Origin of the sequence: Actinacidiphila glaucinigra, assembly GCF_900188405.1 — a bacterium.
Taxonomy (GTDB): Bacteria; Actinomycetota; Actinomycetes; order Streptomycetales; family Streptomycetaceae; genus Actinacidiphila; species Actinacidiphila glaucinigra.
In genome coordinates, this window is the sequence record NZ_FZOF01000001.1 from 453,067 (window position 1) to 509,748 (window position 56,682).

55 protein-coding genes and 1 riboswitch (2 of these 56 cut by a window edge) are annotated in these 56,682 nt (G+C 72.1%); of the genes, 37 read left to right on the plus strand and 18 right to left on the minus strand.

Annotated features, from left to right (window positions below):
- A protein-coding gene (locus CHF15_RS02080) for a hypothetical protein (protein ID WP_089221832.1) crosses the window boundary here: on the plus strand, positions 1–163 show its 3' portion. It extends 44 nt beyond the left edge of the window; 163 of the gene's 207 nt are visible here — the last part of the coding sequence; the start codon falls outside the window, past its left edge; its stop codon occupies positions 161–163.
- Positions 164–265: 102 nt separating this feature from the next.
- Here the strand turns inward: CHF15_RS02080 and CHF15_RS02085 are convergent, their stop codons facing one another.
- Genes CHF15_RS02085 through CHF15_RS02095 form a run of 3 tightly spaced genes read right to left on the minus strand, consistent with a single transcriptional unit; the run spans position 266 to position 2,827 of the window.
- A complete protein-coding gene (locus tag CHF15_RS02085) occupies positions 266–1,363 on the minus strand; it encodes a S1C family serine protease (RefSeq protein WP_089221833.1) in 1,098 nt (365 codons plus the stop codon).
- Positions 1,364–1,412: 49 nt separating this feature from the next.
- The gene (locus tag CHF15_RS02090) at positions 1,413–2,144 is read right to left on the minus strand and encodes a class I SAM-dependent methyltransferase (protein ID WP_245938647.1); all 732 of its coding nucleotides are present in this window, start codon (positions 2,142–2,144) and stop codon (positions 1,413–1,415) included.
- A gap of 47 nt (positions 2,145–2,191) precedes the next feature.
- Entirely contained in the window at positions 2,192–2,827 is a 636-nt protein-coding gene (locus CHF15_RS02095; RefSeq protein ID WP_245938623.1) for a DUF3043 domain-containing protein, read from the minus strand.
- A 151-nt stretch (positions 2,828–2,978) separates the two neighbouring features.
- On the opposite strand from CHF15_RS02095, the gene CHF15_RS02100 reads away from it, so the two are divergent.
- The 5 genes from CHF15_RS02100 to CHF15_RS02120 all read left to right on the plus strand — a co-directional run bounded on the left by CHF15_RS02100 (position 2,979) and on the right by CHF15_RS02120 (position 9,382).
- On the plus strand, positions 2,979–3,767 hold the full coding sequence (locus CHF15_RS02100; RefSeq protein WP_089221836.1) for a PspA/IM30 family protein: 789 nt from the start codon (positions 2,979–2,981) through the stop codon (positions 3,765–3,767).
- A gap of 20 nt (positions 3,768–3,787) precedes the next feature.
- On the plus strand, positions 3,788–4,066 hold the full coding sequence (gene pspAA / locus CHF15_RS02105; RefSeq protein ID WP_089221837.1) for a PspA-associated protein PspAA: 279 nt from the start codon (positions 3,788–3,790) through the stop codon (positions 4,064–4,066).
- Positions 4,067–4,176: 110 nt separating this feature from the next.
- Positions 4,177–5,394 (plus strand): sensor histidine kinase, encoded by a 1,218-nt coding sequence (locus tag CHF15_RS02110; protein WP_089221838.1) that lies wholly within the window; start codon positions 4,177–4,179, stop codon positions 5,392–5,394.
- Positions 5,391–6,077: a response regulator gene (locus CHF15_RS02115; protein ID WP_089221839.1), complete on the plus strand. Its 687-nt coding sequence runs from the start codon at positions 5,391–5,393 to the stop codon at positions 6,075–6,077. Before CHF15_RS02110 ends, CHF15_RS02115 begins: the two co-directional genes overlap by 4 nt.
- Before the next feature lie 164 nt (positions 6,078–6,241).
- The gene (locus CHF15_RS02120) at positions 6,242–9,382 is read left to right on the plus strand and encodes an efflux RND transporter permease subunit (RefSeq protein WP_089221840.1); all 3,141 of its coding nucleotides are present in this window, start codon (positions 6,242–6,244) and stop codon (positions 9,380–9,382) included.
- A gap of 66 nt (positions 9,383–9,448) precedes the next feature.
- On the opposite strand, the gene CHF15_RS02125 is transcribed toward CHF15_RS02120, so the two are convergent.
- Both CHF15_RS02125 and nadA read right to left on the minus strand, forming a co-directional pair.
- Entirely contained in the window at positions 9,449–10,333 is an 885-nt protein-coding gene (locus tag CHF15_RS02125) for a GNAT family N-acetyltransferase (protein WP_089221841.1), read from the minus strand.
- Positions 10,334–10,348: 15 nt separating this feature from the next.
- Positions 10,349–11,524 (minus strand): quinolinate synthase NadA, encoded by a 1,176-nt coding sequence (nadA, locus tag CHF15_RS02130; protein ID WP_089221842.1) that lies wholly within the window; start codon positions 11,522–11,524, stop codon positions 10,349–10,351.
- Positions 11,525–11,766: 242 nt separating this feature from the next.
- On the opposite strand from nadA, the gene CHF15_RS02135 reads away from it, so the two are divergent.
- A complete protein-coding gene (locus CHF15_RS02135; protein ID WP_018557026.1) occupies positions 11,767–12,120 on the plus strand; it encodes a HesB/IscA family protein in 354 nt (117 codons plus the stop codon).
- Between the two features lie 93 nt (positions 12,121–12,213).
- Here CHF15_RS02135 and CHF15_RS02140 read toward each other — a convergent pair whose 3' ends face one another.
- Positions 12,214–13,575 carry a hypothetical protein gene (locus tag CHF15_RS02140; protein ID WP_179279620.1) on the minus strand — a complete coding sequence of 454 codons (1,362 nt, stop codon included), beginning with the start codon at positions 13,573–13,575 and terminating at the stop codon, positions 12,214–12,216.
- 102 nt (positions 13,576–13,677) lie between these two features.
- Positions 13,678–13,881, minus strand: coding sequence for a hypothetical protein (locus tag CHF15_RS02145; protein ID WP_089221844.1), 204 nt, complete (start codon positions 13,879–13,881; stop codon positions 13,678–13,680).
- Positions 13,882–14,018: 137 nt separating this feature from the next.
- Between CHF15_RS02145 and CHF15_RS02150 the strand changes: the two genes are divergently transcribed.
- A complete protein-coding gene (locus tag CHF15_RS02150; protein WP_089221845.1) occupies positions 14,019–14,993 on the plus strand; it encodes a carbohydrate kinase family protein in 975 nt (324 codons plus the stop codon).
- Positions 14,994–15,011: 18 nt separating this feature from the next.
- On the opposite strand, the gene CHF15_RS02155 is transcribed toward CHF15_RS02150, so the two are convergent.
- Positions 15,012–16,412: a cysteine desulfurase/sulfurtransferase TusA family protein gene (locus tag CHF15_RS02155; RefSeq protein ID WP_089222174.1), complete on the minus strand. Its 1,401-nt coding sequence runs from the start codon at positions 16,410–16,412 to the stop codon at positions 15,012–15,014.
- 268 nt (positions 16,413–16,680) lie between these two features.
- Between CHF15_RS02155 and ctaC the strand changes: the two genes are divergently transcribed.
- The 4 genes from ctaC to CHF15_RS02175 all read left to right on the plus strand — a co-directional run bounded on the left by ctaC (position 16,681) and on the right by CHF15_RS02175 (position 21,163).
- Positions 16,681–17,646: an aa3-type cytochrome oxidase subunit II gene (gene ctaC / locus CHF15_RS02160; protein ID WP_089221846.1), complete on the plus strand. Its 966-nt coding sequence runs from the start codon at positions 16,681–16,683 to the stop codon at positions 17,644–17,646.
- Positions 17,643–19,382 (plus strand): aa3-type cytochrome oxidase subunit I, encoded by a 1,740-nt coding sequence (gene ctaD, locus CHF15_RS02165; RefSeq protein WP_089221847.1) that lies wholly within the window; start codon positions 17,643–17,645, stop codon positions 19,380–19,382. The genes ctaC and ctaD overlap by 4 nt, the downstream gene beginning before the upstream one ends.
- Positions 19,379–19,777, plus strand: coding sequence for a cytochrome c oxidase subunit 4 (locus CHF15_RS02170; protein ID WP_018557033.1), 399 nt, complete (start codon positions 19,379–19,381; stop codon positions 19,775–19,777). Before ctaD ends, CHF15_RS02170 begins: the two co-directional genes overlap by 4 nt.
- Positions 19,778–19,897: 120 nt before the next feature.
- Positions 19,898–21,163 (plus strand): L,D-transpeptidase, encoded by a 1,266-nt coding sequence (locus CHF15_RS02175; protein ID WP_245938624.1) that lies wholly within the window; start codon positions 19,898–19,900, stop codon positions 21,161–21,163.
- Between the two features lie 2 nt (positions 21,164–21,165).
- On the opposite strand, the gene CHF15_RS02180 is transcribed toward CHF15_RS02175, so the two are convergent.
- The gene (locus tag CHF15_RS02180; RefSeq protein ID WP_089221849.1) at positions 21,166–21,567 is read right to left on the minus strand and encodes a hypothetical protein; all 402 of its coding nucleotides are present in this window, start codon (positions 21,565–21,567) and stop codon (positions 21,166–21,168) included.
- 169 nt (positions 21,568–21,736) lie between these two features.
- Here CHF15_RS02180 and ctaE point away from each other — a divergent pair, with 169 nt between their 5' ends.
- From ctaE to CHF15_RS02210, 6 genes are all read left to right on the plus strand, one after another.
- The gene (gene ctaE / locus CHF15_RS02185) at positions 21,737–22,357 is read left to right on the plus strand and encodes an aa3-type cytochrome oxidase subunit III (RefSeq protein WP_026250616.1); all 621 of its coding nucleotides are present in this window, start codon (positions 21,737–21,739) and stop codon (positions 22,355–22,357) included.
- An 80-nt stretch (positions 22,358–22,437) separates the two neighbouring features.
- Positions 22,438–23,247 (plus strand): cytochrome bc1 complex diheme cytochrome c subunit, encoded by an 810-nt coding sequence (gene qcrC / locus CHF15_RS02190; protein WP_089221850.1) that lies wholly within the window; start codon positions 22,438–22,440, stop codon positions 23,245–23,247.
- 8 nt (positions 23,248–23,255) lie between these two features.
- A complete protein-coding gene (gene qcrA / locus CHF15_RS02195; protein ID WP_179279621.1) occupies positions 23,256–24,296 on the plus strand; it encodes a cytochrome bc1 complex Rieske iron-sulfur subunit in 1,041 nt (346 codons plus the stop codon).
- Complete coding sequence (qcrB, locus tag CHF15_RS02200; protein WP_089221852.1) at positions 24,293–25,930, plus strand: cytochrome bc1 complex cytochrome b subunit; 1,638 nt, start codon at positions 24,293–24,295, stop codon at positions 25,928–25,930. Before qcrA ends, qcrB begins: the two co-directional genes overlap by 4 nt.
- A 126-nt stretch (positions 25,931–26,056) precedes the next feature.
- Entirely contained in the window at positions 26,057–27,121 is a 1,065-nt protein-coding gene (gene trpD, locus CHF15_RS02205) for an anthranilate phosphoribosyltransferase (protein WP_089222175.1), read from the plus strand.
- Positions 27,122–27,278: 157 nt separating this feature from the next.
- Positions 27,279–27,395: riboswitch (SAM riboswitch) on the plus strand.
- A gap of 154 nt (positions 27,396–27,549) precedes the next feature.
- Positions 27,550–28,944, plus strand: a complete 1,395-nt coding sequence (locus tag CHF15_RS02210; RefSeq protein ID WP_089221853.1) for an aminotransferase class V-fold PLP-dependent enzyme — start codon at positions 27,550–27,552, stop codon at positions 28,942–28,944.
- Between the two features lie 37 nt (positions 28,945–28,981).
- Here the strand turns inward: CHF15_RS02210 and CHF15_RS02215 are convergent, their stop codons facing one another.
- Both CHF15_RS02215 and CHF15_RS02220 read right to left on the minus strand, forming a co-directional pair.
- Positions 28,982–29,263, minus strand: a complete 282-nt coding sequence (locus tag CHF15_RS02215) for an Lrp/AsnC family transcriptional regulator (protein WP_018557042.1) — start codon at positions 29,261–29,263, stop codon at positions 28,982–28,984.
- Positions 29,260–30,039, minus strand: a complete 780-nt coding sequence (locus CHF15_RS02220; RefSeq protein WP_089221854.1) for a rhomboid family intramembrane serine protease — start codon at positions 30,037–30,039, stop codon at positions 29,260–29,262. The genes CHF15_RS02215 and CHF15_RS02220 overlap by 4 nt, the downstream gene beginning before the upstream one ends.
- 114 nt (positions 30,040–30,153) lie before the next feature.
- Here CHF15_RS02220 and CHF15_RS02225 point away from each other — a divergent pair, with 114 nt between their 5' ends.
- The 6 genes from CHF15_RS02225 (at position 30,154) to CHF15_RS02250 (ending at position 36,738) form a co-directional block, all read left to right on the plus strand.
- Positions 30,154–30,405: a hypothetical protein gene (locus CHF15_RS02225; protein WP_018557044.1), complete on the plus strand. Its 252-nt coding sequence runs from the start codon at positions 30,154–30,156 to the stop codon at positions 30,403–30,405.
- 89 nt (positions 30,406–30,494) lie between these two features.
- The gene (locus CHF15_RS02230) at positions 30,495–31,898 is read left to right on the plus strand and encodes an NYN domain-containing protein (RefSeq protein ID WP_089221855.1); all 1,404 of its coding nucleotides are present in this window, start codon (positions 30,495–30,497) and stop codon (positions 31,896–31,898) included.
- Between the two features lie 315 nt (positions 31,899–32,213).
- Positions 32,214–33,239: a C40 family peptidase gene (locus CHF15_RS02235; protein ID WP_089221856.1), complete on the plus strand. Its 1,026-nt coding sequence runs from the start codon at positions 32,214–32,216 to the stop codon at positions 33,237–33,239.
- A gap of 154 nt (positions 33,240–33,393) precedes the next feature.
- On the plus strand, positions 33,394–34,449 hold the full coding sequence (locus tag CHF15_RS02240) for a C40 family peptidase (protein WP_089221857.1): 1,056 nt from the start codon (positions 33,394–33,396) through the stop codon (positions 34,447–34,449).
- 31 nt (positions 34,450–34,480) lie between these two features.
- Positions 34,481–35,656 carry a hypothetical protein gene (locus CHF15_RS02245; RefSeq protein ID WP_179279622.1) on the plus strand — a complete coding sequence of 392 codons (1,176 nt, stop codon included), beginning with the start codon at positions 34,481–34,483 and terminating at the stop codon, positions 35,654–35,656.
- Positions 35,653–36,738 (plus strand): M48 family metallopeptidase, encoded by a 1,086-nt coding sequence (locus tag CHF15_RS02250; protein WP_089221858.1) that lies wholly within the window; start codon positions 35,653–35,655, stop codon positions 36,736–36,738. The genes CHF15_RS02245 and CHF15_RS02250 overlap by 4 nt, the downstream gene beginning before the upstream one ends.
- 256 nt (positions 36,739–36,994) lie before the next feature.
- Here the strand turns inward: CHF15_RS02250 and CHF15_RS02255 are convergent, their stop codons facing one another.
- Both CHF15_RS02255 and CHF15_RS02260 read right to left on the minus strand, forming a co-directional pair.
- Positions 36,995–37,519: a PadR family transcriptional regulator gene (locus CHF15_RS02255; protein WP_089221859.1), complete on the minus strand. Its 525-nt coding sequence runs from the start codon at positions 37,517–37,519 to the stop codon at positions 36,995–36,997.
- Between the two features lie 539 nt (positions 37,520–38,058).
- Positions 38,059–39,309, minus strand: coding sequence for a glycosyltransferase family 87 protein (locus CHF15_RS02260; protein ID WP_089221860.1), 1,251 nt, complete (start codon positions 39,307–39,309; stop codon positions 38,059–38,061).
- Positions 39,310–39,443: 134 nt separating this feature from the next.
- On the opposite strand from CHF15_RS02260, the gene CHF15_RS02265 reads away from it, so the two are divergent.
- Complete coding sequence (locus CHF15_RS02265; RefSeq protein WP_089221861.1) at positions 39,444–40,574, plus strand: glycosyltransferase family 4 protein; 1,131 nt, start codon at positions 39,444–39,446, stop codon at positions 40,572–40,574.
- Positions 40,575–40,629: 55 nt separating this feature from the next.
- Positions 40,630–42,249 carry a GMC oxidoreductase gene (locus tag CHF15_RS02270; RefSeq protein ID WP_089221862.1) on the plus strand — a complete coding sequence of 540 codons (1,620 nt, stop codon included), beginning with the start codon at positions 40,630–40,632 and terminating at the stop codon, positions 42,247–42,249.
- Positions 42,250–42,325: 76 nt separating this feature from the next.
- Here CHF15_RS02270 and CHF15_RS02275 read toward each other — a convergent pair whose 3' ends face one another.
- Positions 42,326–44,122 (minus strand): AMP-dependent synthetase/ligase, encoded by a 1,797-nt coding sequence (locus CHF15_RS02275; protein ID WP_089221863.1) that lies wholly within the window; start codon positions 44,120–44,122, stop codon positions 42,326–42,328.
- Positions 44,123–44,406: 284 nt separating this feature from the next.
- Between CHF15_RS02275 and CHF15_RS02280 the strand changes: the two genes are divergently transcribed.
- The 6 genes from CHF15_RS02280 (at position 44,407) to CHF15_RS02305 (ending at position 49,375) form a co-directional block, all read left to right on the plus strand.
- Positions 44,407–45,174 (plus strand): metallophosphoesterase family protein, encoded by a 768-nt coding sequence (locus tag CHF15_RS02280; RefSeq protein ID WP_089221864.1) that lies wholly within the window; start codon positions 44,407–44,409, stop codon positions 45,172–45,174.
- A 97-nt stretch (positions 45,175–45,271) separates the two neighbouring features.
- On the plus strand, positions 45,272–45,715 hold the full coding sequence (locus tag CHF15_RS02285; protein WP_089221865.1) for an SRPBCC family protein: 444 nt from the start codon (positions 45,272–45,274) through the stop codon (positions 45,713–45,715).
- A gap of 1 nt (position 45,716) precedes the next feature.
- Positions 45,717–46,946 carry an ArsA family ATPase gene (locus tag CHF15_RS02290; RefSeq protein WP_089221866.1) on the plus strand — a complete coding sequence of 410 codons (1,230 nt, stop codon included), beginning with the start codon at positions 45,717–45,719 and terminating at the stop codon, positions 46,944–46,946.
- Positions 46,947–47,013: 67 nt separating this feature from the next.
- Positions 47,014–47,415 carry a DUF5304 family protein gene (locus tag CHF15_RS02295; RefSeq protein ID WP_018557060.1) on the plus strand — a complete coding sequence of 134 codons (402 nt, stop codon included), beginning with the start codon at positions 47,014–47,016 and terminating at the stop codon, positions 47,413–47,415.
- 105 nt (positions 47,416–47,520) lie between these two features.
- Positions 47,521–48,462, plus strand: coding sequence for an ROK family glucokinase (locus tag CHF15_RS02300; protein WP_089221867.1), 942 nt, complete (start codon positions 47,521–47,523; stop codon positions 48,460–48,462).
- Between the two features lie 148 nt (positions 48,463–48,610).
- Complete coding sequence (locus tag CHF15_RS02305) at positions 48,611–49,375, plus strand: endonuclease/exonuclease/phosphatase family protein (protein ID WP_089221868.1); 765 nt, start codon at positions 48,611–48,613, stop codon at positions 49,373–49,375.
- Positions 49,376–49,387: 12 nt separating this feature from the next.
- Here CHF15_RS02305 and CHF15_RS02310 read toward each other — a convergent pair whose 3' ends face one another.
- Both CHF15_RS02310 and CHF15_RS02315 read right to left on the minus strand, forming a co-directional pair.
- Entirely contained in the window at positions 49,388–49,942 is a 555-nt protein-coding gene (locus tag CHF15_RS02310) for a hypothetical protein (RefSeq protein WP_245938625.1), read from the minus strand.
- On the minus strand, positions 49,935–50,720 hold the full coding sequence (locus CHF15_RS02315; protein ID WP_089221869.1) for an alpha/beta hydrolase: 786 nt from the start codon (positions 50,718–50,720) through the stop codon (positions 49,935–49,937). Before CHF15_RS02315 ends, CHF15_RS02310 begins: the two co-directional genes overlap by 8 nt.
- A 127-nt stretch (positions 50,721–50,847) precedes the next feature.
- On the opposite strand from CHF15_RS02315, the gene CHF15_RS02320 reads away from it, so the two are divergent.
- From CHF15_RS02320 to CHF15_RS02340, 5 genes are all read left to right on the plus strand, one after another.
- Positions 50,848–51,561, plus strand: a complete 714-nt coding sequence (locus tag CHF15_RS02320; RefSeq protein WP_179279623.1) for a lysophospholipid acyltransferase family protein — start codon at positions 50,848–50,850, stop codon at positions 51,559–51,561.
- Positions 51,562–51,673: 112 nt separating this feature from the next.
- A complete protein-coding gene (gene macS, locus CHF15_RS02325) occupies positions 51,674–52,828 on the plus strand; it encodes a MacS family sensor histidine kinase (protein WP_089222177.1) in 1,155 nt (384 codons plus the stop codon).
- The gene (locus CHF15_RS02330) at positions 52,825–53,505 is read left to right on the plus strand and encodes a response regulator (protein ID WP_375816985.1); all 681 of its coding nucleotides are present in this window, start codon (positions 52,825–52,827) and stop codon (positions 53,503–53,505) included. Before macS ends, CHF15_RS02330 begins: the two co-directional genes overlap by 4 nt.
- Positions 53,506–53,686: 181 nt before the next feature.
- Positions 53,687–54,715, plus strand: a complete 1,029-nt coding sequence (locus tag CHF15_RS02335) for a 6-phosphofructokinase (RefSeq protein WP_089221872.1) — start codon at positions 53,687–53,689, stop codon at positions 54,713–54,715.
- Positions 54,716–54,847: 132 nt separating this feature from the next.
- Complete coding sequence (locus CHF15_RS02340; RefSeq protein ID WP_089221873.1) at positions 54,848–55,510, plus strand: uridine kinase family protein; 663 nt, start codon at positions 54,848–54,850, stop codon at positions 55,508–55,510.
- A 15-nt stretch (positions 55,511–55,525) separates the two neighbouring features.
- Here the strand turns inward: CHF15_RS02340 and CHF15_RS02345 are convergent, their stop codons facing one another.
- A complete protein-coding gene (locus CHF15_RS02345; protein ID WP_089221874.1) occupies positions 55,526–56,011 on the minus strand; it encodes a hypothetical protein in 486 nt (161 codons plus the stop codon).
- Positions 56,012–56,017: 6 nt separating this feature from the next.
- Positions 56,018–56,682, minus strand: partial view of an anthranilate synthase family protein gene (locus CHF15_RS02350; protein WP_089221875.1) — the 3' end only. 1,279 nt of this gene lie beyond the right edge of the window; 665 of the gene's 1,944 nt are visible here — the last part of the coding sequence; its start codon lies off the right edge, out of view; it ends in the stop codon at positions 56,018–56,020.

Consider the following 56,682-nt stretch of genomic DNA (forward strand, 5'->3'; position numbering starts at 1 on the left):
CACCCCCGCGGTCGAGCCCGAGGAGTTCACCACGCAAGGTGACGCCGAGTCGTGGATCGGCGAGGTCTGGAAGGACCTCCGCCAGGGCGGCGCCGACCAGGTCCACCTCTTCGAGGACAGCACGAAGATCTACGGCCCGATGAGCCTGCACGCCGACGAGTAGACCCCGTGCCGCGGCGGACGGGAGGACCGGCCGCCGCGACGCCCCCGGGGGCGGGGCCGTGGGTGACGTCCCATGACCCCGCCCCCTGCCGTGCGCCCCGTCCTACTGGAGCTGCCCCAGCGTGACCTTGACGGTCTTCTCGGCGCCGCCGCGCTGGAAGGTGACGTCCACGGTGTCGCCGGGCGCGTGCTGGACCAGGGCCTCGGACAGCGACTGCAGGGTGGTGATGTCGTCGCCCCCGACCCGGATCACGACGTCCCCGGGCCTGATGCCGGCCTTCTCCGCCGCCCCGCCCCTGGTGACCTCGACGACGCCCACCCCGGCGGGCTGGAAGTCCTCGTCGAGGACGGTGCGCCCGGCGATGCCCAGCGCCGCGCGGCCGGAGTCGACGACCTTGCCGTGCTCGATGATCTGGTCCGCGATGCGGGTGACGGTCGCCGCGGGGATGGCGAAGCCGATGCCCGGCGCGGAGGAGTCGCCCATGGAGGTGTTGACCGCGGCGAGCGTCGGGATGCCGATGACCTGGCCGGAGAGGTTGACCAGCGCGCCCCCGCTGTTGCCCGGGTTGATGGGCGCCGAGGTCTGCACCATGTCGGCCAGGGTGGCGCCGGTGCCGCCCTCGGCCCCGGTCTCGCTGACCGTACGGCCGACGGCCGAGACGATGCCCTGGGTGACGCTGCTGTTCAGGCCCAGCGGGCTGCCCATGGCGAGCACGATCTGCCCGACCTGGACGTCGCGGGACCGCCCGAAGGTCGCCGCGCGCAGCCCGCTCGGCGGGTCCTCGAGTTCGATGACGGCCAGGTCCTGCTCGGGATAGGCGGCCACGAGCCGGCCCTTGTGGGGGGTGTCGCTGTTGGCGAGGGTGACCTCGAAGGTGTCGGCGCTGCCGACGACATGGGCGTTGGTGACGATGTGGCCCTTGGTGTCGTAGACGATGCCGGAGCCCAGTCCCTCGGATGTGTTGATCTGGACGACGGACGGCAGCACCGCCTTGACCACCTGCTGGTACGAGCGCTCCAGATCACGGGCGCCGGCCAGCTCGGAGGCGGCGACGGGCGGCGCGGAGGACGCCGCGCTGGGGGAGGGGGAGCCCCCCGTGCATCCGGCGGCAAGGCTCCCGCAGCAGGCGACGGCCAGCAGCAGGGCCGCCACCCGCAGTGCCGCCGGCGGCCGCCATCGGTTCGGCTTGGAATCGCGCATGACCGAAGTGTCGCGTTCGCGGCGCTCCGTCCCGGGTATCCCGCCCCGGTCAGCTCCGTACTCCGCACAGATGCAGCAGTGCCGCGACTCCGCGGTAGGGATCGGTGCGCCCGGCCAGCTCCTCGGCGGCCAGCAGCTCCTCCGGCACCTCCACGGCGTCGTCCGGCGCGGTGTCGGTGAAGACCCGCACCCCGTACCAGGCGTGCAGCGGCGCGCCGATGGCACTGAGCGTCGTCGTCAGGTCCGCGCGCCGGTCGGCGCGGGCGGGCAGCCCCAGCCGGTTGGTGTACGTGTCGCCCCCGAAGGCGGCCAGCGCGCCGGCCCAGTCGCCCTGCAGCGCGGGCCGCATGGCCAGGGCGTCGGCGTTGCGCACCAGCAGCGACAGCAGCCCGCCGGGGGCCAGCACACGGGCGAGTCCGGCGACCATGGCGTCCGGCTCGGGCACGTACATCAGCACGCCGTGGCAGAGCACCACGTCGAAGCTGCCGGGCCCGAAGTGCCGGCCGGTCTCCCGGCCGTCGCCCTCGACGAGGGTGATCCGCTCGCGTATGCCCTCCGGCTCGGCGGCCACCGCCTCGCGCAGGACGGCCGCCATCTCGGCGTCCGCCTCCAGGCCGGTGACCAGATGGCCCGCGCGGGCCAGCCGCAGCGCCTGGGTGCCCTGGCCGGGGCCCACGTCGAGGATCCTCAGCCGGCGCCCCACGGGGAAGCGCGCGGTGATCTGCTCGTCGAGCTGGCGCGCGACGAGCTCCTGGCGCACGGTGTTCCGGAGTCCGCCCAGCCGCTCCAGCCACGGACCCGCGGCGGCGGCGAACCCGCCGTTCCCGCTCAGAGCTTGGTGCCGCGCTTGACCTGCGGCTTCGGCAGGCGCAGTCGGCGCATCTGGAGGGTCCGCATGAGAGCGTAGGCCACGGCGCCCTTGGTGGGCTTGTCCGGGAAGCGCTTCGCCAGCTCGCGGCGGAGCAGCAGACCGCTGACGGCCGAGTCGACGACGATCAGCACGATCACCACGAGCCACAGCAGCAGCGAGATGTTCTGCAGCGCCGGGTTCTTGAGCATGCTGAGCACGAGGATGACCACGGCCAGCGGCAGGAAGAACTCCGCCACACGGAAGCGCGAGTCCACGTAGTCGCGGGCGAACTTGCGCACCGGGCCCTTGTCACGGGCGGGCAGGTAGCGCTCGTCGCCGTTCATCAGCGATTCGCGCTGCTTGGCGAGGTCGGCGCGCCTGGCCTCACGGGCCTGCTTGGTGGCGGCCTTGCGGTCGGTGGGTGTGGTCACCGCCTTGCGGCGCTGCGTCTGGGCATCGCTGCGTTTGGGGGTGGGGCGGCCCTTGGGAGCCTGCGGGTCGCGGGGCTGCCGGTCCTCCACCACAGTGGTGGACACGGTCTGCTCGGTTTGGGAACGACGTCGGAACACGACTCCAAGGTTACGTGCTCGCCGACCGGACCCCCAGCCCCTCACCTACTCCCTGGGCCTGAGGTCATCGAACTGTGATCGTTCCTAAGGATGAGCGCATCCGCAACAGAACAGTGGGGTAATGGAACCAGGGCCCGTACTGTGGGGTCTGTAGATGGTGTGCTGGCGAGCTGAATGAAGGGGGCGCGCGAGGCCCATGAGCGGTGTCATGAAGCGGATGGGGATGATCTTCCGCGCGAAGGCCAACAAGGCCCTTGACCGGGCCGAGGATCCGCGCGAGACCCTCGACTACTCGTACCAGAAACAGCTGGAGCTGCTGCAGAAGGTGCGGCGCGGTGTCGCGGACGTCGCCACCTCGCGCAAGCGCCTGGAGCTGCAGCTGAACCAGCTGCAGCAGCAGTCCGCGAAGTACGAGGACCAGGGCCGCAAGGCGCTCGCCCTGGGCCGGGAGGACCTGGCCCGCGAGGCGCTGTCGCGCCGCGCCGCCCTCCAGCAGCAGGTCACCGATCTGGAGACGCAGCACCAGACGCTGCAGGGCGAGGAGGAGAAGCTCACCCTCGCCGCCCAGCGGCTGCAGGCCAAGGTGGACGCCTTCCGCACCAAGAAGGAGACCATCAAGGCCACCTACAGCGCGGCCAAGGCCCAGACCCAGATCGGCGAGGCCTTCTCCGGCATCTCCGAGGAGATGGGCGACGTCGGCCTGGCGATCCAGCGGGCCGAGGACAAGACCGAGCAGCTGCGCGCCCGTGCCGGCGCCCTGGACGAGCTGCTGGCCTCCGGCGCCCTCGACGACCCGACGGGGATCGCCAAGGACGACATCCAGGCCGAGCTCGACCGCCTCTCCGGCGGCAGCGACGTCGAGCTGGAGCTGCAGCGCATGAAGGCCGAGCTGGCCGGGGGCTCCCCCCAGCAGGCCATCGAGGGCGGGCAGCAGCAGGGCCAGCCGCAGCAGACCCAGGACCAGCCCCGGTTCGACAAGCAGTAGACACCCCGGAGGAGGGCGTCGTGATCGTACGGATCATGGGCGAGGGCCAGGTGACGGTGGACAAGAGCCACCTCGCCGAACTCGACAAGCTCGACGACGAGCTCCTGGCGGAGATGGAGAGCGGTGACGAGGCCGGGTTCCGGCGCACGCTCACCGCGCTCCTCGACGCCGTCCGGCGGCTCGGCACACCTCTGCCGGACGACTCGCTGGAGCCGTCCGAGCTGATCCTGCCGGCCTCGGACGCCACCTTGGAGGAGGTCCGGGAACTGCTCGGGGACGAAGGGCTCATCCCCGGCTGACCCTCGCCGACCAGCGCACTCGCCGACGTGCCCCGGCCCGGTACCGCACCGGGCCGGGGCACGGCCGTCCGTGGGGACCCGTACCGTTGATGAGCGTGCACCATCGATCCATGAGGGACCGGGCCCGGTTGTGGCCGCAGGCCCACCCCATCGCGCTCGACGCCGGGCTGGCGCTCGCCGTCCTCGCGGTGATCCTCGGCAACATGTTCATCGGGCCGCACACCGAGCGGTACGACGCCTCGGCCCCGGACATCCTGCTGGCCGTCATCGGCTCCGCGGCGCTGCTGCTGCGCCGCCGCAGCCCGCTGGGCGTCCTCGCCTTCACCGGCGCGGTCACCGTGGTCTACCTGCTCACCGCGACCGGGGAGGGCCGCGCCCCGGTGGCGGCCACCGTGGTCGTCGCGCTCTTCTCCGCCTCCACGCACACCGACCGCACCACCACCTTCCGGCTGGGCCTGGCCACCTGCCTCCTGCTGCCCGCGATCGCCATGCTCTTCGGATCCCGGCCCTGGTACTCCGCCGAGAACATCGCCCTGTTCGCGTGGAGCGGCATGGCCGCGGCCGCCGGTGAGGCCACCCGCAACCGCCGGGCGTACGTCGCCGCCGTCGAGGAGCGCGCCGAGCGGGCCGAGCGGACCCGGGAGGAGGAGGCCAAGCGCCGCGTCACCGAGGAGCGGATGCGGATCGCCCGGGAGCTGCACGATGTGGTCGCCCACCACATCGCCCTGGTCAACGTGCAGGCGGGTGTCGCCGCCCACATCATGGACAGCCGCCCCGACCAGGCGAAGCAGGCCCTCGCGCACGTCCGCGAGGCGAGCCGTTCCGCGCTGGACGAGCTCCGCGCGACCGTCGGCCTGCTGCGGCAGTCCGGGGATCCCGCCGCCCCCATGGAACCGGCGCCCGGCCTCGGCGTGCTGGACCAGCTCGTCGACGGCTTCCGCCGGGCCGGGCTGCCGGTGGAGGTCGTCGAGGAGGACCCCGGCACGCTTCCCGCCGGCGTGGACCTCACCGCGTACCGGGTCATCCAGGAGTCGCTCACCAACGTCCACAAGCACGCCGGCCCGGGCGCCCGGGCCGAGATCCGCATCGCGCGCGGCGACGCGGAACTGGAGGTCACCGTGGTCGACCGCGGCGGCAGCCCGCAGGCCCCGGGTACCGCGGGCGGCGGCCACGGGCTGATCGGCATGCGCGAGCGCGCCGCGGCCCTCGGCGGCACCTGCGAGGCCGGCCCCCGCACCCAGGGCGGCTTCCGCGTCCACGCCCGCCTGCCGCTCGCATCCCCCGCCCGGCCGGCCGGCCCGGCGGGGGATGGGAGAATCCCCGCATGATCAGGGTGCTGCTCGCGGACGACCAGGCGCTGCTGCGGGGCGCGTTCCGCGTCCTCGTGGAGTCCGAGCCGGACATGGAGGTCGTCGGGGAGGCCTCCGACGGCGCCGAGGCCGTCGCCCTGGCCCGCAGCACCCGCGCGGACGTCGTCCTGATGGACATCCGCATGCCGGGCACGGACGGCCTGGCCGCCACCCGCGAGATCACCGCCGCCGAGGACCTGACCCGCGTGGCCGTCCTCGTCCTGACGACCTTCGAGGCCGACGAGTACGTCGCCCAGGCGATCCGGGCCGGCGCCGCCGGATTCCTCGGCAAGGGCGCCGAGCCGGACGAGCTGCTGGCCGCGATCCGCACCGTCGCCGCGGGCGACGCGCTGCTGTCCCCGTCGGCGACCAAGAGCCTGATCGCCCAGTTCCTGGCACAGAGCGGCGGGCAGCGCCCGCTGACCGCGGAGGGCGGACCGGCGGCCCCCGACCTGGACGCGCTCACCGCGCGCGAGCGCGAGGTGCTGGTCGAGGTGGCGATGGGCCTGCCGAACGACGAGATCGCCGAACGGCTCGGGGTGAGCCCTCTCACCGTCAAGACGCACGTCAACCGCACCATGGCCAAACTCGGCGCCCGCGACCGCGCGCAGCTGGTCGTCGCCGCGTACGAGTCGGGTCTGGTGCGGGCCGCCCCGCGCTGAGTACGACCGGCGCGTACCGCATCCGCAGTACGCACCCGCGGGCAATCACGACCTCGGGCTGAGGAAACCACCCTTCCCGGCAGGAGAAAGTGGCGTGGGCTGACAAAAGTCCGCAACCCGAGACCATCCGAGCACTCTGAGCACAGAGAAGAGACCGCACCACGATGTCCTGGCTGTCCCGATTCAGCCTCGCCCAGCGCAGCCTGGTCGCGCTGATGGCGGTGGTCGCCATCGGCTTCGGCGCCATCGCGATACCGTCCCTCAAGCAGCAGCTGCTGCCCTCCATCGACCTGCCCATGGTGTCGGTGATCACGGCCTACCCGGGCGCGTCCCCCGACGTCGTCGAGAAGCAGGTCGTCGAGCCGATCGAAAACGGCGTCAAGGGCGTCGACGGCATCACCGGCATCACGTCCACGGCCAGCGAGGGCGCTGCCGTGATCATGGCCCAGTTCGACTACGGCATCGACAGCGACAAGCTGGTGGCCAACGTCCAGCAGGCCGTGAACCGGGTCTCCTCGCGGCTGCCGGAGGACGCCGACCCGCAGGTCGTGGCCGGCTCGACGGACGACATCCCGACCGTCGTCCTCGCCGCCACCTCCACCGGCATGGACCAGCAGGCACTCGCCGACGCGCTCGACCGCTCGGTCGTCCCGGTGCTGCAGGACATCGACGGCGCCGGCCAGGTGACCGTCACCGGCGTCCAGGACCGGATCGTCACCGTCACCCCCGACGACAAGAAGCTCGCCGCCCGCAAGCTCGGCGGCGCCGCCCTCGTGCAGGCGCTGCAGGCCGGCGGCTACGCCGTCCCGGCCGGCTCCTTCGACGACAGCGGCAAGAGCCGCACCGTCCAGGTCGGCGGCGAGTACGCCTCGGTGCGGGAGATCGAGGACCTGCGGATCCCCGCAGCGCCCAAGCCCGTGCGCCTCGGGGACGTCGCCACCGTCGCGGAGCGCCCCGACGCCGCCGACTCCATCACCCGGACCGACGGCGAGCCCAGCCTGGGTGTCGCCGTCACCATGGACCAGGACGGCAGCGCCGTCGCGATCTCCTCGGCGGTCAAGGACAAGCTCGCCGACCTCGAGCGCGACCTCGGCAAGGGCGCCGAACTCACCGTCGTCAGCGACCAGGGCCCGGCGGTCTCCAAGTCCATCGACGGACTGACCACCGAGGGCCTGCTCGGTCTGCTCTTCGCGGTCGTGATCATCCTGGTCTTCCTGGCGTCGCTGCGCTCGACCCTGGTGACCGCGGTCTCCATCCCGCTCTCCGTCGTGCTGACGCTGATCGTGCTGTGGACCCGCGGCCTGTCGCTCAACATGCTCACCCTGGGCGCGCTGACCATCGCCATCGGCCGTGTCGTCGACGACTCGATCGTGGTGCTGGAGAACATCAAGCGGCACCTCGCCTACGGCGAGGAGAAGCAGTCCGCGATCGTCGCCGCGGTGCGCGAGGTGGCCGGCGCGGTCACCGCCTCCACCCTCACCACGGTCGCCGTCTTCGTGCCGATCGGCCTGGTCGGCGGCATGGTGGGCGCTCTGTTCGGCTCGTTCTCGCTGACCGTCGCCGCGGCGCTGCTCGCCTCGCTGCTGGTGTCGCTGACGGTCGTCCCGGTGCTCTCGTTCTGGTTCCTCAAGCCCCCGGCCGACGCGGGCACCGTGGATCCGGACGAGATCCGCCGCAGGGCCGAGGAGGAGGAGGCCCGCAGCCTGCTGCAGCGGCTGTACGTGCCGGTGCTGCGCTTCGCCACCCGGCGCCGCGTCACCAGCATCGTGATCGCCGTCGCGGTCCTGCTGGGCACCTTCGGCCTCGCCCCGATGCTCAAGACCAACTTCTTCGACCAGGGCGACCAGGACACCCTGACCGTCAAGCAGGAACTCCCGCCGGGCACCAGCCTCGCGGCCTCCGACGCGGCGGCCCGCAAGGTCGAGAAGCTCCTCGAGGGCATCGACCAGGTCCAGGACTACCAGGTCACCGTCGGCTCCTCCGGCTTCCTGGCGGCCTTCGGCGGCGGCACCGGCGCCAACCAGGCCAGCTTCCAGGTGAAGCTGAAGGACGCCGACGACAGCGCCGGCGCCCTCGACGAGATCCGCACCGGCCTGAAGACGCTCGACGGCGCCGGCACGACCTCGGTCTCCGCCGGCGGCGGCTTCGGCAGCCAGAACCTGTCGGTCGTGGTCAAGGCCGCCGACGCCGACACCCTGGCCAAGGCCAGCGCCCAGGTCCGCGACGCCGTCGCCGGACTGGACGACGTCACCGACGTCACCAGTGACCTCGCGCAGAGCGTGCCCCGCATCGAGGTCCACGCCAAGCAGGCCGAGGCCGCCCGGTACGGGCTCAACGACGCCACCATCGGTGCCGCCGTCACCCAGGCCGTGCGCGGTACGACCGTCGGCACCGCGGTGCTGGGCGACACCGAGCGCGACGTGCGGGTGCTCTCCGAGCAGAAGGCCGGTACGGTCGCCGAGCTCAAGGCCCTCACCATCGCCACCCCCGCGGGACCGGTGAAGCTCGCCAAGGTCGCGGAGGTCGTCGAGGCCCCCGGCCCGGTGCAGAAGACCCGGATCGACGGGGCCCGCGCCGCGACGATCACGGCCAAGCCGACCGGTGACAACACCGGCGCGGTGAGCACGGCGCTGCAGTCGAAGATCAAGTCGCTGAAGCTGCCCAAGGGCGCCACCGCCGAGATCGGCGGTGTCTCCTCCGACCAGGACGACGCCTTCCTGGCGCTCGGGCTCGCGATGCTCGCCGCGATCGCCATCGTCTTCATGCTGCTGGTCGGCACCTTCCGCAGCCTGATCCAGCCGATGGTCCTGCTGGTGTCCATCCCGTTCGCGGCGACCGGCGCGATCGGCCTGCTGCTGGTCACCGGCACCCCGATGGGCGTCCCGGCGCTGATCGGCATGCTGATGCTCATCGGCATCGTCGTGACCAACGCGATCGTGCTGATGGACCTCATCAACCAGTACCGCGCCCAGGGGTACGGCGTGGTGGAGGCGGTCATCGAGGGTGGCCGGCACCGTCTGCGGCCGATCCTGATGACCGCGCTGGCGACCATCTTCGCCCTGCTCCCGATGGCTCTCGGGGTGACCGGCCAGGGCGGCTTCATCGCCCAGCCGCTCGCCGTGGTCGTCATCGGCGGTCTGCTCACCTCGACGCTGCTGACCCTGCTGCTCGTCCCGACCCTCTACACGATGGTCGAGATCCGCAAGGAGCGCCGTGCCAAGCGCAAGGCGCTGAAGCGGGCGTCCGGCGCCGGCGGTCCGGGCGACGGGGAGACGCGCAAGGAGCCGGAGCTGGCCGGGGTCTGAGACCCGGCGCAGACCGACCGGCGGCAGGGCCCGGGGCGTTCGTGAACGCCCCGGGCCCTGCCCCGTCTACAGGAAGAACCCCGAGGGAATGTACGGCTCGGGCGGCCGCATCCCCCGCAGGCAGACCCAGCCGGACGTGCTCGGCTCCAGCCCCGCAGTCAACCCCACGTCCACCGCCCACTGCTGTTCCGCCGTCAGATGGGGGACCCGGGCCGTGGTGCCCTCGGGCAGGCTCAGCAGCGCGGCGGTGAGCAGCCGGGACGCCAGCCGCCGCGAGGTCGCGGCCAGCAGCCGTATGTGGCCGTCCGGGCCGACGTAGCAGTAGCCGCTGCCGGCGAGGTCGTCCACGACCAGCAGGGGGCACTCGGCGAGCAGTTGGTCGTGGTCGGGGCCGTGCGCGCCGCCCCGGGTGCGGCGGTCCACGGAGTCCATCAGGTCGCGGTGCTTGGCCGAGCCCTCGTGCACGGCGCCGTCCGGGGCCGGCAGGTCGCCCTTGCGGACCGCGCCCTCCAGGCGCATCGCGGGGTGCAGAGCGAAGCCCGCCCGGCGGTAGGTCGCCGCCGCCCGCGGGTCGGCGGAGCTGCAGATGATGCCGCGCAGACAGCCGCGCCCGTACGCCAGGGCGGCGGCGAGCAGTTCGCGGCCGACCCCCTGCCGCTGCACCGAGGGCAGGACGGCGAACAGGGAGAGCCCCCACGTACCCTCGCGGCGCGTCGACATCGAGACGCCCAGCGGCATGCCGGAACTCTCGTCGACGGCCAGCCAGCAGCCACCGGGGTCGGTGCGTGCCAGGTACCGGTTGCGTCGACGCAGCAGTGCGGCCCGCTCCGGGGGCGTCTCCTCGGGCGGGCCGCCGCCGCGCAGCGCGCGCGAGGCGCCGAACGCGGCGGCGGCCACCAGCGCGACCGCCGCGGCGTCCTCGTCGGTGTCGTGCAACGGGCGCAGGATCATGCGCCCATCCTGCCCCTACGGCAGGGCGAGCATCCGCTCCAGCGCCAGCTTGGCGAAGTGCTCGGTCTCCCGGTCGACTTGGATGCGGTTGACGACCTTGCCGTCGGCCAGCGACTCCAGCGCCCACACCAGGTGCGGCAGGTCGATCCGGTTCATGGTCGAGCAGAAGCAGACGGTCTTGTCGAGGAAGACGATCTGCTTGTCCGGGTGCGCCTTGGCCAGCCGGCGCACCAGGTTGAGCTCGGTGCCGATCGCCCAGGACGAGCCGGCCGGGGCCGCCTCCAGGGCCTTGATGATGTACTCGGTCGAACCGACGTGGTCGGCCGCGCTGACGACCTCGTGCTTGCACTCCGGGTGCACCAGGACGTTGACGCCGGGAATGCGGGCCCGCACGTCCTCCACCGACTCCAGCGAGAAGCGGCCGTGCACCGAGCAGTGGCCGCGCCACAGGATCATCTTCGCGTCGCGCAGCTGCTCGGCGGTGACCCCGCCGTTCGGCTTGTGCGGGTTGTAGACGATGCAGTCCTCCGGCGAGAAGCCCATCTCCCGGACCGCGGTGTTGCGGCCGAGGTGCTGGTCGGGGAGGAAGAGCACCTTCTCGCCCTGCTGGAACGCCCACTCCAGGGCGCGCTCGGCGTTGCTGGAGGTGCAGATGGTGCCGCCGTGCCGGCCCGTGAATGCCTTGATGTCGGCGGAGGAGTTCATGTACGAGACGGGCACGGTGACGTCGGCGACGCCGGCCTCGGTGAGCACGTCCCAGCACTCGGCGACCTGCTCGGCGGTGGCCATGTCGGCCATGGAGCAGCCGGCCGCCAGGTCGGGGAGGACGACCTGCTGGGCGTCGGAGGTCAGGATGTCCGCGGACTCGGCCATGAAGTGCACACCGCAGAAGACGATGTACTCGGCCTCGGGGCGGGCGGCCGCGTCACGGGCCAGCTTGAAGGAGTCGCCGGTGACGTCGGCGAACTGGATGACCTCGTCGCGCTGGTAGTGGTGGCCCAGGACGAAGACCTTCTCGCCGAGCTTGGCCTTGGCGGCGCGGGCGCGCTCCACCAGATCCGGGTCCGAGGGGGCGGGCAGGTCGCCGGGACAGTCGACGCCGCGTTCGCTGCGCGGGTCGGACTCGCGGCCCAGGAGGAGCAGGGCGAGCGGGGTCGGCTGGACGTCCAGCGGTTCGGATGTGGTGGTCACGGGCCCGGAGCCCTTTCTCTGCGGAACTGCGACGCAAACCTTTTCGTCTGTTTGACGCTATCTATCATAACCCGTTCGCGTCACCATGACGATGCCCCTCGCGTCAATGTGACGCATTACCCGCGAGGGGCCCGGTGTGCGAGCATGGAGGGCGCGAAGACCCATCGGACCCGGAGGAATGAATCCGGGCGGCCACCGGTTCACCGTTGTGGCAGCATCCGTACAACCCGGGAGTGGATCAGATGACGGTTCAGGACGAGACCAGCCAGAGCGAGGGCATCCTCCTGTCCGACGCGGCGGCCTCCAAGGTCAAGAACCTGCTCGAGCAGGAGGGCCGCGACGACCTCGCACTGCGCGTCGCCGTCCAGCCGGGCGGTTGCTCCGGCCTGCGCTACCAGCTGTTCTTCGACGAGCGTTCGCTCGACGGCGACGTCGTGAAGGACTTCGGCGGCGTCAAGGTGGTCACCGACCGCATGAGCGCCCCGTACCTGGGCGGTGCCTCCATCGACTTCGTCGACACGATCGAGAAGCAGGGCTTCACGATCGACAACCCGAACGCCACCGGTTCCTGCGCCTGCGGCGACTCGTTCCACTGAGCCCCGCGCGAAGGCGGCGGGCACCCGGGGTGCCCGCCGCCTTCGGCATGTCCTGACGCAGTCCTGAGGCCCTCGCCGGGCCGCGTCCGCCGGCTACTTCCGCGGCACCGTGCTGCCGTCGGACAGGTCGACGACCCTGCGGTCGCCCAGCGGCGTGTCGAGCCGGACCGTGCGGGTGAACCGTTCGGCGATCATGATGCAGGCCTTGCCCGGGTCCTTCTGCACCACCGTGACCTTGACCTTCACCGCCGTGCCCGACTCGTCGGCCGAGGCCGTGTAGTCACTGCACACCCCGCCCCAGAAGCGCAGCGTCAACTGCGTGCCCTCGGCGCGGTACGACTCGACCTTCGCCGCCCCGGCGGCCGGCGCCGCCGTTCCGGAGGGCGCGGGGGAGGCCCTCCCGTCCCGTACGTACGCCGGGTCCACGGCGGGCTGGGCCAGCACCGAGGGGCGCGTCACGCCCTCCTGCACCACCTCGAAGAGCCAGGACGGCACCAGCGTCTGCCGCCCGGCCACGAACTGCGCCGACAGGCCGAACTCGGCCTTCCGCACCTCCATCTGCCGGTGCGCGCTCGGCACACAGGGCAGCACCTGCGGCAGCGTCGGGTCGTCGCCGGGCGCGCGGGACGGCTTCGGCACCACGGTGGGGCAGTCGCCGATCCCCAGGTCGCCGCCCGTCCCGGGGCGCTCCAGCAGCTTCAGCGCCTCCTTCGCCGACCTCACCGGATAGGTGTCGCCCCTGGTCAGCGGCGCCATCATGCCGTACCCGGTGACCAGCAGCCCGTCCGAGGCGACCTGCACGGCCGAGCGCCAGCCGTGTGTGGGCAGCCCCGCCACCCGCGGGTCCGCGGTGACCGTGCGCAGCACCCCCGAGACCTCGCTCGCGTCCGTCCGCGCGCCCTTCAGCCCCAGCGCCGCGAAGACCGGCGCCGCCCTGCGCAGCGCCTCCGCCGCCGGCACCGCGAGGCCGTCCTGGCCCGGGGCGCGGCTCTTGCGGGGCTTGCCGCCGTAGTACGAGTACGACCAGGTGCCCGGAGCCTCCTTGTTCACCCGGAGCACCGGCCCGCCCCCGTCCGGCGTACCGCCGGCCTTCCAGACGCCGTGGTCGGACTTCACCGTGCCGGGCACACCGAGGGCCCGCGCCAGCCGCTCCACCGCGGCACGCGACACGCTGCCCGGGCGCTGCACGGCCGCGGACGAAGGGCCGTCGGGCAGATCGCCGCGGACCGTGAGTTCGGCGCCGGTGCCACCGGTGCCACCGGCGCCGCCGTCGATGTCCAGCGGCTCCGGTGAACCGTCCCCGCTGCCGCCCGAGGCGCGCGGGGCACCGCCCTCGGCGTCCGACGAGGCCCAGTAGGCGCCGCCGCCCCCGGCGGCCAGCACGGCGACGGCGACCGCCGACGTCACCCACGGTGACCTGTGCCGGCGGTGCGGTCGCGTCGGCTCGCTCTCCACGATGGCTCCCTCGGCTCCGCTCAGCTGCGCACAGCTGATGACGTCCCGGTCATCCGACCGGGGGACGCCACTTGGACGGGCCGGAGCGCCTCGCGGTTCCGATCAGTCGGCGTAGTCGGCCATGCCCTCGACGACGTGCGACGACGCGGCCGGCACCGTGATCCCGTGCAGACTCGCCGGGCTGACCCGCGCGGACTCCTTCTCCGCGGGGACCTCCCAGTGCGCGGCCATCTTGCGGCAGTCGCCGATCAGCTCGGCGAGCGACTCGGGGTCGTCGAGCGGTGCGGTGGGAAGAGGAGTGGTCATAGACACGACCATAGGCACGTGGGGTCACGGGAGAAAGACCTACTATCAGGTAGTTTCGCCATGTCGGCGCCCACCGGTCCAGCCGGTAGCGTGGACAGGTACCGTCCGCCGCCCGCCTCCGCAGGAGCATCCCAGCCGTGCGTATCGCAGTCACCGGCTCCATCGCCACCGACCACCTGATGACCTTCCCCGGCCGATTCGCCGACCAGCTCGTCGCCGATCAGCTGCACACGGTCTCCCTCTCCTTCCTGGTCGACACGCTCGACGTACGCCGCGGTGGCGTCGGTGCGAACATCTGTTTCGGGATGGGCCAGCTGGGTGTCCGGCCCGTGCTCGTCGGGGCCGCCGGCTCCGACTTCGACGAGTACCGCGCCTGGCTCGACCGGCACGGCGTCGACACCGCCTCGGTCCGCATCTCCGAGGTGCTGCACACCGCGCGCTTCGTCTGCACCACGGACGCCGACCACAACCAGATCGGCTCCTTCTACACCGGTGCCATGAGCGAGGCCCGCCTCATCGAGCTGCACTCGGTCGCCGCCCGCGTCGGCGGCCTCGACCTGGTGCTCATCGGCGCCGACGACCCCGAGGCGATGCTCCGCCACACCGAGGAGTGCCGTTCCCGCGGCATCCCGTGGGCGGCCGACTTCTCGCAGCAGATCGCCCGCATGAACGGCGACGAGATCCGGATACTGCTGGACGGCGCGGCCTACCTCTTCTCCAACGAGTACGAGAAGGGCCTGATCGAGTCCAAGACCGGCTGGACGGAGGAGGAGATCCTCGGCCGGGTCGGCACCCGCGTCACCACGCTGGGCTCGCGCGGCGTCCGCATCGAGCGGGCCGGCGAGGAGCCGATCGTCGTGGGCTGCCCGGAGGAGGACGCCAAGGTCGACCCCACCGGTGTGGGCGACGCCTTCCGCGCCGGCTTCCTCTCCGGCCTCGCCTGGGGCGTCGGCCCGGAGCGCGCGGCGCAGGTCGGCTGCATGCTGGCGACGCTGGTCATCGAGACCCTCGGCACGCAGGAGTACCAGCTGCGCCGGGCCCACTTCATGGACCGCTTCACCAAGGCCTACGGCGACGACGCCGCCGAGGAGGTCCGCACCCACCTGCACTGACGGTGCGGGTGGGCGACGTCAGGAGACGCGTCGCACCCAGTAGGCGGTACCCCGGGGCGCGGCGTGCGCACCGAGGTACTCCTGCTCGCGCATGTCGCACCACGCCGGGATGTCGAGCCGGGCGGCCTCGTCGTCGGAGAGCACCGACACGACGCCGCCCACCGGCACGTCCCCGATGACCTTCGCCAGCTCGATGACCGGGATCGGACACCGCTTGCCGAGCGAGTCCACGACGAGGTCCGGCTCGCCCTCGCCCTCGTCCTGCGCCCCGGCCGTCCGCCCCGCCCCCGCCGCGGGCCCGGACGCCGGCGCGCCGAGCCGCGCCCGCACCGTACGCACCACCCCCGGCAGCACCTCCAGGAAGCGGTCCACGTCGCCCGCCTCCGTGCCCGCGGGCAGCGAGACCCGCACGTTCCCCTCGGACAGCACGCCCATCGCCTTCAGCACATGGCTGGGCGTCAGCGTGCTGGACGTGCACGACGACCCGGAGGAGACGGAGAAACCCTCCCGGTCCAGTTCGTGCAGCAGCGCCTCGCCGTCCACGTAGAGGCAGGAGAAGGTCACCACGTTCGGCAGCCGCAGCTCGGGGTGGCCCACCACCTCGACGTCCGGGACGAGTTCGGGCACCGCGGTACGGATGCGGTCGACCAGGGCGGACAGCCGCGCCGCCTCCGCGGTGGCCTCGGCGCGCACGGCCCGCAGGGAGGCCGCGGCGGCGACGATCGCGGGGAGGTCCTCGAAGCCGGGCGCGCGCCCCGACTCCCTTTCGTCCGTGGGTCCCTGGGCGGCGAAGCGGGTGCCCTTGCGGACCGCCAGCAGGCCCACCCCGGACGGCCCGCCCCATTTGTGGGCGCTCGCCGTCAGCAGCGACCAGCCGCCCGCCACGGCCCCCCAGCCCAGTGACTGGGCGGCGTCGACGAGCAGCGGCACCCCCGCCGCCCGGCACAGCTCGGCGGCCTCGTCGACCGGCTGCACCGTGCCGACCTCGTGGTTGGCGGACTGCAGGCAGGCCAGCGCGGTGTCCTCGCGGAGCGCGGCGCCGAAGGCGCCGGCGTCGACCAGGCCGGTGCGGTCGGTCCCCACCTCCGTGACGTCGGCGTCCTCCACCGCGTGCAGCACGGAGGAGTGTTCGACGGCCGAGACGACCACGTGCCGGCCGACCCGGCGTCGGCCGGCGAGTGCCCCGGCCACCCCCGCGTGTACGGCACGCGTACCCGAAGGAGTGAAAACGAGTTCGTCCGGACGGCAGCCGACGGCGTCGGCCGCGGCCTCCCGGGCGGCGTCGAGCAGCAGCCGGGCGCGGCGCCCCTCGCGGTAGAGCCGGGAGGGGTCGGCCCATCCCTCGTCGAGCGCGGCGAGAAGGGCCTGCCGGGCGACGGGATGCAGTGGTGCGGCGGACGCGGCGTCGAAGTAGGGCACGTGCTGCACGCTACGCCCCGGCGTCCCGCCGGGCGTCTGGGGACCAGTCAAAAGCCCCCGAAACGGGGCCCTCCGCAGGTGCGGAGCGGTGCCCGACACCCCTTCGGGGGCCGCCCCGGCGCGTTGGCCCCCCTCCCCGCGCGCCCCAAAATCGAGTCCAGTAGGGTTTGGTCCGCATAAACATCCACACCACTGCCCGCGCCAGGGCGACCGACCAGCACAGGCCGGGCATCCGGACGCGTGGGCGAGACTCTCGGGAAGGCGCTACGTGAGTCCCTACGGCTCCGACCGCTCGTCGCGGCGCCCGATGCGGCGGATTCTGCCGCAGGCGCTGGCCGCGGGCCTGGTCCTTGCGACCGCCACAGGTTGCACATACGAGGACTTCCCCCGCCTCGGCATGCCCAGCCCCGTCACGGAGCAGGCACCCCGGATCCTGTCGCTCTGGCAGGGTTCCTGGGCCGCCGCGCTGGCGGTCGGCGTGCTCGTCTGGGGACTGATCCTCTGGAGCATCATCTTCCACCGGCGCAGCCGCACCAAGGTGGAGATCCCGCCGCAGGTCCGCTACAACATGCCGATCGAGGCGCTCTTCACCACGGTCCCGCTGGTCATCATCTCGGTGCTCTTCTACTTCACCGCCCGGGACGAGTCCAAGCTCCTGGAGACCTCGGCGCGCCCCGACCACGTGGTCAACGTGGTCGGCTTCCAGTGGAGCTGGGCCTTCAACTACGTCGAGGACGTGGACGGCAACCCGTCGACGCCCAAGGCCGGCACGGTGCCCGCGGAGCTCTCCTCGATCTCCGCGAAGAAGCTGAACGCGCCCGCGGGCGCCGACGGCGTCTACGACTTCGGGACGCCCGCCTCCAGGAACCAGGACACCGGCAACCCGGGCCCGACCCTGTGGCTCCCCAAGGGCGAGTCGGTCCGGTTCGTCCTCACCTCGCGTGACGTCATCCACTCCTTCTGGGTGGTCCCCTTCCTGATGAAGATGGACGTCATCCCCGGCCACACCAACGTCTTCCAGGTGACCCCCACCAAGGAGGGCACCTTCGTGGGCAAGTGCGCCGAGCTGTGCGGCGTGGACCACTCCCGGATGCTCTTCAACGTCAAGGTCGTCTCCCCGGAGGCCTACAAGCAGCACCTCCAGGACCTGGCGAAGAAGGGCCAGACCGGTTACGTCCCGGCAGGCATTGCCACCACCGGCAACGCCAAGAACGCGGAGACCAAGACCCAGTGAGCATTCTCAACGAACCCCACGGTGCGGCCGCCGCGCACGACGCGTACGCGGACGAGATGCCGGTCCGCACGAAGCAGCCCGGCAACGCCATCGTCAAGTGGCTGACCACCACGGACCACAAGACGATCGGCACGCTCTACCTGGCGACGTCGTTCTTCTTCTTCCTCATCGGTGGCGTGATGGCGCTCGTCATGCGCGCCGAACTCGCCCGCCCGGGCACCCAGGTGGTGTCCAACGAGCAGTTCAACCAGCTCTTCACGATGCACGGCACCGTGATGCTGCTGATGTTCGCGACCCCGCTCTTCGCCGGGTTCGCGAACTGGATCATGCCGCTGCAGATCGGCGCCCCCGACGTCGCGTTCCCGCGGCTGAACATGTTCGCCTACTGGCTCTACCTGTTCGGCTCGCTGATCGCCGTCGCCGGCTTCCTCACGCCGAACGGCGCGGCCGACTTCGGCTGGTTCGCCTACTCCCCGCTGACGGACGCCGTCCGCTCGCCGGGCATCGGCAGCGACCTGTGGATCATGGGTCTGGCGTTCTCCGGCTTCGGTACGATCCTCGGTTCGGTCAACTTCATCACCACGATCATCTGCATGCGCGCCCCCGGCATGACGATGTTCCGCATGCCGATCTTCACCTGGAACGTGCTGCTCACCGGTGTGCTGGTGCTCTTCGCCTTCCCGGTGCTGGCCGCCGCGCTGCTGGCCCTGGAGGCCGACCGCAAGTTCGGGGCGCATGTGTTCGACGCCGCCAACGGCGGCGCATTGCTCTGGCAACACCTCTTCTGGTTCTTCGGGCACCCAGAGGTGTACATCATCGCCTTGCCGTTCTTCGGCATCATCTCCGAGGTCATCCCGGTCTTCTCCCGGAAGCCGATGTTCGGCTACGTCAGCCTCATCGCGGCGACGATCTCCATCGCCGGCCTCTCGGCGACGGTGTGGGCCCACCACATGTACGTCACCGGTGGTGTGCTGCTGCCGTTCTTCTCCTTCATGACCTTCCTGATCGCGGTACCGACCGGTGTGAAGTTCTTCAACTGGATCGGCACCATGTGGAAGGGCTCACTGAGTTTCGAGACACCGATGCTCTGGGCGATCGGCTTCCTGATCACCTTCACCTTCGGTGGTCTGACCGGCGTCATCCTGGCCTCGCCGCCGCTGGACTTCCACGTCTCCGACTCGTACTTCGTGGTGGCGCACTTCCACTACGTCGTCTTCGGAACGGTCGTCTTCGCGATGTTCTCCGGCTTCCACTTCTGGTGGCCGAAGTTCACCGGCAAGATGCTCGACGAGCGTCTGGGCAAGATCACCTTCTGGACGCTGTTCATCGGCTTCCACGGCACCTTCCTCGTCCAGCACTGGCTGGGTGCCGAGGGCATGCCCCGCCGGTACGCGGACTACCTGAACGCCGACGGCTTCACCACGCTGAACACCATCTCGACCATCAGCTCCTTCCTGCTGGGCCTGTCGATGCTGCCGTTCGTCTACAACGTGTGGAAGACGGCGAAGTACGGCAAGCCGGTCGAGGTCGACGACCCGTGGGGTTACGGCCGCTCGCTGGAATGGGCGACCTCCTGCCCGCCGCCGCGGCACAACTTCCTCACGCTGCCGCGCATCCGGTCCGAATCCCCGGCCTTCGACCTCCACCACCCGGAGATGGCCGCTCTGGACCAGCTGGAGAACGTCGGCGCGGCTCCGGCCGTCTCCGGCGGCGACGAGAAGGAGAGCGGCAAGTGAAGTTCCAGGGCAAGCTGTTCCTGTGGCTGTCCGTCTTCTTCCTGGGCATGGCCGTCGTCTACGGCCTGTGGTCCAAGGAGCCGGTCGGCACCACGGCGCTCTTCCTGTCCTTCGGCCTCGCCGTGATGGTCGGTTTCTACCTGGCCTTCACCGCCCGGCGCGCCGACACCGGTGCGCAGGACCGCGAGGACGCGGACGTCGCGGACGACTCCGGCGAACTGGGCTTCTTCAGCCCGCACAGCTGGCAGCCGCTGCTGCTGGCCTTCGGTGGTGCCATGGCCTTCCTGGGCATCATCTTCGGCTGGTGGCTGATCTACTTCGCGTCGCCGTTCATCCTCGTCGGCCTGTGGGGCTGGGTCTTCGAGTACTACCGGGGTGAGAACCGCACCCAGTGAGCGCCCGGCGCCCACGTACCGCACGGCGATGGCCCGGATCCCCGGCAGGGGGTCCGGGCCATCGCCCGTTCGTACGCGCTCGACGGGCGGCGGAGATCATCTCTGCTTAGCGTGGTGACCATGGGTCACCTTTCTCCGCGCCGCATGGCGACCGCGATCGCTGCAGTGACACTCTCCGCGCCGCTGGCCTCCTGTTCGGGCGGCGGCGATCCTCTTGCCAACGCCCCCTACGACGCCGCCGGCCAGGTCGTGTGGACCGGGGGAGTCGCCGGGTCGAAGAAGGCCGACCCCAAGAAGCCGCTGGAAATCACCGTCAAGGGTGAAGGCAACCGCATCACCGACGTGACGGCCTCCGACGGTTCGGGACGCTACGTGAGCGGCAAGCTGTCCGCCGACGGCAAGCGCTGGCGCAGCACCTCGAAGCTGTCCGCCGCCGCGCACTACGTCGTCAAGGTGACCACCGAGGACGGGAAGGGCCGCCAGGGCCGCAAGACGCTCTCCGTCGACACCACGGGCACCAAGCGCCACCTGAAGGTCACCTTCGGCCCGGAGAGCGGCACCTACGGCGTCGGCCAGCCCATCACCGCCGAGCTCAGCGCCGCCGTGAAGGACACCCTCGGCCGGAGCGTGGTCGAGCGCAACCTCCACGTCAACGCCTCACCCGCGGCCGACGAGGGCGCCTGGTACTGGGTCGACGACAAGACCCTGCACTACCGTCCCAAGACCTACTGGCCCGCACACGCCCGTATCGACGTCCGCAGCACCCTGGACAAGGTGCACATCAAGGGCTCGCTCTACGGAGGCGACGTCAAGCCGCTGACGGTGCGCACCGGCGACCGCGTCGAGGCCGTCACCGACGCGGCCACGCACACCATGACCTTCAAGCGCAACGGCAAGCTCGTCCGCACCATCCCGGTGACCACCGGCAAGCCCGGCTTCTCGACCCGCAACGGCATCAAGGTGGTGCTGGGGCAGGAGGCCAACGTACGGATGCGCAGCGAGACCGTCGGCATCGCCTCGGGCAGTTCCGACTCCTACGACCTGCCCGTCCAGTGGGCCACCCGTGTGACGTGGAGCGGGGAGTACGTGCACGCGGCGCCCTGGTCGGTGGGCTCGCAGGGGATCGCCAACGTCAGCCACGGCTGCGTCGGTATGAGCACCGCCAACGCCCACTGGTTCTACGACAACGTGCGGGTCGGCGACGTCGTCTCGGTCGTCCACAGCCTCGGCGAGGACATGCCCGCCTTCGGCAACGGCTTCGGCGACTGGAACCTGTCCTGGAGCGAGTGGCGCAAGGGCAGTGCGACGGGATCGCGCAAGGGCGCCGACCCGGCCGTTGCCGACCGTACCGACGCCCCTGGGGCCCGTCTGCAGCCCGAGATGTGACGCTAGGCGCCGACGGCCAGCCGTTGCCTCAGCAGCCCCGCCAGGGCCTCGTTGAGCGCGACCGGGTCGACGGGGTGGCTCACCGCCGCGTCGGCCCGGCTCCAACTGGCCAGCCAGGCGTCCTGGGGGCGCCCGATGAGCACCAGCACCGGCGGGCAGCGGAAGATCTCGTCCTTCACCTGGCGGCACACTCCCATGCCGCCGGCCGGGACGGCCTCGCCGTCGAACACGCACGCGTCGATGCCGCCGCTCTCCAGCGCGCTGAGGACCGCCGGGAGGGTCGCGCACTCCAGGTACTCGACCGGCGGCAGATCGCTCGCAGGGCGGCGGCCGACGGCCAGACGGACCTGTTCCCGGGTGTTCCTGTTGTCGCTGTAGACCAGCACCGTCGCGGTCGTCTGCATCCGTGCCTCCTCGCCTTCGTGGAGTCGCCTGCCTGTGGCCGAACCTTACTCCCGAGCACGGTGCTTCGAGGAGGGTTAGCTCCTTCGGGCGACGCCTTTCCCTACCTCAAGGGCCTTGACACACCGAATGGCACCCCCCGGAGTGAGCGCGAGATAAGGGACCGACATAATGTCGGTCGTGGCGACAGCAACAGCAGTAGAAACCGGGCACGCGCACCCGTCGGTCAACCGGCCGAACCTCACCAGCGTCGGAACCATCATCTGGCTGAGTTCCGAGCTGATGTTCTTCGCGGCCCTCTTCGCGATGTACTTCACCCTTCGCTCGGTCACGGGTGCCGAGTACTGGAAGGCGCACGCCGACGTCCTGGACATCCCGTTCTCGGCGACGAACACCACGATCCTCGTGCTCTCCTCCTTCACCTGCCAGATGGGTGTGTTCGCCGCCGAGCGCGGCGATGTGAAGAAGCTGCGCTCGTGGTTCATCGTGACCTTCGTCATGGGCGCGATCTTCATCGGCGGTCAGATCTTCGAGTACACCAACCTGGTCAAGGAGGACGGCCTCTCGCTCTCCTCCGACCCGTACGGTTCGGTGTTCTACCTGACCACCGGCTTCCACGGTCTGCACGTGACAGGTGGTCTCATCGCCTTCCTGCTGGTCCTGGGACGGACCTACGCGGCACGGCGGTTCACCCACGAGCAGGCCACCGCGGCCATCGTCGTGTCCTACTACTGGCACTTCGTCGATGTCGTCTGGATCGGCCTCTTCGCCACGATCTACCTGATCAAGTAGTCGGACCCGCGCGCGAGTCGCGCTGACGGTCACGACATCCAGACCCATCGACGCAAGAGATCCTGACACCGGGGTAATCCGTGAAAAAGCTCTCCGCACGACGGCGCCACCCGCTGGCGGCGCTTGTCGTCCTACTTGTCGCGCTCACGGCCATCGGGGGGCTGTACGCCGCGCTCGCGCCGGCGCCCAAGGCTCAGGCGGACGACAGCTCCCAGTCCCTCGCCATCGAAGAGGGCAAGAAGCTGTACACCGTCGGCTGCTCCAGCTGCCACGGTACGTCGGGGCAGGGCGGCAGTGACGGCCCCAGCCTCGTCGGCGTCGGCTCCGCGGCCGTGGACTTCCAGGTCGGCACCGGCCGCATGCCCGCGCAGCAGCCCGGCGCGCAGGTGCCGCGCAAGAAGGTCATCTACACGCAGAAGCAGATCGACCAGCTCGCGGCGTACATCGCCTCGCTGGGCCCCGGCCCGGTCACGCCCACCGAGGAGCAGTACGACCCGGCCGGCGCCAACGCCGCGCGCGGCGGGGAGCTGTTCCGCACCAACTGCGCCCAGTGCCACAACTACCAGGGCAAGGGCGGCGCGCTGACGAACGGCAAGTACGCGCCCACGCTCGAGGGCGTGAGCAACAAGCACCTGTACGAGGCCATGCTGACCGGCCCGCAGAACATGCCGTCCTTCCCCGACGCGACGATGCCGGAGGAGAACAAGCGGGAGATCATCGCGTACCTCGACGCCGTCAACGGCGAGGGCGCGCCGAGCCCCGGCGGCATGTCGCTGGGCAGCCTCGGCCCGGTCACCGAGGGTCTCTTCGGCTGGATCTTCGGCCTCGGGGCCCTGATCGCCTGCGCCATTTGGCTCGCGGCCCACACCACCAAGGCGAAGAAGTCATGAGTCAGGACATGTCAGAAGAGAACCTGCCGGACAGGCCGGCACACGAGGGCGGCAGCCAGGTCGCGACGGCGGAGAACCCGTTCGCGGACCCGGGCTTCCCGGCTCACCAGCCGCGCCGCCAGGACATCGACGAGAAGGCCGCGAGGTCTTCCGAGCGCACGGTGGCGTTCCTGTTCACCGTGTCGATGCTGGCCACGCTGGGCTTCATCGCCAGCTTCGTGGTCATCCCGATCGACAAGATCGTCTACATCTGGCCGCTGGGCCACATCAGCGCGCTGAACTTCGCGCTGGGCATGACCCTCGGCGTCTCGCTCTTCGCCATCGGCGCCGGCGCGGTCCACTGGGCCCGCACGCTGATGTCCGACGTCGAGGTCGCCGACGACCGCCACGCGATCGCGGCGAGCCCCGAGGTCCGGGCCAAGGTCATGGCCGAGTTCGCCACGGGCACCGGCGAGAGCCAGATCGGCCGCCGCAAGCTGATCCGCAACACGATGCTCGGCGCGCTGACCCTGGTGCCGCTCTCCGGGGTGTTCCTGCTGCGCGACCTCGGCCCGCTGCCGGAGGACAAGCTCCGCCACACGCTGTGGTCCAAGGGCAGGCTGCTGATCAACCAGAACACCAACAAGCCGCTGCGTCCCGAGGACGTCGCCGTCGGCTCGCTGACCTTCGCCGTGCCCGAGGGCCTGGAGGAGGAGCAGCACGACTACCAGGAGCAGCTCGCCAAGGCGGCCCTGATGATCGTGCGCATCCAGCCGAACGACATCAAGGACAAGAAGTCCCGCGACTGGGCGCACCAGGGCATCCTGGCGTTCTCCAAGATCTGCACCCACGTCGGCTGCCCGATCAGCCTCTACGAGCAGCAGACGCACCACGTGCTCTGCCCCTGCCACCAGTCGACGTTCGACCTGTCCGACGGTGCCCGGGTGATCTTCGGCCCCGCCGGTCACGCCCTGCCGCAGCTGCACATCAGCGTGAACGGCGAGGGTTACCTCGAGGCTCTGGGCGACTTCGAAGAGCCCGTGGGCCCTGCGTTTTGGGAGCGTGGATGAGCACCAACACGAGCGCGAGCGCGAAGCCGCGCGGAAAGGCCCCGGCCGGCGAACGCGTCGCCGACTGGGCCGACGGCCGGCTGGGCATCTACAGCCTGGGCAAGGCCAACCTCCGGAAGATCTTCCCGGACCACTGGTCCTTCATGCTCGGCGAGATCGCCCTCTACAGCTTCATCATCATCATCCTGACGGGTGTCTACCTGACGCTGTTCTTCCACCCGGCGATGAACGAGGTCGTCTACGACGGCTCCTACGCGCCGCTGCAGGGCATCAAGATGTCCGAGGCGTACGCCTCGACCCTGCACATCAGCTTCGACGTGCGCGGCGGTCTGCTGGTCCGGCAGATCCACCACTGGGCGGCCATCGTCTTCGTGGCCGCGATGCTCGTGCACATGATGCGCGTCTTCTTCACCGGTGCGTTCCGCAAGCCGCGCGAGATCAACTGGGTCTTCGGCTTCCTGCTGCTGTTCCTCGGCATGTTCGACGGCTTCATGGGCTACTCGCTGCCGGACGACCTGCTGTCGGGCACCGGTATCCGCTTCATGGAGGGCGCGGTCCTGTCCGTGCCGATCGTCGGCACGTACCTCTCGTTCTTCCTCTTCGGCGGTGAGTTCCCCGGCGCCGAGGTCGTGCCGCGGTTCTTCACGATCCACGTGCTGCTGATCCCCGGCATCATGGCGGGCCTGCTGGTGGCCCACCTGATCCTGATCGTCTACCACAAGCACACGCAGTGGGCCGGCCCCGGCAAGTCCGAGAAGAACGTCGTGGGCATGCCGTTCTTCCCGGTCTACACGGCCAAGGCGGGCGGCTTCTTCTTCGTGGTCTTCGGTGTCATCGCGGCCATGTCCGCGCTGGTCTCCGTCAACCCGGTGTGGGCGTACGGCCCCTACCGGCCGGACCAGGTGTCGACCGACGCCCAGCCCGACTGGTACATGGGCTTCTCCGAAGGCCTGATCCGGATCATGCCGGGCTGGGAGATCAACTTCGCGGGCCACACGCTCGTCCTGGGCGTGTTCATCCCGCTGGTGATCTTCCCGCTGGTCCTGGGCTTCATGGGCGTCTACCCGTTCCTGGAGTCCTGGGTCACCGGTGACAAGCGCGAGCACCACCTGCTCGACCGGCCGCGCAACCGTCCCGTCCGCACGGGCATCGGCGCCGCCTGGATCAGCCTCTACCTGATCCTGCTCGTCGGTGGTGGCAACGACCTCTTCGCCACCCGCTTCCATCTGTCGATCAACGCGATCACCTGGGTGGTCCGGATCTCGTTCTTCGTGCTGCCGGTGCTGGTCTTCTTCATCACCAAGCGGATCTGCCTGGGTCTGCAGCGGCGCGACCGGGACAAGGTGCTGCACGGTCGCGAGACCGGCATCATCAAGCGGCTCCCGCACGGTGAGTTCATCGAGATCCACGAGCCGCTGGAGCAGGGCGCGCTGTTCAAGCTCACCCAGCACGAGCAGCCCAAGCCGCTCGAGGTCGGCCCCGAGGTCGACGAGAACGGCGTGGAGAAGAAGGTCGGCCCCACGGCGAAGCTGCGCGCGAAGCTGTCCCGCGGCTACTACGGCGAGGGAACGCAGATCGACAAGCCCACCGTCGAGGAGTACGAGGAGATCACGAGCGGCCACGGTCACCACTGATCACTGAAGCTGTGCCACCGGGCAGGGTCCCGTCCATCCGATGGACGGGGCCCTTTCCCGTTCCCCCGCGCCGATAGGCTGGAGCCGAAGGTTTCCCGCCGCACGTCAGACCCCATGGAGTGGACCATGAGCGTTGTGAACCCCGCCGGAGGCGCATCCGTGGCGGGCGGCTCCTGGCCCGACGTCCTGGGCGCGCTGCTGAACGGCAAGGACCTGACGGCGGCCGAAGCGACGTGGGCGATGGACCGGATCATGAGCGGCGAGGCCTCGGACGCCCAGGTCGCCGGCTTCATGGTGGCCCTGCGGGCCAAGGGGGAGACGGTCGAGGAGGTCACCGGCCTCGTCGAGTCGATGTACGCGCACGCGGAGCCGCTGCACATCCCCGGCCCCGCCGTGGACATCGTCGGCACCGGCGGCGACCGGGCCAGGACCGTGAACATCTCCACGATGTCCGCCATCGTCATCGCCGGCACGGGCGCGAAGGTCGTCAAGCACGGCAACCGGGCGGCCAGCAGCGCCAGCGGTGCCTCCGACGTCCTGGAGAAGCTCGGCATCAACCTCGACCTGCCCGCGGGGCGGGTGGCGGAGGTCGCCGAGGAAACCGGGATCACCTTCTGCTTCGCCGCGAAGTTCCACCCCGCGATGCGGTTCGCCGCCCCGGCCCGCCGCGACCTGGGCATCCCGACCTCCTTCAACATCCTCGGCCCGCTGACCAACCCGGCCCGGGTGGGCGCCTCCGCCGTAGGGTGCTTCGACACCCGGATGGCCGGTCTGATCGCGGGCGTGCTGGCCCGCCGCGGCTCCTCCGCGCTGGTGTTCCGGGGCGACGACGGGCTGGACGAGCTCACGGTCACGGCCACCTCCCAGGTGTGGGTGGTGCGGGACGGGAAGGTCGAGCAGGAGTCCTTCGACCCGCGCGACGTCGGCATCGAACTGGTGCCGATCGAGGCGCTGCGGGGCGCGGACGCCGCGTACAACGCCGACGTCGCCCGCCGGCTGCTGGCCGGCGAGACCGGTCCGGTCCGTGACGCGGTGCTGCTCAACTCGGCGGCCGCGCTGGTGGCGCTGGAGGGCGCGGGCGGTCCGCTGACCGACCGGATCGCGGCCGGGATCGCCCGGGCGGCCGAGTCGGTCGACTCCGGGGCGGCCGCACGGACGCTCGAGCGATGGGCTGCGGCCACGCAGGCCTGACCACGAGAACCACCACGCAGGGCCGGGGCCGTCGCCCCGGCCCTCCGTGCTGTCCGCCGCTGTGCTGTCCGACCCCGTGCTGCCCGCTCCCCGGTGGGCCGTCCGGGATGCGGACCGCGGCTTGCGGCGACGTGCCCGTGTGGCATGATGCTGCGCAGGTCACGAGTGACAGCGAAACGGCCCCGGCCCGCTGTCCGGCAACCCTCCTTCCGTGGCGGGGTGCCCCGGGTGATGACCAGGCCGCAGGCAGCGAGGTCTGCGGCAAGCGCGGTCAGAGGAGTTCCTCCATGAGCAAGCGAATGCGCTAGGGCCTTTCCCGGCCCCCAGCCGCCTTTCCACCCCTCCCCGGGCGTCCGCCCGTCGTGACGAGGGCTGTTCCGTCATCACTGACGTTCCTTCACCCACGCCTGCTCCCAGGAGACTTCGCCATGTCGCCGCGCCCTGCCCTGCCCTCGTCCGTCCACGCTCCGCTGCCCGTCCTGGGACGCGAGGTCCTCGTACCGCTCGTGACCGGGGGCGAGGTGGGCTACGCCGCCCTCGACTACGCGGCCAGCGCGCCCGCGCTGCAGCGGGTCTGGGACGACGTGGCGGCGTACGCGCCGTACTACGGCAGCGTCCACCGGGGGGCCGGCTACCTCTCGCAGCTGTCGACCGACCTGTTCGAGCAGAGCCGGGCCACGGTCGCGGAGTTCCTCGGCTGTCGCCCCGGCGACCAGGTGGTCTTCACCCGTTCGACCACCGACTCGCTGAACCTGCTGGCCGCCGCCGTACCGGCCGGCACGAGCGTCTTCGTCTTCGAGACCGAGCACCACGCGTCCCTGCTGCCGTGGCGGGAGGCCGATGTGACCTACCTCGGCGCCCCCCGCACCCCGGCGGAGGCCGTGGCGACGCTGGATCGGGCCCTGGCCGCCCGGGCCGCGGACGGACCGGCGCTGGTCTGCGTGACCGGGGCGTCCAATGTGACCGGTGAGCTCTGGCCGGTGCGGGAACTGGCCGCGGCGGCCCACGCCCACGGCGCCCGGATCGTGCTGGACGCGGCGCAGCTCGCCCCGCACCACCCGGTGGACATCGCGGAACTCGACGTGGACTGGGTGGCCTTCTCCGGGCACAAGCTGTACGCGCCCTTCGGCTCCGGCGTGCTCGCCGGCCGCGCCGACTGGCTGCGCGCGGCCGAGCCCTACCTGGCCGGCGGTGGCGCCTCCCGGCGGGTGGCCCGGAGCGCGGACGGCGGGGTGGACGTCGACTGGCACACCACGGCCGCCCGGCACGAGGCCGGCTCGCCCAACGTCATCGGCGCCTACGCGATCGCCTCGGCCTGCCGCGCGCTGACGGAGGCCGGGTTCGACCTGCTGGTCGAGCGGGAGCAGGCGCTGGTGGCCCGCGTGCGGGCCGGACTGGCCGAGGTGCCCGAGGTCAGGGTGCTCTCGCTGTTCGGCGACGACGCCCCCCGGGTCGGCGTCGTCTCCTTCGTCGTCGAGGGCTGGAACAGCTCCCACTTCGCGGCGGCGCTCTCCGCGGAGTACGGGATCGGCGTCCGCGACGGCCTCTTCTGCGCACACCCCCTGCTGCGCACCCTGCTCGGCGCGGCCGACCAGGAGCCGGGCGAGTGCGGTGCCCCCGAGGCCGCCCCGGGCGAGCTCCCGGATCCTTCCGCCGGGGGTGCCCCCACGCTCAACGCCATCCGGGTCTCCTTCGGCGCGGGCACCCCGGACGAGCACGTGGAGCGCTTCGTCGACGCGGTGCGGGAGCTGGTGTCGGACGGGGCCAAGTGGCGTTACCGCACCGAGGACGGCCGCTGCGTCCCGGACCGGGACCAGGCCTGAGCGGCCCGGCCCCGGCGGGCCGCGCCGGGCGAACCGGTCAGGCGTCCAGGCCGATGGCGAAGGCCGTCTCGAGGTCGTGCTGGGAGTAGGTGCGGAACGCCACGTGGGTGTCGGTGGCCTCGACGCCGGGGATCTTGCTGATCCGGCCCGGGATGACGTCCGCGAGCTCGTCGTGCCGGGCCACCCGCACCATGGCGACCAGGTCGTACGTCCCCGTGACGGAATAGACCTCGCTGACGCTGTCGAGCGCGGCGATGGACTCCGCGATCTCGGGGATTCGGTCCACGCTGGTCTTGATGAGCACGATCGCGGTGATCACGGCTGTAGGTCTCCTTGGCTCGCCCTGGCTGCGGGCTCAAGCTTAGGCGTTGCGCGATAGCACACCCACGCGCACAGGAAGCCGCAGACGAAGCCGGTGATGTGGGCGAGGTAGGCCACCCCGGGACCCGTCTGCTGGACCTCGCCGGCGAGCCACTGCAGGACGAACCAGAAGATCAGCACCATCCAGGCCGGGAAGCGCAGCGGCAGGAAGAAGAGGAAGGGGAAGACGCTGGTCACCCTGGCCTTGGGGTAGAGGTAGAGGTACGCGCCGAGTACCCCTGAGATCGCCCCGGACGCGCCGACCAGGGTCTGGGTGGAGGAGGTGTGCCCGAGCGCGTAGCCGTACGTCGCCACGTAGCCGGAGGCGATGTAGAAGAGCAGGAAGCGGAAGCGGCCCATGCGGTTCTCGACGTTGTCGCCGAAGACCCAGAGGAAGAGCATGTTGCCGAGCAGGTGGAACCAACCGCCGTGCACGAACAGCGCGGTGAGCACGGAAACGAACGGCGAGGTCGCGAAGGACCCGAGCGGCGGGCAGCCGGTCGGCATCGGCACCTGCGCCAGGGGGATGTGGCCGTGCCAGAGCTGGGTGGGAACGACACCCCAGCGGGCGAAGTACGTCGCCTGGGCGCACACCTGATCGTGGCCCATGCCGTACATGTAGTTGAGCCCGGAGGACGGGCTGATGAGGAAGAGCAACCCGCACAGCCCGATCAGCGCGTACGTCACCACGGGTGTGCGGTGGACGGGGTTCTTGTCGTACACCGGGATGACCATGGACCGATCATGACGGAACGGGTGTAACGGGCGTGGGGCGCCTCGCCGCAGCGCGCGGGACCACCGAGGCCGTAGGGTGACCGGAACGCATCCGCGCGACCGAGGAGACGACCGATGCCGGTGCCCCTGCCGACCGTCACGACCCGCTGGCGTTGCACCCTGTGCGGCAATCTGACCCGGTTCGACGTCACCCGTTCCAGCAAGGTCGTGGAGTACGTCCACCTGGACCTGGCGGGCGAGCCCTCGGTCGAGGAGCGCGAGGTGCTCAGCGAGACCGTGGAGTCGGTGCGCTGCCGCTGGTGCAACGCCGTGGACCAGGTCGAACTGGTCGACCGCCCCGACACGGCGGCGGCGACGCAGGCCTGAGCGCGGCCGGGGACAATAGAAGAATGCGGCGCGGCCAGAGAGCTTGAAGGAGGCCGGGGAGGCGCCCACGGACTGGACGGGAGTGACGGGTGGACGGGACCGGCGGTAACCCGGGCCGCGGCGAGGAAGCCGCCGCGCCCGAGACCGGGGCTGCGCCGGAGGAGTCCGTCCACGGCGAGTCGCTGGACCGTCCGCTGCCCGAGGGCGTTCGGCACCGCGTGGTCGCGCTGGCGGCGGAGGCGTTCGGCGGGCTGACCCCGGCCGAGCTGCCCGCGGTGCTGCGCCCCTACGCCCGGTTCACCCCGAGCCGCCGCGCCAAGTTCGCCGCCACCGCGCTGGCCACGGCGCTGGAGGGCGACCCGTCCTTCCGGCAGCGCGTGGGCGCCCGGCTGCGCGAGTCCGAGCCGGAGCTGTGCGAGGCGCTGGACGCCGGCACCCCGCCCCCCGCGGTCGACCCGCTGGACGTGGCGGCCGCCGCGTACCTGCTGCGCCCCGCGGGCTGGGCCAAACTGGTGGCCGCGGCGGGCGAGGAGGCCCAGCGGGTCAGCGCCGAACGGGCGGGCGAGGAGACGCAGCGCGAGCTGCGGCAGCTGAAGGCGGAACTGGACGAGGTCCGGACCCAGTCCCGTACCGAGGCCGTGCGGGTCCGCACCGAGTTGGAGGCTGCCCGCAAGGAGGCCGAGTCGCTGCAGCGCAAGCTGCGCAGCGCGGCGAGCGACGTGAAGCGGGCTGAGGCCGCGCTGCGCAAGGTCGAGGCCGAACTGGACGAGACGCGCGCGGCCGCGGCGGCGGAGAAGGCGTCGGCGGACGGTGAGGCACGCCGGCTGCGGGCCCGGCTCGCCGAGGCCGAGCAGGCCGTGGAGGCCTCCCGCCGGGCGGCCCGGGAGGGCCGCAGCACCGAGGACATGCGACTGCGGCTGCTGCTGGACACCGTCCTCGACGCCGCCTCGGGACTGCGCCGGGAGCTGGCGCTGCCGCCGCGCGACACCCTGGGCGCCCGGCCCGCGGACACCGTCGACGCGGTGACGCCGGGGACGATCAGCCCCAAGGACATCGCGCGGCGCGCCCTGTCCGAGGACGATCCGGCACTGCTGGACCAGTTGCTGGCGCTGCCGCAGTCCCATCTGGTGGTCGACGGCTACAACGTGACCAAGACCGGTTATCCGGCGCTGCCGTTGGAGAAGCAGCGGCTGCGGCTGCTGGGCGGCCTGGCGGTGCTGGCGGCGCAGAGCGGCGCCGAGGTCACCTGCGTCTTCGACGGGGCCGATCTGGACGCCCCGGTGCTGCTGGCACCGCCGCGCGGGGTGCGGGTGCTGTTCAGCAAGGCCGGTGAGACGGCCGACGAGTTGATCCGCCGTCTGGTTCGGGCGGAACCTCCCGGTCGTCCGATTGTGGTGGTTTCTTCCGATCGCGAAGTTGCTGACGGTGTGGCCCGTGCCGGGGCCCGCCCGGTCGCATCCACCTTGCTGCTGAAGCGACTTGCCCGGGTGTGACCTGGAGCACACCGTGGGGCGTGTGGGGCGCTTTTTGTGGACTCAGCGTCAACTCGTCATCACTGCACGTGCGATATGTGTAAAGAAACCGCGGCCGAGCGACTTTTTTTCTTCAGGGATTTGATCCGATCACAAGATGGTCACTATGGTCGTGCCTCGAACCTCTGCCCAGTCGATCATCCACTCAGGATGGCGGCGGAGGTCCCGCCGATCTGAAGTGCCGTGCGTACGACGGGGGACGCCGACGCTCAGGGCCGGGGAACGCAGTTCCCGATGCATGCGGCAGGCGGCTGGAGGAAGAAGGAGCTCGCCCGAGTGGCGTCCCACCGTCGTCCCAAGCAGGCCAGTCGCACACGTGTCACCGTGCTCACCGCGACCGCCGCCGCAGCCGTCGCCCTGTCCGCGCAGGCGGCCCAGGCCGCTCCGGCCAAGCCGTCCGTCAAGAGCGTGAAGGCCAAGGTCGACGGCCTCTACGAGCAGGCCGAGCAGGCGACCGAGAAGTTCAACGGCGCCAAGGAGAAGCAGCAGAAGCTGCAGAAGCAGGTCGAGGACATCCAGGACGAGGTGGCCCGCCAGCAGTCCGAGCTCAACGACCTGCAGGACGACCTCGGCACCCTGGCCAGCGCGCAGTACCGCAGTGGCGGCATCGACCCGTCGCTTCAGCTCTTCCTCTCCGCCGACCCGGACAGCTACCTCGACAAGGCGTCCACGCTCGACCAGCTGAGCACCAAGCAGGCCGAGGGCCTCCAGCAGATCGCGGAGAAGAAGCGCACCCTTAACCAGCAGAAGGCGGAGGCCGCGAGCAAGCTCGACGAGCTCGACGAGACCCGCACCGAGCTGGGCAAGAAGAAGAAGGAAGTCCAGGCGAAGCTCGGCGAGGCGCAGAAGCTGCTCAACTCGCTGACCGCCGCCCAGCGGGCGTCCCTGGCCGCCGCGGAGGACCGCGCCAACCGCTCCAACGAGCGGGTCGACCTCGGCAACGTCCCGCCCGCCTCCTCGCTGGCCGCCGCGGCCCTCTCCGCCGCCAAGACCAAGCTGGGTTCGCCGTACGTCTACGGCGCCACCGGCCCGAGCTCCTTCGACTGCTCCGGCCTCACCTCCTGGGCCTACGCCCAGGCCGGCGCCGGCATACCGCGCACCTCCCAGTCCCAGGCCAACGCCGGCACGCGCCTGTCGATGAGCCAACTGGCGCCCGGCGACCTCGTCATCTTCTACGGCGACCAGCACCACGTGGGGCTCTACGCGGGCAACAACATGGTCCTGCACGCGCCGCGCACCGGCACCGTCGTGCGCTACGAGTCCATCAACAACATGCCGTTCCAGTTCGGCGTCCGCATCTGAGATCCGGGCCGAAGCGGCGGAGCCCGTTGAACCTATCGGGTGATCTCGTACGGTGACGGCCCGGCGGTGACCTGCGCAAGCAGGGCGCCGTCAGGCCGCCCGGCGGTACACGGTCTTTGAACTCCCCGTGTCCGGCTGACTACTGTCAGCCGACGTGCCATCCCATCGACGCATTCCGCAGCCCGGCCGGGCCCCGCGTACCTCCAGGGCCACGGTCCTGACGGCGGCGGCCACCGCCGCCGCCGCGATGGCGGGCGCGGCCACCACCGCGCAGACGGCCGCCGCCGACCCGGCGGACACCGCGGGCGACGTCGCGGCCCGCATCGACCACCTCTACACCCAGGCGGAGCGGGCCACCGAGCAGTTCAACGCCGCCCGTGAGAACACCCAGCGGCTCCGGCGCGAGGTGGAGGTGCTCCAGGACCGCGCCGCGCGCGGCCAGGAGCGGGTCAACCGGCTCCGCGACGACCTCGGCACGCTCGCCGGGGCCCAGTACCGCGGCGGGGGAGTGGACCCCACCCTCGCCCTGCTGCTCTCGCCCGACCCGGCGACCTATCTCGACCGGGCCGCCACCCTCGACCGGATCAGCAGCCGCGGCAACGCGCGACTCGGCGAACTCCGCTCCGCCCAGCGCTTCCTGGACCAGGAACGCTCCCGGGCCACCGATCGGCTCGGCGAACTGGAGCGGGCCCGCACCAGCCTCACCGTCCGGAAGAAGGCCGTGCAGCGCAAGCTGATGGCGGCCGCGCGCCTGGTCAACTCCCTCTCCCCGCAGGAGCGTGCCCGGCTCGCCAGCCGCCTGGAGGCGCGCGCCTCCCGGTCCGGCCGCACGGTCGACATCCCGGACCTCGGTCCGCTGTCGCTGCGCGCCGCGACGGCCGTCGCCGCCGCGCGCTCCGCCGTCGGCTCCCCCTACGTCTGGGGTGCCACCGGCCCCGGCTCCTTCGACTGCTCCGGCCTGATGGTCTGGGCGTACCGCCAGGCCGGCGTGGGCCTGCCCCGCACCTCGCAGGCCCAGCTGAACGCCGGGCGGCACGTACCGCTCAGCCAGGCGCGCCCCGGCGATCTGGTGCTCTACCGCGGCGACGCCAGCCACGTCGCCATGTACGTCGGCGACGGCCAGGTCATCCACGCCCCCTACCCCGGCGCCCGGGTCCGCTACGACCCCGTCGCCATGCTGCCGATCTCCGCGGTGACCCGGCCCACGTGACCGTCGCCGCCGGGACCGTACGATCGGCGGCGTGGCCCTCTTCCGCTCGCCGACCCGCGCCGCGGCCGCCGCGCTGTGCGGCGCGGCGGTGCTCCTCGCGGGCTGCGGACCCTCGGGCGGAGGGGCGGCGGAGCACGCGCGCCCCGGGGACCCGGTCGTACGGCAGCTGCTGGAACGGCGGGCCGACGCGGTCCTGGACCGCGACGAGAAGGCGTACCTCGCCGATGTGACGCCCGCCCGGCGCGACGCCGAGCGCCGGGTCTTCCGCAACCTCCGGGAGCTCCCGCTCGCCTCCTGGTCGTACCGGCTGGTCTCCACGGAGGGCGCCGACCCGGTGAGGGCCCGCGTCGAGCTGCGCTACCGCCTCAAGGGCTACGACAGCGCCCCGGTCACCACGGACGAGTCCCTGCTGCTGCGCACCGACGGCGGCGGACGCTGGCGGGTGGCCGGCGACGGCGACCCGGGCGGCCTGCTGTGGGAGCAGGGGGCGCTGCACGTCGTCCGCGGCAGCCACAGCCTCGTCCTCGGCACCGGCGACCGGGAGGAGCTGGCCGGGTACGCCACCGACGCGGACCGGGCCGTCCCGCAGGTGCGTCGGGCCTGGGGCGCTAAGGGCTGGACCGGGCGGGTGGTGCTGGAGGTGCCCTCCTCCCTGCGGCGCATGGGCGAACTGCTGGACGCCCCCGCGGAGACGTACGCGGGCGTCGCGGCCGTCACCACCGGGGAGGTCGGCGGCGACGGCACCGCCCCCGCCGGACGCGTCATCGTCAACCCCGAGGCCTTCGCCGGACTGTCGGCCTTCGGCCGCCAGGTCGTGCTCACCCACGAGACCACCCACGTCGCCACGCGCGCCGCGACGACCTCCCACACCCCCATGTGGCTCTCCGAGGGCTTCGCCGACTGGGTCGCCTACCGCGACTCCGGCCGTACGGCGGCGAGCCTGGCACCCGAGCTGCGCCGCGAGGTCACGGCCTCCGGCCCGCCCGGGCACCTTCCCGCGGACGCCGACTTCGCGCCCGGCGCGACCGCGCAGGCCCAGGCGTACGAAGGCGCCTGGCTGGCCTGCCGGCTCATCGCCGACACCTGGGGCGCCGACCGGCTGGTCGCGCTGTACCGTTCCGGTGCGGATCTGCGCGGCACGCTCGGCATCGACGAGGACGCCCTCACCGAGCGCTGGCGGGCCTACGTCGAGGGGGAGTTGCGATGAGCGGCACGGACGGGGACTTCACGCCGGAGGAGACCGCCCGCGGCAGGGCGCTGCGCCGCGCGCAACTGCCCTTCCTGCTCGGCGGCCGCCTCGCCGGGCTCGCACTGCTGCTGGTGCTCGGGCTGACCCCCGCGGGCGCCGCCCTCACCGGGCTGTTCGGCGACGCCCGGGCCCTGCGCGTCCTGGCCGGCGGTCTGCTGCTGGTGCTGCTCCAGCAGGCGGTCACGCTGCCGTTCTCCGCCCGGGTCCGCGTCATCCGGCGCCGCTACGGGCTCGTCACGCAGGGCTGGGGCGGCTGGGCCGTCGACGTCCTGCGCGGGCTGCTCGTCTCCGTTCCGCTGGTGCTGGCCGCGCTGTACGGCTACTACGGCCTCGGCTGGGCCTGGGCGGCCCTGGGTGCCGTCTGCGCGGCCGTCGTGCTGTCCTGGCTCGCCCCGGTCGTGCTGGAGCCGCTCTTCAACCGCTTCCGGCCGATGGAGGACGGGCCGCTGCGCGACGCGCTGCTGGCGCTGGCCGGGCGGGACCGGATCCCCGTAGGGGCGGTGCTGGTCGCCGACGCGTCCCGGCGGACGACGGCGCTCAACGCGTACGTCTCCGGCTTTGGACGCACCCGGCGGATCGTCGCCTACGACACGCTGCTCGGCACGGCCCCGGCGGCCGAGGTCGAACTCGTCGTCGCTCACGAACTGGGACACGTCAAGCACCGCGACGTGCTGCGCGGCACCCTGCTCGGCGCCGTCGGCGCGGGAGCGGGGGTGTGCGTGCTCTCCGCGGTCATGGCCGCCTCCTCCCACGGCACGGGCGACCCGCGCGGGCTGTTCCTGCTGGCGGCGGTGGCCGCGGCGCTGTCGGCGTGCGCCGGGCCGTTCGGCTGCGCGCTGAGCCGGCGCGTCGAACGGCGGGCGGACACGCACGCGCTGGAACTCACCGGGGACGCCGAGCGGTTCATCGCCATGCAGCGCCGGCTCACCGTCACCAACGTCTCCGACCCCGACCCCCCGCGCCTTCTGCACGTCCTCTTCGGCACGCACCCCACCCCCGTCCAGCGCATCGCCGCCGCCCGCGCCTTCGCCGCGGGTTAGTCCGCGGCGCGCGGTCACCTGGGCCGTACGGGGTGCGCCTGGCTCTCGCGGGCGCCCCGCGGCCTGCCGGCCATCCAGCTCGGGGCGGCCCGGTCCCGCGGGCCGTACGTAGTCGGGGGTGTCCCCGGGAACGTCGGTTGCGTCCGCCGGGCGCGGCGGGTCGCAGCGCCATGCGCCTCCGGGCGCCCCGGGCCCGGGCCGTGACGCCCGCGGGCCGTCCGCGCAGCCTGCGCGCGGGCCTCACCCGGATCCGGCCTCAGGCCGTGAGGGCGGCCAGGGCCTCCGTGAGCCATTCGCGCTCCGCGCGACCCGTGGCGCGGGCGATGCGGAGCATGCCCTGGCGGAAGGGGTCGCCCGTGTCCTCGGCGCGCACGGGCTTGCCGCGGTCGTAGAAGAAGCCGGCCGGGGTCTCCAGGAACTCCAGGCGGCGCCGGAGCACCCCGGCCTGGGCCGCGGTGTCGGGGAGGTGTCTCAGGAAGGCCAGCACGGCGAAGAAGCGGGTGGCGTCGGTGATCTCGATCGGCTTGGGGTCGCGCAGCCGGGCGAGCAGCCGCGTGCGCCCGGCGTCGGTGAGCGAGAGCACGCGGCGCGGGGCGGCGCCGACGCCGGGCTCGGTGTGCTGGCTGACCAGCCCGGCCGTGGTGAGGCGGTTGATGGCCGGGTAGAGCGCGCCGTCGCTGACCGGGCGGACGTGGCCGTTGAGTGCGGCGATGCGCTCCTTGAGCTCGTAGCCGTGCAGGGATTCCTCGTAGAGGAAGCCCAGGATGGTGAGCTCCAGCACTGTTCGCCACCTTTCCCGATCATGCGTTCGGACTTGTCCGTGCAGTGCCATGATGTTACCTCTAAACGTGGTATCTCGAAACGAGGTACCACGTTCGGGTGAACCACGACGCACCGCGCCCGAGCGGCCGCGCCGGCGGGCCCGGTCCACCTGGAAGCGCTCGCCGGCGTCGTCGCCAGGGTCATCTACGTGCCGCGGGTGGCCCGGGGCCGCGCGGCTGCGGGCGCAACGGGCGGGCGGTGGCTTACGCGGTGCGCCCGCGCCGGTCGCGGTCGCCGCACCGGGGCCCCGCCGGTCGTGCAGGCGCTCTCGTCCCCGGGGCGGCGGCCGTCGCGGCGGGGCACGGGACCCGGCGGCGGTGGGGGCGGCGCTGTGCGCGCTGCGGACCCCGGCGGTCGCCGTCGGTGGATTCCTGTGCCGGGAGCCGGGGGCCCTGCTGCTCGGCAGGCACGGGACCCGGCGGCCCTCCGCCTCGCGGCCGGGTGAACGGGCCCTGCCGTTCGCCTACGCGCTCGCCGTCCCGGCCGCGCCGGCGGCCTTCACCAGGTCAGCAGCTTCTCGGTGTCCTGGTCGCGCTCCGGCAGGCGCGTCTCGGGCGCCGTGCGCGGCCTCGACGGCAGACGGGCCGAGGCCACCCACAGCCGGCGGCAGGCGATGACCGAGGCGGCCACCAGCAGGCCGTTGCGGAGCAGCAGCAGCGTGATGCCGAGGTCGGTGCTGCCGACGACGTCGGCGAAGCGCACCGGGAACTCGTACAGGGTGAGCACCGTCGCCGCCAGCACCAGCACCGCGGGCAGCGCCATCACGCTGGCCCGCAGCGTGAGGCAGACCGCCGCCAGGCCGATCAGCCAGATCATGTACTGGGGGCTGATCACCCGGCTGGTCGTGGTGAACAGCAGCACCGCGGTGAACGCGGCGTCGAAGGGCGTCTGAGGGCCGTACGTCCGCGCCCGCAGCCGCCACAGCAGCAGCCAGGAGAAGGCGGCGATGGTCAGGCCGAGCGCGATGTTGCTCACCAGGCCCACATGGGGTCCGAGGAACTCCATGGAGCCGTAGTTGAGCTGCACCTGTCCCTGCCAGCCGTGGTGCCGGGCGATGTGGAAGACCAGGGAGCCCAGGGACTCCACCTCGGTGCCCCGCTCGCCCTGGAAGCGCAGGAAGGCGAAGGCCCCCGGCATCCACAGCCAGAAGCCCAGGGCGAGGACGCCCGCGCCGGCCACGGCCGCCGCCCAGATCCGGCGGTCGCGGACCCCGGTGAGCAGCAGCACCGGCCAGACCTTGAGCATCGCGCCGAACGCGATCAGCGCGCCCGCGACCCTGGGACGGCGCACCGTCGCCAGCAGCGCGGCCACGGCGACGGCGGTGACCATGACGTCGTAGCGCGCGTATGCGGTCGGCCCCAGGAGCGGCACGCCCAGCACCCACACGTACGCACCGGCCTGCCGCCGCCCCTCGCCGCGCGAACCGCGCAGCAGCAGCGCGAAGGCGACGAGGTCGGCGGCGCAGGCGAGCCAGAAGAAGGCGGTCGCGTAGTCGAGGAACGGCAGCATCGCGGGGGAGAGCACCGCGAGCGCGGCGGCGGGCGGGTACTGCCAGGTGACGTCGTGGTGGGGGAAGGCGCCGGTCTTCAGGACCTCGTACCAGCCGTGGTAGATCACCGAGACGTCGGTGGTCACGTCCAGCGGGGACAGGCTGAGCACCTTGAAGACGTAGAGCAGCAGCAGGACCCTGGTGGCCACCCAGGCGAGGACCGGCCCGACCGGGAGCCGCTTGCCGCTGTCGCCTGCCATGTCCACCTCGTCGAATCGGTTCTGCAGTGATGATGCACGATGCCGGTCTCACCTGTGGACAGGCGTGTGGAGCTTAGACGCGCCGCGGACCGCGGTCGGTTGCCGCGGACCGCACCGGATACCCTCGGCGACGTATGGACAAGACCCTGATCGTCACCAACGACTTCCCGCCACGTCCCGGTGGCATCCAGGCGTTCGTGCACAGCATGGCGCTGCGCCTCGATCCCGGCCGGGTGGTGGTGTACGCGTCGACCTGGCGGGACGGCTCCGAGGTCGCCGCGTTCGACGCCGAGCAGCCCTTCCCGGTCGTACGTGATCGTACGACGATGTTGCTGCCGACCCCGAGGGTGACCCGGCGGGCCGCCGCGCTCCTGCGCGAACACGGCTGTACGTCGGTGTGGTTCGGGGCGGCGGCCCCGCTCGGGCTGATGGCGCCCGCGCTGCGGAAGGCGGGGGCGCGCCGGCTGGTGGCGACGACCCACGGGCACGAGGCGGGGTGGGCGCAGCTGCCCGCGAGCCGCACGCTGCTGCGGCGGATCGGCGAGGGCACCGACACGATCACCTACCTGGGCGAGTACACCCGGTCCCGGATCGCCCGGGCGCTGACCCCCGAGGCCGCCGGGCGCATGGTGCAGCTCCCGCCGGGCGTGGACGAGAAGACCTTCCACCCGGCCTCCGGCGGCGAGGCGGTGCGCGCCCGGCTGGGGCTCAGCGACCGGCCGGTGGTCGTCTGCGTCTCCCGCCTGGTGCCGCGCAAGGGCCAGGACACCCTCATCGAGGCGATGCCGCTGATCCTGGCCGACCGGCCGGACGCCGTCCTGCTGGTCGTGGGCGGCGGCCCCTACGCGGACGAACTGAAGCGGCTCGCCGAGCGGACCGGGGTGGCGGAGTCGGTGCGGTTCACCGGGGCCGTGCCCTGGCAGGAGCTGCCCGCGCACTTCGGCGCCGGCGACGTCTTCGCCATGCCGTGCCGCACGCGCCGCGGCGGACTGGACGTCGAGGGTCTCGGCATCGTCTACCTGGAGGCCTCGGCCACCGGGCTGCCGGTCGTCGCGGGCGACTCCGGCGGAGCGCCGGACGCGGTGCTGGACGGCGAGACCGGCTGGGTGGTGCGCGGCGGGGAGCCCGGGGAGGCCGCCGAGCGGATCCTGGCGCTGCTGGGCGACGCGGAGCTGCGGCGCCGGATGGGCGAGCGCGGGCGCAAGTGGGTCGAGGACGCCTGGCGGTGGGATCTGCTCGCCGGGCGGCTAACGGCCCTCTTGTAAAAGACCATGTGCGCACGGTATGGGCGGAATCCGTCGTTCCGCCCATGATGCGCCCATGACAGCAAACCTGACGCGCCGTCAGATACTGGGCATGGCCGCCCTGCAGACGGCAACCGTGATGGGACTCACCCGCATCGGGCTCTCCCCGGCCGCCGCGGCGGACCGGGAACCGGCCGGCTACGTACCGGCCGTCGTCGTCGGCTCCGGATACGGAGGCGCGGTCGCGGCGTTACGCCTGGCCGAGGCGGGCGTGAGCACCCTCGTACTGGAGATGGGGCGGGCGTGGGACGCGCCGTCCTCCGACGGCAAGGTCTTCTGCAGCACCGCCTCGCCGGACCGGCGCTCCATGTGGTTCCGCACCCGCACCGCGGCCCCCCTCGCCTCCTTCCTCTGGCTCGACGTGGTCAACAGGGACATCAGCCCGTACCCCGGCGTCCTGGACCGCGTCGACCACCCCGGCATGTCCGTCTACGTCGGCCGCGGCGTCGGCGGCGGATCCCTCGTCAACGGCGGCATGGCCGTCACACCGGACCGCGCCTACTTCCGGGAGGTCCTGCCGCAGGTCGACGCGGACGCCATGTACGGCACGTGGTTCCCGCTGGCCAACCGCATGCTCGGCGTCAACACCGTCGCGCCGGACTGGTTCGAGAGCACCGAGTGGTACCAGTTCACCCGTGTCTCCCGCGCCCAGGCCGCCAGGGCCGGGCTCGCCACGACCTTCGTCCCCAACGTCTACGACTTCGGCCACATGCAGCGCGAGGCGGCCGGGACCGCCACGAAGTCGGCCCTGGCCCAGGAGGTCATCTACGGCAACAACTTCGGCAAGCGCAGCCTGGACCGGACCTATCTCGCCGCCGCGCTCGGCACCGGCAAGGTCACCATCGAGACGCTCAGCCGCGTCAGGGCGATCCGCCGCGACCCCGACGGCAGCTATGTGCTCACGGTCGCGCAGACCGATCTCACCGGCGCCGTCGTCGCCACCCGCGAGGTCGGCTGCGGCGCGCTGTTCCTCGCCGCGGGCAGCCTCGGAACCACCGAACTGCTGCTGCGCGCCCGGGAGACGGGCGCCCTGCCCGATCTCAGCCCCGCCGTCGGCAAGGGCTGGGCGGGCAACGGCAACATCATGCTCGGCCGCGCCAACCACCTGTGGAACCCCACCGGCGCCCGGCAGTCGACCATCCCCGTGATGGGCATCAACGACTGGAACAACGCCGCCAACCCGGTGTTCGCCGAGATCGCCCCGCTCCCCATCGGCCTGGAGACCTGGGTCAGCCTCTATCTGGCGATCACCAGGAACCCCGAGCGGGGCACCTTCGTCTACGACCCGGCCACCGACGCGGCGGTGCTCAACTGGAGCCGCTCCCAGAACCAGCCCTCGGTCGCCGCCGCGAAGTCCCTCTTCGACCGCGTCAACCGGGCCAACGCCACCATCTACCGCTACGACCTGTTCGGCGGCAACCGCGTCTTCGCCGACGACTTCTGCTACCACCCGCTGGGCGGCTGCGTCCTCGGCAGCGCCACCGACGCCTACGGCCGCGCGAACGGCTACGACGGCCTGTACGTCGTCGACGGCTCGCTCGTGCCCGGCTCCATCGGGGTCAACCCGTTCGTCACCATCACCGCCCTGGCCGAGCGCACCATGGCCAGGGTCCTGGCCCAGGACGGCATCACCTAGGAACGCCGGCGGCCGCCGTCCGCGCGAGGCGTACGGCGGCCACCGTCAACGCGGGTGGGGGCCCGTCAGCGCGGGCTCATCCGCCGTAGATCGCGGCGATCTCGTCCGCGAAGTCCCGCAGCACCACATTGCGCTTCAGCTTCAGCGAGGGCGTCACGTGACCGGACTCCTCCGTGAACTGGGTCGCCAGGACGCGGAACTTCTTCACCGCCTCGGCCTTGGACACCGCGGCGTTGCCGTCGTCGACCGCCGACTGCACCTCGGCCAGCAACTCGGGGTCCTCGCGCAGTTCCGCCACGCCGCGGCCGGACTTGCCGTGCTGCTCGGCCCAGCGGGGCAGGAACTCCTCGTCCAGGGTGACCAGCGCGCCGATGAAGGGCTTGCCGTCGCCGACCACCATGCACTCGGCGACCAGCGCGTGGGCGCGGATCCGGTCCTCGATCACCGCCGGGGCGACGTTCTTGCCGCCCGCGGTGACGATGATCTCCTTCTTGCGGCCGGTGATGGTGATGTAGCCGTCCTCGTCCAGCGTCCCGATGTCGCCGGTGTGGAACCAGCCGTCGGTGACGGCCTCGGCGGTGGCCGCCTCGTTGTTCCAGTACCCCGAGAACAGGTGCTCGCCGTGGAGCAGCACCTCGCCGTCGTCGGCGATGCGGACCGTGGAGCCGGGCAGCGGCTGGCCGACGGTGCCGATCTTGGTGCGGTCCCAGGGGTTGAAGGCGGTGGCCGCACAGGACTCGGTCAGGCCGTAGCCCTCCAGGACCGTGAAGCCGATGCCGCGGTAGAAGTGGCCCAGCCGTTCGCCCAGCGGAGCCCCGCCGGAGATCGAGTACTCGGCGCGGCCGCCGAGCACGGCGCGCAGCTTGCTGTAGACCAGCCGGTCGAAGACCTTGTGCTTGAACTTCAGGCCGAGCGCGGGACCGCTCGCCGAGTCCAGCGCGCGGCTGTACTCGATCGCCACGTCGGTGGCCTTGTCGAAGATCTTCCCCTTGCCGCCGGCCTGGGCCTTGGCGCGCGCGGAGTTGTAGACCTTCTCGAAGACCCGCGGCACGCCCAGCAGCAGCGTCGGCCGGAAGGCGGCCAGTTCGTCGGTGAGGTTCTTGGTGTCGCTGACGTGCCCGAGCTTGATCGGCGCCATGACGGCGGCGACCTCGACCAGCCGGCCGAAGACGTGCGCGAGCGGCAGGAAGAGCAGGATCGAGGAGTCACCGGTGCGGAAGAGCGGCTTGAGGCGCTCCACGACGTTGCCGCACTCGGCGAAGAACGCGCGGTGCGTGAGCGTGCAGCCCTTGGGGCGGCCGGTGGTGCCCGAGGTGTAGACGATGGTTGCCGGGGAGTCCGCCTTGGCCCAGGCGCTGCGCTCGTCCACCGTCGCCTCGGCGACGTCCGTGCCGGCCGCGCCGAGAGTCTCGACCGCGCCCGCCTCGATCCGCCACACGTGCTTGAGCTGCGGCAGGCGGTCGCGCACCGACTCGACGGACTTCTCGTGGGCCTCGGTCTCCACGATGGCGGCGACGGCGCCGGAGTCACCGAGGATCCACTCGATCTGCTCGGCCGAGGAGGTCTCGTAGACCGGCACGGTGACCGCGCCCGCGGTCCAGACGGCGAAGTCGAAGAGGGTCCACTCGTAGCGGGTGCGGGAGATCAGGGCCACCCGGTCGCCGGGCTGCACGCCCGAGGCGATCAGGCCCCTGGCGGCGGCACGGACCTCGGCGAGGAAGGCGGTGGCGGTGACGTCCGCCCAGTCTCCGGCCGCGGTCTTCCGGGCGATGACGGGAACGTCGGGATGCTGCGCGGCGTTGCGGCGGATGAGATCCGTCAGGTTCCCGTCCGCGGGGACCTCATAGAGAGCCGGAAGGCTGAACTCGCGCAAAACTGCTGCTCCTCATCGGCGCCGGCGGCGGTGCTGGCTGCGTCCACTGCATGGTTGAGCGTGGAACGGACGGCCTGGACGTTACCCACCGGTAAAGCTTCTGCGGTAGGGGGTGCCGTGTAGATGTTTTGTGTGTCACATCGTCGTCACACGCCGGATGCCCGCTGCGGCACAGTGCGGATCCACTGGTCGGAAGCCTAGTCGAGCCCCCCTGTGACCCGCAGGTAACCGCAGCCCCGGTGTGGCCTCCCCGACCCCGTCGGCCGCGTCCTAGAGTGATCGTCATGCGGGTCCATGTCGTCAGCGACGTCCACGGCGCCTCCGAAGCCCTCGCCAGGGCCGGCGACGGCGCCGACGCGCTGATCTGCCTCGGCGACCTGATCCTCTTCCTCGACTACGCCGACCACTCGCGGGGCATCTTCCCCGACCTCTTCGGCACCGAGAACGCCTCCCGCATGGTCGGGCTGCGCACCGCGCTGCGCTGGGACGAGGCCCGCGCCCTCGACCGCGAACTGTGGTCGGGACTCGGCACCGACCGGCGCACCGCCATCGAGTCCGCCGTGCGCCGGCAGTACGCCGAGCTGTTCGCCGCCTTCCCCACCCCCACCTACGCCACCTACGGCAACGTCGACATCCCCGCGCTCTGGCCGGAGTACGCCCGGCCCGGCACCACGGTGCTCGACGGCACCACCACCGAGATCGGCGGCCTGGTCTTCGGCTTCGTCGGCGGCGGGCTGCGCACCCCCTACCGCACCCCGTACGAGATCGACGACGAGACGTACGCCGCCAAGGTGGAGGCCCTCGGCGAGGTCGACGTGCTCTGCTCACACATCCCGCCCGCCGTCCCCGAGCTCTGCTACGACACCGTCGCCCGCCGGCTCGAACGCGGCAGCGAGGCACTGCTCGACGCGATCCGCCGGGTGCGCCCGAAGTACGCGCTCTTCGGCCACGTCCACCAGCCGCTCGTGCCGCGGATGCGCCTGGGGACGACCGAATGCGTCAATGTCGGCCACTTCAACTCCACCCGAACGCCCTGGGCGCTGCGGTGGTGACCGCCCCGGCGGTCTCCGGCCGCCCGACCAGGCGGTAGCCTTCACCAGCAGGCATACGACAGCAGGTACGACGCGACGTCCCGGAGGGGCCACGGCGATGGCGGAACACACCAGGTCGAGCATCACGATCGACGCGGCCCCGGCCGATGTCATGGGCGTCATCGCGGACTTCGCCCGGTACCCGGAGTGGACCGGCGAGGTGAAGGAGGCCGAGATCCTCTCCGCCGGCGGCGACGGCCGTGCCGAGCAGGTCCGGCTCCTGCTGGACGCGGGCGCCATCAAGGACGACCACACCCTCGCCTACACTTGGGCCGGCGACAACGAGGTCCGCTGGACGCTGGTCAAGTCCCAGATGCTGCGCACCCTGGACGGCGCCTACATCCTGGTCCCGCTGGAGGACGGCAAGCGCACCGAGGTCACCTACCAGCTGACCGTCGACGTCAAGATCCCCATGCTCGGCATGATCAAGCGCAAGGCCGAGAAGGTCATCATCGACCGCGCCCTCGCCGGTCTGAAGAAGCGCGTCGAGTCCCAGGGCTGACGTGCGGACGCTGCTGGTCACCGGGACGGGCGGCGCCGGGCGCACGACGGTCGCCGCCGCCACGGCCGTGGCCGCGGCCACGCCCGGACGGCGCGTGCTGCTGCTCTCCGCCGACCGCGACGCCTCCCTCGACAGGGTGCTGGGCCCGGTGCCCGTCCCGGCCGGCGGTGACGGTCCGCGGGCGGACGAGGGGGCCGCGCCGCCCTGCGCCCCCGTCCCGTCCGTACCGGGCCTGTGGGCCGCGCGCATCGACGCGGCCGCCGCCTTCCGGGCCGACGCCGCGGCCGTCCAGCAGCGCCTGGGCTCCCTTCTCGACCTGCTCGGCGCGGCCCCGCTGGACCCCGAGGAACTGACCGAACTCCCCGGCGCGGACGCCTTCGCGCTGCTGCGCGCCCTGCGGGACACCGCCGCCGACTGGGACCTCGTCGTCGTCGACCTCCCGCCGGTCCACGACGCCCTCGCCGCGCTCGCGCTGCCCGCGCAACTGCGCCGCTACATCGCCCGGCTGGTCCCCCGGGAACGGCAGGCCGCCCGCGCCCTGCGGCCCGTCCTCGCCCAGCTCGCCGGCGTGCCCGCGCCCGGCGCCTGGGCCTACGAGGCCGCCGCCCGCGCCGACCGGGAACTGGCCGCCGCCCAGGCCGTGATCGAGGACGCCGCCACGACAGTGCGGCTCGTCGTGGCCCCCGGCGCGCACGCCGCCGACGCGGTGCGCCGGGCCCGCGCCGGACTGGCCCTGTACGGCCACCGCCTCGAAGCCGTCGTCGCCAACCGGCTGCTGCCCGACGGGTCCCCCGACCCCTGGCTGGCCGAACTGGCGGGCCAGCGCCGCAAGGAAGTGCGCGCCCTGCGCGCGGAACTCGCCGGCACCACCACCGCGCTCCACGAACTGCCCCACCTCGGACGTGAACCCCGTGGCGCGGAGGACCTCGCCCGGCTCGCCGCGCGGCCGCCCGCCGACGCGCCCGAGGGTCCCGCCGCGCCGCCGTGGACCACCGAGGACCGGCTCGCCGCCGAGGGCCACTTCCTCTGGCGGCTGCCGCTGCCGGGCGCGACACGCGACACCGTCGACCTCGTACGCCGCGGTGACGAACTCGTCGTCGACGCCGAGGGATACCGCCGCATCCTCCCGCTGCCCTCCGCGCTGCGCCGCTGCACCGTGGCCGGCGCGGCGCTGCGCGACGGCGCGCTGCAGGTCCGGTTCGCCCCGGATCCCGGTCTTTGGCCCCGCTGAGCGCTGAAAGCGCCGCCCCTGTTCGGGTACCGTCGTTGGTACCAAGCCGGAGCCTTACGGAGCCACCATGAGCGAATCCACGGACCGCGCGGGCCGCCCCGACGCCGATTCCGACGCCTGGGCCAAGGCGAGCGCGGAGGACATCGCCGCCGAGAACGCCCGCAGGCGGCAGCAGAGCGGCCAGACGCCGGGCAGCGCCGGCGAGGAGCTGCGACGTCTCGCGGAAGCCGTCACCGACCGACTGTCGATGCTGCGCACCCCCGCCGCCGAGATGGCGGCGCAGGGGCTGATCTCCCAGGTCAAACAGGCCGTGGAGCCGATCGTCGAGCGCAACCCCGAGGTCTTCGACCACCTCGCCGCCGCGGGCGCCGAACTCCTGGCCGCCTACCGCGCCGCGGTGAGCGGGCAGGAACGCCGCTGGACCTCCGGCGGGGACACCCCGCCCAGCGAGCGCATCGACCTGGACTGAACGGCGCGACGCGGACCCGGTGCGGAGCATCGGGCCCGAACAGGGCGCAGGTCGCCCTCCGGTACGGTTGGACGCAGCGGGGCTCGACCGAATACTGAGGGATACATGGGACTCACCATCGGCGTCGACATCGGCGGCACGAAGATCGCGGCCGGCGTGGTCGACGAGGAAGGCTCGATTCTCGAAATCGTCAAGGTGCCGACCCCGCAGACCTCCGAGGGCGTCGTCGACGCCATCGCGACAGCGGTGCACGACGTCAGTGCCGGCCACCCGGTCGAGGCCGTCGGCATCGGTGCCGCCGGCTATGTCGACGACAAGCGCGCCACCGTGCTCTTCGCGCCCAACATCCGCTGGCGGCACGAGCCGCTGAAGGACAAGGTCGAGCAGCGCGTCGGACTGCCCGTCGTCGTCGAGAACGACGCCAACGCCGCCGCCTGGGGCGAGTACCGCTTCGGTGCGGGCCAGGGCCACGACGACGTCATCTGCATCACCCTGGGCACCGGGCTCGGCGGCGGCATCATCATCGGCAACAAGCTGCGCCGCGGCCGCTTCGGCGTGGCAGGGGAGTTCGGCCACATCCGCATGGTGCCGGACGGTCTGCTGTGCGGCTGCGGCAGCCAGGGCTGCTGGGAGCAGTACGCCTCCGGCCGGGCGCTGGTGCGCTACGCCAAGCAGCGGGCCGTCGCCCAACCGGAGAACGCCGCCCTGCTGCTGTCGCTCGGCGACGGCACGCCCGAGGGCATCCAGGGCCAGCACATCAGCCGCGCCGCGCGCGACGGGGACAAGGTCGCCGTCGACTCCTTCCGGGAGCTGGCCCGCTGGGCCGGAGCCGGCCTCGCCGACCTGGCCTCGCTCTTCGACCCCTCCGCGTTCATCGTCGGCGGCGGAGTCTCCGACGAGGGCGAACTCGTCCTCGAACCCATCCGGAAGTCCTTCCGCCGCTGGCTGGTCGGCGGTCAGTACCGGCCGCACGCCCAGGTCCTCGCCGCGCAGCTCGGCGGCAAGGCCGGTCTCGTCGGCGCGGCCGACCTCGCCCGCCAGGGCTAGGCCCGGCCCGGCGGCCACCCGTACGGCACCGGTGCCCCCGTCACTCCACGCACAGGAGTGGCGGGGGCACCGTCTTTCCCGGCCGGGCACGCCCGCCCCGTACGACCACGCCCGCCCCGCGTGAACGCGCCGCCGCTACAGTGACCCCGTGAGCGAGGGCCGATCGCCGGAGCTGCCGGCGTCCCGTACGGAGCCGGACGGCTCCGCCGTCGTCCGCGTGCTGAGCTACAACATCCGCTCCATGCGCGACGACACCGACGCGCTCGCCCGGGTGATCCGCGCCTGCGACCCCGACCTGGCGCTGATCCAGGAGGCGCCGCGCTTCTTCCGCTGGCGCAAGGCCGTCGCCCGCCTCGCCCGCGCCTCGGGCCTGGTCGCCGTCACCGGCGGGGCCACCGCCACCGGTCCCCTCGTGCTGTCCTCCCTGCGGGTGCACGTGGAACGCGCCGAGGACGTCCTCCTGCCCCGCACACCCGGCCTGCACCGGCGCGGTTTCGCCACCGCCGTCGTGCGCGTCGGCGGCGCCCGCCTGTCCGTCGTCAGCTGCCACCTCTCGCTCCAGGCGCGCGAGCGCTACGACCAGGGCGGCATGCTGCTCGACCGGCTCGCCGCGATGGGCGAGCCGTACGCGGTCGTCGGCGGCGACCTCAACGACCGCCCCCACGGCCGCACGTTCCGCCGGCTCGCCGACGAGCTGCAGGACGCCTGGGTGGCCCGGCCCTGGGGCGGTGAGTACACCTCCACCCCGCACGACCCGCACCAGAGGATCGACGCGATCTTCACGACCCCGGGCGTCGAGGTCCTCGGCTGCGGGGTCCCGCACGGCCTGCCCGGCATCACCCCCCACGACCTGAGGGCGGCCACGGACCACCTCCCGGTCCTGGCCGCCCTCAAGGTGCCCGCCTCCGCCTGACGGCGGGGCCCGTCAGACGACGGCGCCGCCGCCCGGCAGGTCGTCGTCCTCGTCGCCGCCCGGACGCATGCGCGTCACCAGGGTGGCGAAGCCGCCGAGGAAGCCGCCTATGCCGACGGTGAGCGCCCACCACGGCATCGGTTCCTGGAAGAGGACGAACCCGAAGATCAGCAATGGCCCGCCCACCGCGGCGAGCCAGGCGAACTTCGTCGTCACGTCCGCCTCCGGGAGGGGCGGCGGCTCCGGCGGCTCGTAGTGGCCCTCGTCCGCGTCCTCGTCCAGTTCGTAGTCACGGGGACCGGACAGCACGGGGTGAAGGATGATGCGCGTCGCGTCCGGCGCCGAGGGCACCGCGGACGGGTCCGCCGCCGTCTCGTTCCCTTCGCGTTCGCCGTCCCGCTCCGCCGCCGGGACGTCCTCGGCCGCGGGCCAGGAACCCGTCCCCGGCTCGGGGTCCTTCTCGTACGCCGCGACGAGCTCGGCCCACGCCGACTCCTCGTCCAGCGGCGCGCGTTCCGGCTCGCCGCCCTCGGGCATCCGACGCTCCTCCTCCTCGGGCTCAGCCACTGGCCGCGTCCTCCTTGTCCGCTCGCTCTCCCGCACCCGAGAGCCGCTCCACGAAGGCGTACGACTGCTCGAAGACCGTCTCCGCGTCGTGGTCGAGCGTCGCCACGTGGTAACTGCGCTCCAGCACCGTCTCCGTGACGTCCGTCGACGACACCCGGCTCAGCACGACCGCCGAGTTCGACGGGTGCACCACATGGTCGACCCGGCTGTGCAGCAGCAGGAGCGGCTGCGTCACCTGCGGCAGATCGTGCCGTACCAGCGTCCAGAAACGGCTCAGCGAGTGCACCGCCCGCAGCGGGGTGCGGTCGTAGCCGACCTCCTCCGAGCCCTCCTTGGCGATGTCGCTGGCGATGCCCGGCACCGAGGGGACGAAGTGGCGCAGCAGGGGGACGGCCTTCAGCTGGTGGCTGTCGGCCTTGACCGAGGGGTTGACCAGGGCGATGCCGCTGACCGCGGCGCCGTGCTGAGCGGCCAGCCGCAGGGTCAGGGCCCCGCCCATCGACATTCCGAAGACAAACACGCGGTCACAGCGCTCGGACAGCGCGCGGAATTCCCGGTCCACCTCCGCGTACCAGTCCTCCCAGCCCGTCAGCTGCATGTCCTGCCAGCGCGTGCCGTGCCCCGGCAGCAGCGGTACGGACACGGTCAGGCCCCGCTCGGCGAGGTACTCGGCCCACGGCCGCATGGACTGCGGTGTGCCGGTGAAACCGTGGCACAGCAGGACGCCGACCTCACCGCCGTCCTGGCGGTAGGGCTCGGCTCCGGGCATCAGCGGCACCGTACGTCTCCTGTTCGGTGGAATGCGCGAAAAGCGATACCTCACAGTACGCGGACGGCCGACACCGGGGGAGAGCACCGGCGGATCTGGCGTTAAGGTCTTCCCGTCAGACACAGGAGGTCATCGGTTGTTGTACGGCGTGATGAAGATCGCCATCGGCCACCCCCTGCGAGCCGCGTTCCGGCCGTGGGTGGAGGGCCTCGAGCACATCCCCAAGCAGGGACCGGCGATCCTGGCGAGCAACCACCTGTCCTTCTCGGACTCGTTCTTCCTGCCCGCCGTGCTCGACCGCAAGGTCACGTTCATCGCCAAGGCCGAGTACTTCACCACGCCCGGCATCAAGGGCAAGCTCACCGCCGCCTTCTTCAAGGGCGTCGGCCAGCTCCCCGTGGACCGATCCGGCGCCCGCGGTGCCGGTGAGGCGGCGATCAACAGCGGGATAAAGGTCATCGAGGCCGGCGAGCTCTTCGGCATCTACCCCGAGGGCACCCGCTCGCCCGACGGCCGGCTCTACCGCGGCAAGCCCGGCGGCCTGGCCCGCATCGCGCTCGCCACCGGCGCGCCCGTGATCCCGGTCGCCATGATCGACACGGAGAAGATCCAGCCGCCCGGCCAGGTCATGCCCAAGCTGATGCGCCCGGGCATCCGGATCGGCAAACCGCTGGACTTCAGCCGCTACACGGGCATGGAGCACGACCGCTTCATCCTGCGCTCGGTCACCGACGAGGTGATGTACGAGATCATGAAGCTCTCCGGCCAGGAGTACGTGGACATCTACGCGACCGCCGCCAAGCGGCAGATCGCCGAGGCGGCGAAGAAACAGCAGCACGGCGGGTCCTAGCCGGACACGCCCGGGGGAAACGGGGGGACGGCCCATGGCCGGGGAGAGGACCGGCGCGGCCGGGGGGAGAACCGGCGGGCCGCCCGCGGCGCGGTCGGCGCGCGTCACGCGCATGTCGGTCGAGCAGCCGCTGTGGCGCGCCCTCACCGGCTACCGGGTGCTGACCGCCGCGTACGCCATCGGGCTCTACGCCGTCGCCTACCACGAGCACGCACACCCCCTGGCGGGAGCCGCGTACATGGCGGTGCTCGCCGTGTGGACGCTGGCCACCGTCGGCAAGGTGAGCTCGCCCCAGCGCTGCACCCGCCCCTTCCTCATCGCCGACCTCGGCGTCGCCCTCACCGGCATCCTCATCACCCCGCTCGTCGAGTCGCACCAGCGCATCCTCGACGGCGGCCCCACCCTGCCGTCGATCTGGACCGCGGGCTCCGTGCTCGCCTTCGCCATCAAGGGCGGCTGGCGCTGGGCCGCCGCCGCCTCCTGCCTCGTCGGCGGCGCCAACATCGTCGAACGCGGCTCCCCGGCCCGCGACACCCTCCACAACGTGCTGCTGGTCGCCATCGCCAGCATCGCCATCGGGTACGTCGTCGAGGTCGCCCGCGCCAGCGAGCGCACCCTCGCCCGCGCCCTGCAGATCGAGGCCGCCACCCGTGAGCGGGAGCGGCTGGCCCGCGACATCCACGACAACGTGCTGCAGGTGCTCGCCATGGTGCAGCGGCGCGGGGCCGAGATCGGCGGTGAGGCCGAGGCCCTGGGCCGCATGGCGGGCGAGCAGGAGGCCGCCCTGCGCACCCTGGTCACCGACGGCGCCGCCGCCCTGCCGTCCCCCCGCGCCGGCACCGATGCCGGCACCGACGGCGACGACGGGCAGGACGCGGACGCGCCCCGAGACCTGCGCGCGCTGCTCACCCCGTACGGCAGCGCCCGCGTCACCGTCTCCGCCCCCGGCACCCCGGTCGTCGTCCCCGGCCGCGCCGCCCGCGAACTCGCCGCCGCCGTGGGCGCCGCCCTGGAGAACGTCCGCCGGCACGCCGGCGAGGACGCGCACGCCTGGATCCTGGTCGAGGACGAACCCGAGGCCGTCCTGGTCAGCGTCCGCGACGACGGCCCCGGCATCCCCGAGGGGCGCCTCGCCGCCGCCGAGGCCGAGGGCAGGCTCGGGGTCGCCCAGTCCATCCGCGGCCGGCTCCGGGACCTCGGCGGCACGGCGGAACTGGTGTCGGTGCCCGGGCAGGGGACAGAAGTCGAGTTGAGGCTCGCCAAATGAGGGAGGAGATTGGGGTCATGGCCGTGAAGGTGATGGTGGTCGACGACCACCCGATGTGGCGGGACGCGGTCGCCCGCGACCTCACCGAGGCCGGATACGTGGTGGTCGCCACCGCCGGTGACGGTCCGGAGGCGGTCCGGCGGGCCAAGGCGGCCATGCCCGAGGTGCTCGTCCTCGACCTCAACCTGCCCGGTCTGTCCGGTGTCCAGGTCTGCAAGGACGTCATCGCCGACAACCCGGCCCTGCGGGTGCTGGTGCTCTCCGCCAGCGGTGAGCACGCGGACGTCCTGGAGGCCGTGAAGTCCGGCGCCACCGGCTACCTGCTGAAGTCGGCCGGCCGCGAGGAACTCCTCGACGCCGTCCGCCGCACCGCCGTCGGCGACCCCGTGTTCACCCCCGGCCTCGCCGGCCTCGTCCTCGGCGAGTACCGCCGCCTCGCCTCCGACCCCGCCCCCGCGGCGTCCGACACCCCCGAGGCGCCCCGCCTCACCGACCGCGAGACCGAGGTCCTGCGGCTCGTCGCCAAGGGACTCAGCTACAAGCAGATCGCCGAGCGGCTGGTCATCTCCCACCGCACCGTCCAGAACCACGTCCAGAACACCCTCGGCAAACTCCAGCTCCACAACCGCGTGGAACTCGTGCGCTACGCCATCGAACGAGGACTGGACGAGGAGTAGCCCCGCCCCCGGCTCGGGGGCGCGCCCGCACCCGCGCCGCACGCCGCCCGGAAGGGTGAAATCGGCGGCCCAACATCCCCGTGCCGCAAAGGATTTCATCGAACGGCCCATCCCACCTGTGACGCCGGTCACGCTAGCGTCGTGGGCGCAGGCAAAAGGTGCGAACGGGAAGGGATGGATCATGCGAGTTGGCGTGCTGACCGGCGGCGGAGACTGCCCCGGGCTCAACGCGGTCATCCGTGCCATCGTGCGCAAGGGTGTCCAGGAGTACGGATACGAGTTCACCGGTTTCAGGGACGGGTGGCACGGCCCCCTCGAGGGCGACACCGTGCCGCTGGACATCCCCGCAGTGCGCGGCATCCTCCCGCGCGGCGGCACGATCCTCGGCTCGTCCCGCACGAACCCGCTCAAGGCGGAGAACGGCGTGCGCCGCGTCAAGGACAACCTCGCCAAGTACGAGGTGGACGCCCTCATCGCGATCGGCGGCGAGGACACCCTCGGTGTCGCCACCGCCCTGTCGGACGAGTACGGCGTCCCCTGCGTCGGCGTGCCCAAGACCATCGACAACGACCTGGCGGCCACCGACTACACCTTCGGTTTCGACACCGCCGTCAACATCGCCACCGAGGCGATCGACCGCCTCCACACCACCGCCGAGTCGCACATGCGCGTCCTCGTCGTCGAGGTGATGGGCCGCCACGCGGGCTGGATCGCCCTGCACTCCGGCCTTGCCGGCGGCGCCAACGCCATCCTCATCCCCGAGCAGCGCTTCGACCTCGACCAGGTCTGCGCCTGGGTGGAGAGCCGCTTCAAGATCCGCTACGCGCCCATCGTCGTGGTCGCCGAGGGCGCCATGCCGAAGGACGGCGACATGGTGCTCAAGGACCAGACCCTCGACTCCTTCGGCCACGTGAGGCTCTCCGGCGTCGGCGAATGGCTCGCCAAGGAGATCGAGCGGCGCACCGGCAAGGAGGCCCGCACCACCGTGCTCGGCCACGTCCAGCGCGGCGGCACCCCCAGTGCCTTCGACCGGTGGCTCGCCACCCGCTTCGGCCTGCACGCCATCGACGCGGTCCGCGACCAGGACTGGGGCAAGATGGTCGCCCTGCGCGGCACGGAGATCGTCCGTGTCCCGCTCCGCGACGCGACGACCCAGCTCAAGACGGTCGATCCGCGCCTCTACACGGAGGCCGGGGTCTTCTTCGGTTAGACACGGCGTTTTCCTCGGCGCCGTCTGCGCTTTCCCCGCTTGCCATGGGCGATCACGCGGCCGTACATTCCCTGCACCCGGCTTGTCCGGCCGCTTCGTCAATCCCCCTTGAGCACATGAGGAGCGCCCGGAATGACGGGTGTACTGGCGGTCGCAGGCGGCACCGCATCCGGCAAGTCCACCCTTGCCGAGGCCCTGTCGCTGCAGTGTCCCGAGAGCATCGCACTGGTCCATCTGGACGACTACTACGTGCCCGCGCACGATCCCCTCAGGGGCGTGTGGACGGTCAGCGCCGGCGGGCACGCCATCCTCGACTGGAACCATCCCGGCTCCATCGACGAGGCCGCCGTCAGCGCCGCGATCGACATGGCTCTGGCCCGGCCCGGCGTCCGCCTGGTGGTGGTCGAGGGACTCTTCGCCCTGACCCTGCCGTCGGTGCGGGAACGCGCGGACTGGCGGGTGTACGTGGACGCCCCCGACGACGTCCGGCTGGCCCGCAAGATCCTGCGCAAGATCGAGGTCCAGCGGCAGGACCCGCGGCTGTCCCTGCTGAACTATCTGCAGAGCGGCCGGGACCGGCACGTCGCCCACGTCGCGCCCTCCCGGGCGGCGGCCGACCTGGTGGTGGACGGCACCCACGAGGGCCCGGAGATGCTGGCGGCGGTGCTGGGCCTGATCGGCCCGCTCCTGTCGGCCGTCCCCGATCCCCTGCCCGATCCGCTCCCCGCCGCCCGCCCCCGCCGTGCCCGCGCGGTCACCCCGCGGACGCACCAGCTTCCCGCGGCGGCGGTCTGACGGCCGGGGGCCCCTTCACACGTTGTACGCGCCGATCTCGACGAGCGCCGTGCCGTCGAGCCGGTACGTCACGGTCGCGCTGATGTGGTCCGACAGCGCCGGGTCGTGCCACGCGTCCCGCAGACCGCCGGTGAAGCAGAGGTCGGCTTCGCAGGGGTCGGTGCCGTGGAGCCGTGGGAAGGCGCCGGTCAGTTCGGCCGCCACGCGGTCCCGAGGCAGGCGGAAGCGGACGTCCTGCTCCCGGGACAGCGGTGCGCTGTGGTCCGTGCAGACGATGTCGGTGGCCCCGACGGGAACCCGACCGCCCAGGAACGACTCGGTGTCCGCGCAGTCGATGGAGTGCGGCGCCATCTCGTACCGGACGGCGGCGTCGGCGGCTGCGACCACGGCGTAGAGCAGCAGGGGCGCGAAGGCCAGGCACAGCGCGGGCGCGACACCGGTGAGCCAGCGCCACTGCGTTCGGGGCCGGCCCTGTCCGGGCCGGCCCCGTGTGCTGGTCAAGGGGCGTCAGCCCACGACCGTCACCCCCGCCAGGAGCTCCGCCACGATCGCCGTGCCGTTCAGGCTGAGCACGGACTCGGGGTGGAACTGGACGCCCGCGAAGCCCGGGCCGCGCATGGCGTGGACGTCGCCGGTGGTCCGGTCGCGGCTCAGCTCGACGCGGTGCATGGCCAGCTCCTCCGCCGTCGCGTCGTCGCAGCGGGCGGTGAAGGAGTTGTAGAACCCCACGGTCTCGGCCCGCCCGAACAGGTCGATCGGTGTCTGCGCGCCCTGGAAGGGGACGCCCTTGCGGACGATGTCGAGGCCGAGCTCGGCGGCGATCAGCTCGTGGCCGAGGCAGACCCCGAGCAGGCCGTGCCGGTGGCCGCGGACGAGTTCGGCGGTGAGCCCCCGCAGGAGCGCCATCTTGGGGTCGCCCGCGTCGGACGGGTCGCCGGGGCCCGGGCCGAGGACGACCGGGCCCCGGTGGGCGAGGGCGGCCCCGCGCAGCCCCGGCTCGTCGAAGCGGCGCACGGTGACCTCCAGCCCGGACGACCGCAGCACGTGCGCGAGCATCGCGGTGAAGGTGTCCTCGCCGTCCACGACGAGGGCGTGCCCGGACAGCGTGCGGGGCTGCTCGGCGGTCTGCATCCGCAGCCAGAACGGCGCCAGGTTCCTGCGGCGTCCGTCCA

Excerpts from the sequence above, each read along its gene's own strand:
- CHF15_RS02085 (WP_089221833.1), bottom strand. The coding sequence starts at position 1,363 with ATGCGCGATTCCAAGCCGAACCGATGGCGGCCGCCGGCGGCACTGCGG.
- CHF15_RS02100 (WP_089221836.1), top strand. The coding sequence starts at position 2,979 with ATGAGCGGTGTCATGAAGCGGATGGGGATGATCTTCCGCGCGAAGGCC.
- CHF15_RS02110 (WP_089221838.1), top strand. The coding sequence starts at position 4,177 with ATGAGGGACCGGGCCCGGTTGTGGCCGCAGGCCCACCCCATCGCGCTC.
- CHF15_RS02115 (WP_089221839.1), top strand. The coding sequence starts at position 5,391 with ATGATCAGGGTGCTGCTCGCGGACGACCAGGCGCTGCTGCGGGGCGCG.
- CHF15_RS02120 (WP_089221840.1), top strand. The coding sequence starts at position 6,242 with ATGTCCTGGCTGTCCCGATTCAGCCTCGCCCAGCGCAGCCTGGTCGCG.
- CHF15_RS02125 (WP_089221841.1), bottom strand. The coding sequence starts at position 10,333 with ATGATCCTGCGCCCGTTGCACGACACCGACGAGGACGCCGCGGCGGTC.
- CHF15_RS02135 (WP_018557026.1), top strand. The coding sequence starts at position 11,767 with ATGACGGTTCAGGACGAGACCAGCCAGAGCGAGGGCATCCTCCTGTCC.
- CHF15_RS02145 (WP_089221844.1), bottom strand. The coding sequence starts at position 13,881 with ATGACCACTCCTCTTCCCACCGCACCGCTCGACGACCCCGAGTCGCTC.
- CHF15_RS02175 (WP_245938624.1), top strand. The coding sequence starts at position 19,898 with ATGGGTCACCTTTCTCCGCGCCGCATGGCGACCGCGATCGCTGCAGTG.
- CHF15_RS02180 (WP_089221849.1), bottom strand. The coding sequence starts at position 21,567 with ATGCAGACGACCGCGACGGTGCTGGTCTACAGCGACAACAGGAACACC.
- ctaE (WP_026250616.1), top strand. The coding sequence starts at position 21,737 with ATGTCGGTCGTGGCGACAGCAACAGCAGTAGAAACCGGGCACGCGCAC.
- qcrA (WP_179279621.1), top strand. The coding sequence starts at position 23,256 with ATGTCAGAAGAGAACCTGCCGGACAGGCCGGCACACGAGGGCGGCAGC.
- qcrB (WP_089221852.1), top strand. The coding sequence starts at position 24,293 with ATGAGCACCAACACGAGCGCGAGCGCGAAGCCGCGCGGAAAGGCCCCG.
- trpD (WP_089222175.1), top strand. The coding sequence starts at position 26,057 with ATGAGCGTTGTGAACCCCGCCGGAGGCGCATCCGTGGCGGGCGGCTCC.
- CHF15_RS02210 (WP_089221853.1), top strand. The coding sequence starts at position 27,550 with ATGTCGCCGCGCCCTGCCCTGCCCTCGTCCGTCCACGCTCCGCTGCCC.
- CHF15_RS02220 (WP_089221854.1), bottom strand. The coding sequence starts at position 30,039 with ATGGTCATCCCGGTGTACGACAAGAACCCCGTCCACCGCACACCCGTG.
- CHF15_RS02225 (WP_018557044.1), top strand. The coding sequence starts at position 30,154 with ATGCCGGTGCCCCTGCCGACCGTCACGACCCGCTGGCGTTGCACCCTG.
- CHF15_RS02250 (WP_089221858.1), top strand. The coding sequence starts at position 35,653 with ATGAGCGGCACGGACGGGGACTTCACGCCGGAGGAGACCGCCCGCGGC.
- CHF15_RS02260 (WP_089221860.1), bottom strand. The coding sequence starts at position 39,309 with ATGGCAGGCGACAGCGGCAAGCGGCTCCCGGTCGGGCCGGTCCTCGCC.
- CHF15_RS02265 (WP_089221861.1), top strand. The coding sequence starts at position 39,444 with ATGGACAAGACCCTGATCGTCACCAACGACTTCCCGCCACGTCCCGGT.
- CHF15_RS02270 (WP_089221862.1), top strand. The coding sequence starts at position 40,630 with ATGACAGCAAACCTGACGCGCCGTCAGATACTGGGCATGGCCGCCCTG.
- CHF15_RS02280 (WP_089221864.1), top strand. The coding sequence starts at position 44,407 with ATGCGGGTCCATGTCGTCAGCGACGTCCACGGCGCCTCCGAAGCCCTC.
- CHF15_RS02285 (WP_089221865.1), top strand. The coding sequence starts at position 45,272 with ATGGCGGAACACACCAGGTCGAGCATCACGATCGACGCGGCCCCGGCC.
- CHF15_RS02295 (WP_018557060.1), top strand. The coding sequence starts at position 47,014 with ATGAGCGAATCCACGGACCGCGCGGGCCGCCCCGACGCCGATTCCGAC.
- CHF15_RS02300 (WP_089221867.1), top strand. The coding sequence starts at position 47,521 with ATGGGACTCACCATCGGCGTCGACATCGGCGGCACGAAGATCGCGGCC.
- macS (WP_089222177.1), top strand. The coding sequence starts at position 51,674 with ATGTCGGTCGAGCAGCCGCTGTGGCGCGCCCTCACCGGCTACCGGGTG.
- CHF15_RS02330 (WP_375816985.1), top strand. The coding sequence starts at position 52,825 with ATGAGGGAGGAGATTGGGGTCATGGCCGTGAAGGTGATGGTGGTCGAC.
- CHF15_RS02335 (WP_089221872.1), top strand. The coding sequence starts at position 53,687 with ATGCGAGTTGGCGTGCTGACCGGCGGCGGAGACTGCCCCGGGCTCAAC.
- CHF15_RS02340 (WP_089221873.1), top strand. The coding sequence starts at position 54,848 with ATGACGGGTGTACTGGCGGTCGCAGGCGGCACCGCATCCGGCAAGTCC.